The sequence below is a fragment of the Mycobacterium sp. NPDC004974 genome (assembly GCF_053600815.1).
The window spans coordinates 333,354-387,017 of record NZ_JBSGAQ010000003.1 but is presented as its reverse complement, the minus strand read 5'-3'; the positions used below and the strand labels follow the sequence as shown (position 1 = coordinate 387,017).

General features: G+C 65.5%; 66 protein-coding genes (1 of these 66 cut by a window edge). 36 read left to right on the top strand and 30 right to left on the bottom strand.

All coding sequences use genetic code 11. The annotated features are described in order from the left end of the window. Positions 1–591, top strand: the 3' portion of a protein-coding gene (locus ACWEFV_RS10025; RefSeq protein WP_450070055.1) for a dienelactone hydrolase family protein. The gene continues 210 nt to the left of window position 1, outside the view; only the last 591 of its 801 coding nucleotides appear in the window; its start codon lies off the left edge, out of view; the stop codon is at positions 589–591. Here the strand turns inward: ACWEFV_RS10025 and ACWEFV_RS10020 are convergent. From ACWEFV_RS10020 to ACWEFV_RS10005, 4 genes are all read right to left on the bottom strand, one after another. Continuing rightward, positions 569–1,768: an AI-2E family transporter gene (locus ACWEFV_RS10020; protein ID WP_450070054.1), complete on the bottom strand. Its 1,200-nt coding sequence runs from the start codon at positions 1,766–1,768 to the stop codon at positions 569–571. The genes ACWEFV_RS10025 and ACWEFV_RS10020 overlap by 23 nt on opposite strands. A gap of 63 nt (positions 1,769–1,831) precedes the next feature. Next, complete coding sequence (locus ACWEFV_RS10015) at positions 1,832–2,677, bottom strand: SDR family NAD(P)-dependent oxidoreductase (protein ID WP_450070053.1); 846 nt, start codon at positions 2,675–2,677, stop codon at positions 1,832–1,834. Beyond that, a complete protein-coding gene (locus ACWEFV_RS10010) occupies positions 2,674–3,447 on the bottom strand; it encodes an SDR family NAD(P)-dependent oxidoreductase (RefSeq protein ID WP_450070052.1) in 774 nt (257 codons plus the stop codon). Before ACWEFV_RS10010 ends, ACWEFV_RS10015 begins: the two co-directional genes overlap by 4 nt. A gap of 8 nt (positions 3,448–3,455) precedes the next feature. Next, entirely contained in the window at positions 3,456–4,556 is a 1,101-nt protein-coding gene (locus tag ACWEFV_RS10005) for an NAD-dependent epimerase/dehydratase family protein (RefSeq protein ID WP_135457540.1), read from the bottom strand. A 398-nt stretch (positions 4,557–4,954) separates the two neighbouring features. Here ACWEFV_RS10005 and ACWEFV_RS10000 point away from each other — a divergent pair, with 398 nt between their 5' ends. Then, positions 4,955–5,230 (top strand): hypothetical protein, encoded by a 276-nt coding sequence (locus tag ACWEFV_RS10000; RefSeq protein ID WP_450070051.1) that lies wholly within the window; start codon positions 4,955–4,957, stop codon positions 5,228–5,230. A gap of 12 nt (positions 5,231–5,242) precedes the next feature. Here ACWEFV_RS10000 and ACWEFV_RS09995 read toward each other — a convergent pair whose 3' ends face one another. Next, positions 5,243–6,442: a cytochrome P450 gene (locus ACWEFV_RS09995; RefSeq protein ID WP_450070050.1), complete on the bottom strand. Its 1,200-nt coding sequence runs from the start codon at positions 6,440–6,442 to the stop codon at positions 5,243–5,245. A gap of 165 nt (positions 6,443–6,607) precedes the next feature. On the opposite strand from ACWEFV_RS09995, the gene ACWEFV_RS09990 reads away from it, so the two are divergent. Further along, complete coding sequence (locus tag ACWEFV_RS09990) at positions 6,608–7,174, top strand: TetR/AcrR family transcriptional regulator (protein WP_450070049.1); 567 nt, start codon at positions 6,608–6,610, stop codon at positions 7,172–7,174. On the opposite strand, the gene ACWEFV_RS09985 is transcribed toward ACWEFV_RS09990, so the two are convergent. The 4 genes from ACWEFV_RS09985 to ACWEFV_RS09970 are packed head-to-tail and all read right to left on the bottom strand — an operon-like array spanning position 7,171 to position 12,109. Next, on the bottom strand, positions 7,171–8,058 hold the full coding sequence (locus ACWEFV_RS09985; protein ID WP_450070048.1) for a formylglycine-generating enzyme family protein: 888 nt from the start codon (positions 8,056–8,058) through the stop codon (positions 7,171–7,173). The genes ACWEFV_RS09990 and ACWEFV_RS09985 overlap by 4 nt on opposite strands. 28 nt (positions 8,059–8,086) lie before the next feature. After that, positions 8,087–8,998, bottom strand: coding sequence for an HAD family hydrolase (locus ACWEFV_RS09980; protein WP_135457532.1), 912 nt, complete (start codon positions 8,996–8,998; stop codon positions 8,087–8,089). Between the two features lie 3 nt (positions 8,999–9,001). Then, positions 9,002–10,555 carry an arylsulfatase gene (locus tag ACWEFV_RS09975; protein ID WP_450070047.1) on the bottom strand — a complete coding sequence of 518 codons (1,554 nt, stop codon included), beginning with the start codon at positions 10,553–10,555 and terminating at the stop codon, positions 9,002–9,004. Between the two features lie 3 nt (positions 10,556–10,558). After that, a complete protein-coding gene (locus ACWEFV_RS09970) occupies positions 10,559–12,109 on the bottom strand; it encodes an arylsulfatase (RefSeq protein ID WP_450070046.1) in 1,551 nt (516 codons plus the stop codon). Positions 12,110–12,549: 440 nt separating this feature from the next. Between ACWEFV_RS09970 and ACWEFV_RS09965 the strand changes: the two genes are divergently transcribed. Both ACWEFV_RS09965 and ACWEFV_RS09960 read left to right on the top strand, forming a co-directional pair. Continuing rightward, the gene (locus tag ACWEFV_RS09965) at positions 12,550–14,187 is read left to right on the top strand and encodes a fatty acyl-AMP ligase (protein ID WP_450070045.1); all 1,638 of its coding nucleotides are present in this window, start codon (positions 12,550–12,552) and stop codon (positions 14,185–14,187) included. A gap of 62 nt (positions 14,188–14,249) precedes the next feature. After that, positions 14,250–14,525, top strand: coding sequence for a DUF1876 domain-containing protein (locus ACWEFV_RS09960; protein WP_450070044.1), 276 nt, complete (start codon positions 14,250–14,252; stop codon positions 14,523–14,525). 9 nt (positions 14,526–14,534) lie between these two features. Here ACWEFV_RS09960 and ACWEFV_RS09955 read toward each other — a convergent pair whose 3' ends face one another. From ACWEFV_RS09955 to ACWEFV_RS09940, 4 genes are all read right to left on the bottom strand, one after another. Continuing rightward, positions 14,535–15,620: a 3-beta-hydroxysteroid dehydrogenase gene (locus tag ACWEFV_RS09955; RefSeq protein WP_135457525.1), complete on the bottom strand. Its 1,086-nt coding sequence runs from the start codon at positions 15,618–15,620 to the stop codon at positions 14,535–14,537. Positions 15,621–15,683: 63 nt separating this feature from the next. After that, positions 15,684–15,896: an exodeoxyribonuclease VII small subunit gene (locus tag ACWEFV_RS09950; RefSeq protein WP_135457523.1), complete on the bottom strand. Its 213-nt coding sequence runs from the start codon at positions 15,894–15,896 to the stop codon at positions 15,684–15,686. An 11-nt stretch (positions 15,897–15,907) separates the two neighbouring features. Further along, positions 15,908–17,137 (bottom strand): exodeoxyribonuclease VII large subunit, encoded by a 1,230-nt coding sequence (gene xseA, locus ACWEFV_RS09945; RefSeq protein WP_450070043.1) that lies wholly within the window; start codon positions 17,135–17,137, stop codon positions 15,908–15,910. After that, entirely contained in the window at positions 17,134–17,718 is a 585-nt protein-coding gene (locus tag ACWEFV_RS09940; protein ID WP_450070042.1) for a lipid droplet-associated protein, read from the bottom strand. The genes xseA and ACWEFV_RS09940 overlap by 4 nt, the downstream gene beginning before the upstream one ends. Positions 17,719–17,771: 53 nt before the next feature. Between ACWEFV_RS09940 and ACWEFV_RS09935 the strand changes: the two genes are divergently transcribed. Next, positions 17,772–18,785: a 4-hydroxy-3-methylbut-2-enyl diphosphate reductase gene (locus ACWEFV_RS09935; RefSeq protein WP_135457516.1), complete on the top strand. Its 1,014-nt coding sequence runs from the start codon at positions 17,772–17,774 to the stop codon at positions 18,783–18,785. Positions 18,786–18,813: 28 nt separating this feature from the next. Here ACWEFV_RS09935 and ACWEFV_RS09930 read toward each other — a convergent pair whose 3' ends face one another. Then, positions 18,814–20,016, bottom strand: a complete 1,203-nt coding sequence (locus tag ACWEFV_RS09930; RefSeq protein ID WP_450070041.1) for a DUF6542 domain-containing protein — start codon at positions 20,014–20,016, stop codon at positions 18,814–18,816. An 84-nt stretch (positions 20,017–20,100) separates the two neighbouring features. On the opposite strand from ACWEFV_RS09930, the gene ychF reads away from it, so the two are divergent. The 3 genes from ychF (at position 20,101) to ACWEFV_RS09915 (ending at position 22,174) form a co-directional block, all read left to right on the top strand. Then, positions 20,101–21,174 (top strand): redox-regulated ATPase YchF, encoded by a 1,074-nt coding sequence (gene ychF / locus ACWEFV_RS09925; protein WP_450070040.1) that lies wholly within the window; start codon positions 20,101–20,103, stop codon positions 21,172–21,174. Between the two features lie 10 nt (positions 21,175–21,184). Then, positions 21,185–21,484 carry a putative quinol monooxygenase gene (locus ACWEFV_RS09920; RefSeq protein WP_450070039.1) on the top strand — a complete coding sequence of 100 codons (300 nt, stop codon included), beginning with the start codon at positions 21,185–21,187 and terminating at the stop codon, positions 21,482–21,484. A 177-nt stretch (positions 21,485–21,661) separates the two neighbouring features. Continuing rightward, on the top strand, positions 21,662–22,174 hold the full coding sequence (locus tag ACWEFV_RS09915; RefSeq protein ID WP_450070038.1) for an OsmC family protein: 513 nt from the start codon (positions 21,662–21,664) through the stop codon (positions 22,172–22,174). Positions 22,175–22,223: 49 nt separating this feature from the next. Here ACWEFV_RS09915 and ACWEFV_RS09910 read toward each other — a convergent pair whose 3' ends face one another. Next, positions 22,224–22,565 (bottom strand): hypothetical protein, encoded by a 342-nt coding sequence (locus ACWEFV_RS09910; protein ID WP_450070037.1) that lies wholly within the window; start codon positions 22,563–22,565, stop codon positions 22,224–22,226. A gap of 93 nt (positions 22,566–22,658) precedes the next feature. Beyond that, on the bottom strand, positions 22,659–23,039 hold the full coding sequence (locus ACWEFV_RS09905; RefSeq protein ID WP_450070036.1) for a nuclear transport factor 2 family protein: 381 nt from the start codon (positions 23,037–23,039) through the stop codon (positions 22,659–22,661). A 128-nt stretch (positions 23,040–23,167) separates the two neighbouring features. Between ACWEFV_RS09905 and ACWEFV_RS09900 the strand changes: the two genes are divergently transcribed. Further along, positions 23,168–24,091, top strand: coding sequence for an alpha/beta hydrolase fold domain-containing protein (locus ACWEFV_RS09900; protein ID WP_450070035.1), 924 nt, complete (start codon positions 23,168–23,170; stop codon positions 24,089–24,091). Further along, positions 24,082–24,849, top strand: coding sequence for a hypothetical protein (locus ACWEFV_RS09895; protein WP_450070034.1), 768 nt, complete (start codon positions 24,082–24,084; stop codon positions 24,847–24,849). The genes ACWEFV_RS09900 and ACWEFV_RS09895 overlap by 10 nt, the downstream gene beginning before the upstream one ends. Positions 24,850–24,888: 39 nt before the next feature. Here ACWEFV_RS09895 and ACWEFV_RS09890 read toward each other — a convergent pair whose 3' ends face one another. Further along, on the bottom strand, positions 24,889–25,257 hold the full coding sequence (locus tag ACWEFV_RS09890; RefSeq protein WP_450070033.1) for a VOC family protein: 369 nt from the start codon (positions 25,255–25,257) through the stop codon (positions 24,889–24,891). Between the two features lie 146 nt (positions 25,258–25,403). Between ACWEFV_RS09890 and ACWEFV_RS09885 the strand changes: the two genes are divergently transcribed. Genes ACWEFV_RS09885 through ACWEFV_RS09875 form a run of 3 tightly spaced genes read left to right on the top strand, consistent with a single transcriptional unit; the run spans position 25,404 to position 27,051 of the window. Beyond that, positions 25,404–25,826 carry a hypothetical protein gene (locus tag ACWEFV_RS09885; protein ID WP_450070032.1) on the top strand — a complete coding sequence of 141 codons (423 nt, stop codon included), beginning with the start codon at positions 25,404–25,406 and terminating at the stop codon, positions 25,824–25,826. Between the two features lie 38 nt (positions 25,827–25,864). Then, positions 25,865–26,611 carry a class I SAM-dependent methyltransferase gene (locus tag ACWEFV_RS09880; protein WP_450070031.1) on the top strand — a complete coding sequence of 249 codons (747 nt, stop codon included), beginning with the start codon at positions 25,865–25,867 and terminating at the stop codon, positions 26,609–26,611. A 41-nt stretch (positions 26,612–26,652) separates the two neighbouring features. Further along, positions 26,653–27,051 carry a hypothetical protein gene (locus ACWEFV_RS09875; RefSeq protein ID WP_450070030.1) on the top strand — a complete coding sequence of 133 codons (399 nt, stop codon included), beginning with the start codon at positions 26,653–26,655 and terminating at the stop codon, positions 27,049–27,051. Between the two features lie 42 nt (positions 27,052–27,093). Here the strand turns inward: ACWEFV_RS09875 and ACWEFV_RS09870 are convergent, their stop codons facing one another. Then, positions 27,094–27,504 (bottom strand): hypothetical protein, encoded by a 411-nt coding sequence (locus ACWEFV_RS09870; protein ID WP_135457500.1) that lies wholly within the window; start codon positions 27,502–27,504, stop codon positions 27,094–27,096. Positions 27,505–27,831: 327 nt separating this feature from the next. Between ACWEFV_RS09870 and ACWEFV_RS09865 the strand changes: the two genes are divergently transcribed. Further along, entirely contained in the window at positions 27,832–29,025 is a 1,194-nt protein-coding gene (locus ACWEFV_RS09865; RefSeq protein ID WP_450070029.1) for an integrase core domain-containing protein, read from the top strand. A gap of 122 nt (positions 29,026–29,147) precedes the next feature. Here ACWEFV_RS09865 and ACWEFV_RS09860 read toward each other — a convergent pair whose 3' ends face one another. Continuing rightward, positions 29,148–29,828, bottom strand: coding sequence for a guanylate cyclase (locus ACWEFV_RS09860; RefSeq protein WP_450070162.1), 681 nt, complete (start codon positions 29,826–29,828; stop codon positions 29,148–29,150). Positions 29,829–29,869: 41 nt separating this feature from the next. Between ACWEFV_RS09860 and ACWEFV_RS09855 the strand changes: the two genes are divergently transcribed. Further along, complete coding sequence (locus tag ACWEFV_RS09855) at positions 29,870–30,040, top strand: hypothetical protein (RefSeq protein ID WP_450070028.1); 171 nt, start codon at positions 29,870–29,872, stop codon at positions 30,038–30,040. A gap of 25 nt (positions 30,041–30,065) precedes the next feature. Here ACWEFV_RS09855 and ACWEFV_RS09850 read toward each other — a convergent pair whose 3' ends face one another. Both ACWEFV_RS09850 and ACWEFV_RS09845 read right to left on the bottom strand, forming a co-directional pair. Continuing rightward, positions 30,066–32,999 (bottom strand): aminotransferase, encoded by a 2,934-nt coding sequence (locus ACWEFV_RS09850; protein WP_450070027.1) that lies wholly within the window; start codon positions 32,997–32,999, stop codon positions 30,066–30,068. After that, positions 32,996–33,874: an alpha/beta fold hydrolase gene (locus ACWEFV_RS09845; protein WP_167857950.1), complete on the bottom strand. Its 879-nt coding sequence runs from the start codon at positions 33,872–33,874 to the stop codon at positions 32,996–32,998. Before ACWEFV_RS09845 ends, ACWEFV_RS09850 begins: the two co-directional genes overlap by 4 nt. Before the next feature lie 94 nt (positions 33,875–33,968). Between ACWEFV_RS09845 and ACWEFV_RS09840 the strand changes: the two genes are divergently transcribed. The 5 genes from ACWEFV_RS09840 (at position 33,969) to ACWEFV_RS09820 (ending at position 38,306) form a co-directional block, all read left to right on the top strand. Then, a complete protein-coding gene (locus ACWEFV_RS09840; protein ID WP_450070026.1) occupies positions 33,969–34,604 on the top strand; it encodes a TetR/AcrR family transcriptional regulator in 636 nt (211 codons plus the stop codon). Between the two features lie 127 nt (positions 34,605–34,731). Further along, positions 34,732–35,358 carry an Mce protein gene (locus tag ACWEFV_RS09835; RefSeq protein ID WP_450070025.1) on the top strand — a complete coding sequence of 209 codons (627 nt, stop codon included), beginning with the start codon at positions 34,732–34,734 and terminating at the stop codon, positions 35,356–35,358. After that, entirely contained in the window at positions 35,355–36,158 is an 804-nt protein-coding gene (locus tag ACWEFV_RS09830) for a hypothetical protein (protein ID WP_450070024.1), read from the top strand. The genes ACWEFV_RS09835 and ACWEFV_RS09830 overlap by 4 nt, the downstream gene beginning before the upstream one ends. Next, a complete protein-coding gene (locus ACWEFV_RS09825; protein WP_450070023.1) occupies positions 36,155–37,060 on the top strand; it encodes an alpha/beta fold hydrolase in 906 nt (301 codons plus the stop codon). The genes ACWEFV_RS09830 and ACWEFV_RS09825 overlap by 4 nt, the downstream gene beginning before the upstream one ends. Then, a complete protein-coding gene (locus ACWEFV_RS09820; protein ID WP_450070022.1) occupies positions 37,050–38,306 on the top strand; it encodes a WS/DGAT domain-containing protein in 1,257 nt (418 codons plus the stop codon). Before ACWEFV_RS09825 ends, ACWEFV_RS09820 begins: the two co-directional genes overlap by 11 nt. A gap of 13 nt (positions 38,307–38,319) precedes the next feature. Here the strand turns inward: ACWEFV_RS09820 and ACWEFV_RS09815 are convergent, their stop codons facing one another. Beyond that, positions 38,320–38,922, bottom strand: a complete 603-nt coding sequence (locus ACWEFV_RS09815) for a TetR/AcrR family transcriptional regulator (RefSeq protein WP_450070021.1) — start codon at positions 38,920–38,922, stop codon at positions 38,320–38,322. Positions 38,923–38,946: 24 nt separating this feature from the next. Between ACWEFV_RS09815 and ACWEFV_RS09810 the strand changes: the two genes are divergently transcribed. The 4 genes from ACWEFV_RS09810 to ACWEFV_RS09795 all read left to right on the top strand — a co-directional run bounded on the left by ACWEFV_RS09810 (position 38,947) and on the right by ACWEFV_RS09795 (position 42,439). After that, the gene (locus tag ACWEFV_RS09810) at positions 38,947–39,720 is read left to right on the top strand and encodes an SDR family NAD(P)-dependent oxidoreductase (RefSeq protein WP_135457481.1); all 774 of its coding nucleotides are present in this window, start codon (positions 38,947–38,949) and stop codon (positions 39,718–39,720) included. 22 nt (positions 39,721–39,742) lie between these two features. Further along, positions 39,743–40,255: a DoxX family protein gene (locus tag ACWEFV_RS09805; RefSeq protein ID WP_450070020.1), complete on the top strand. Its 513-nt coding sequence runs from the start codon at positions 39,743–39,745 to the stop codon at positions 40,253–40,255. 80 nt (positions 40,256–40,335) lie between these two features. After that, positions 40,336–42,072 (top strand): DUF3556 domain-containing protein, encoded by a 1,737-nt coding sequence (locus ACWEFV_RS09800; RefSeq protein ID WP_450070019.1) that lies wholly within the window; start codon positions 40,336–40,338, stop codon positions 42,070–42,072. Further along, entirely contained in the window at positions 42,041–42,439 is a 399-nt protein-coding gene (locus tag ACWEFV_RS09795; protein ID WP_450070018.1) for a hypothetical protein, read from the top strand. Before ACWEFV_RS09800 ends, ACWEFV_RS09795 begins: the two co-directional genes overlap by 32 nt. Positions 42,440–42,562: 123 nt before the next feature. Here ACWEFV_RS09795 and ACWEFV_RS09790 read toward each other — a convergent pair whose 3' ends face one another. After that, positions 42,563–43,354 carry a FadR/GntR family transcriptional regulator gene (locus ACWEFV_RS09790; protein WP_135457472.1) on the bottom strand — a complete coding sequence of 264 codons (792 nt, stop codon included), beginning with the start codon at positions 43,352–43,354 and terminating at the stop codon, positions 42,563–42,565. Positions 43,355–43,533: 179 nt separating this feature from the next. Between ACWEFV_RS09790 and ACWEFV_RS09785 the strand changes: the two genes are divergently transcribed. From ACWEFV_RS09785 to ACWEFV_RS09735, 11 genes are all read left to right on the top strand, one after another. Beyond that, positions 43,534–43,773: a hypothetical protein gene (locus ACWEFV_RS09785; protein WP_450070017.1), complete on the top strand. Its 240-nt coding sequence runs from the start codon at positions 43,534–43,536 to the stop codon at positions 43,771–43,773. 362 nt (positions 43,774–44,135) lie between these two features. Beyond that, positions 44,136–44,927 carry a tyrosine-type recombinase/integrase gene (locus tag ACWEFV_RS09780; RefSeq protein ID WP_450070016.1) on the top strand — a complete coding sequence of 264 codons (792 nt, stop codon included), beginning with the start codon at positions 44,136–44,138 and terminating at the stop codon, positions 44,925–44,927. Positions 44,928–45,032: 105 nt separating this feature from the next. Then, on the top strand, positions 45,033–45,491 hold the full coding sequence (locus ACWEFV_RS09775; protein WP_450070015.1) for a hypothetical protein: 459 nt from the start codon (positions 45,033–45,035) through the stop codon (positions 45,489–45,491). 44 nt (positions 45,492–45,535) lie between these two features. Further along, positions 45,536–45,712 carry a hypothetical protein gene (locus ACWEFV_RS09770; RefSeq protein ID WP_450070014.1) on the top strand — a complete coding sequence of 59 codons (177 nt, stop codon included), beginning with the start codon at positions 45,536–45,538 and terminating at the stop codon, positions 45,710–45,712. Positions 45,713–45,865: 153 nt separating this feature from the next. After that, positions 45,866–46,969, top strand: a complete 1,104-nt coding sequence (locus ACWEFV_RS09765) for a hypothetical protein (RefSeq protein WP_450070013.1) — start codon at positions 45,866–45,868, stop codon at positions 46,967–46,969. A gap of 163 nt (positions 46,970–47,132) precedes the next feature. Beyond that, the gene (locus ACWEFV_RS09760) at positions 47,133–47,441 is read left to right on the top strand and encodes a hypothetical protein (protein ID WP_450070012.1); all 309 of its coding nucleotides are present in this window, start codon (positions 47,133–47,135) and stop codon (positions 47,439–47,441) included. Positions 47,442–47,566: 125 nt separating this feature from the next. After that, a complete protein-coding gene (locus tag ACWEFV_RS09755) occupies positions 47,567–47,845 on the top strand; it encodes a hypothetical protein (RefSeq protein WP_450070011.1) in 279 nt (92 codons plus the stop codon). Then, positions 47,842–48,693: a hypothetical protein gene (locus tag ACWEFV_RS09750; RefSeq protein ID WP_450070010.1), complete on the top strand. Its 852-nt coding sequence runs from the start codon at positions 47,842–47,844 to the stop codon at positions 48,691–48,693. The genes ACWEFV_RS09755 and ACWEFV_RS09750 overlap by 4 nt, the downstream gene beginning before the upstream one ends. Continuing rightward, a complete protein-coding gene (locus ACWEFV_RS09745; protein ID WP_450070009.1) occupies positions 48,693–49,106 on the top strand; it encodes a hypothetical protein in 414 nt (137 codons plus the stop codon). The genes ACWEFV_RS09750 and ACWEFV_RS09745 overlap by 1 nt, the downstream gene beginning before the upstream one ends. A gap of 4 nt (positions 49,107–49,110) precedes the next feature. Beyond that, positions 49,111–49,341, top strand: a complete 231-nt coding sequence (locus ACWEFV_RS09740; protein ID WP_450070008.1) for a hypothetical protein — start codon at positions 49,111–49,113, stop codon at positions 49,339–49,341. A 58-nt stretch (positions 49,342–49,399) separates the two neighbouring features. Further along, positions 49,400–49,681, top strand: a complete 282-nt coding sequence (locus ACWEFV_RS09735) for a hypothetical protein (protein ID WP_450070007.1) — start codon at positions 49,400–49,402, stop codon at positions 49,679–49,681. 177 nt (positions 49,682–49,858) lie between these two features. On the opposite strand, the gene ACWEFV_RS09730 is transcribed toward ACWEFV_RS09735, so the two are convergent. The 7 genes from ACWEFV_RS09730 to ACWEFV_RS09700 all read right to left on the bottom strand — a co-directional run bounded on the left by ACWEFV_RS09730 (position 49,859) and on the right by ACWEFV_RS09700 (position 53,655). Next, positions 49,859–50,116 carry a hypothetical protein gene (locus ACWEFV_RS09730; protein WP_450070006.1) on the bottom strand — a complete coding sequence of 86 codons (258 nt, stop codon included), beginning with the start codon at positions 50,114–50,116 and terminating at the stop codon, positions 49,859–49,861. Next, positions 50,113–50,487 carry a phage holin gene (locus tag ACWEFV_RS09725; RefSeq protein WP_450070005.1) on the bottom strand — a complete coding sequence of 125 codons (375 nt, stop codon included), beginning with the start codon at positions 50,485–50,487 and terminating at the stop codon, positions 50,113–50,115. Before ACWEFV_RS09725 ends, ACWEFV_RS09730 begins: the two co-directional genes overlap by 4 nt. A 26-nt stretch (positions 50,488–50,513) precedes the next feature. Next, entirely contained in the window at positions 50,514–51,791 is a 1,278-nt protein-coding gene (locus ACWEFV_RS09720) for a peptidoglycan-binding domain-containing protein (RefSeq protein WP_450070004.1), read from the bottom strand. Next, positions 51,788–52,735, bottom strand: a complete 948-nt coding sequence (locus ACWEFV_RS09715) for a peptidoglycan-binding protein (protein WP_450070003.1) — start codon at positions 52,733–52,735, stop codon at positions 51,788–51,790. The genes ACWEFV_RS09720 and ACWEFV_RS09715 overlap by 4 nt, the downstream gene beginning before the upstream one ends. 185 nt (positions 52,736–52,920) lie before the next feature. After that, positions 52,921–53,043, bottom strand: a complete 123-nt coding sequence (locus tag ACWEFV_RS09710) for a hypothetical protein (protein WP_450070002.1) — start codon at positions 53,041–53,043, stop codon at positions 52,921–52,923. Continuing rightward, the gene (locus ACWEFV_RS09705) at positions 53,040–53,297 is read right to left on the bottom strand and encodes a hypothetical protein (protein WP_450070001.1); all 258 of its coding nucleotides are present in this window, start codon (positions 53,295–53,297) and stop codon (positions 53,040–53,042) included. Before ACWEFV_RS09705 ends, ACWEFV_RS09710 begins: the two co-directional genes overlap by 4 nt. Positions 53,298–53,310: 13 nt before the next feature. Further along, entirely contained in the window at positions 53,311–53,655 is a 345-nt protein-coding gene (locus ACWEFV_RS09700) for a phage tail fiber protein (RefSeq protein WP_450070000.1), read from the bottom strand. Positions 53,656–53,664 lie beyond the last annotated feature (9 nt).

Below are 53,664 nucleotides of genomic sequence, written 5' to 3'. Positions count from 1 at the left end.
GGCGCGGCCGCGGTGCGTCCGGGTGCCATCCCAGTCATGCTGAAGGCCTGTGTGACAAAGGAATTCGCCGCCTTCGCGACGAACGCCGACCGGCCCGTCGCGCATTACCTGCGGGCGCTGGCCCGCGATCTGAACGCCAACACACCCGGTAAGGGCGTCGGCGTCATCGGGCAGTGCTTCACCGGCGGGTTCGCACTTGCCGCCGCGGTGGACGACAGCGTGCTGGCCCCGGTGCTGAGCCAGCCGTCGGTGCCGGTGGCCCTGACCGCGGCGCAGAAACGCGATCCGGGCATGTCGGAGGCCGAGCTCAAGATCATCGAACAGCGCGCCGCCAATGACGGCCTGTGCGCACTGGCGCTGCGCTTCAGCCAGGACCGGCTGGCGCCGGGGGAGCGGTTCGCCACCCTCAAGGCGCGGCTCGGCGACGCATTCGAGGTCATCGAGATCGACTCGAAGAAGGGCAACGCCGACGGCATCCCGGCGTCCGCGCATTCGGTGCTCACCGATCAGGTGCGCGAGGTCGACGGGCATCCCGCGTATGAGGCACGGAAGCGGGTGGTGGCGTTCCTTACGGAACGTCTGGTGGCGTAACCGCCGACGGGGATTCGTCGGCGGCATCGGCGGTGTCGGCCTCCGGCGCCGGGGCCGCGCCCTTCTGCCGCCGCGACCACAACTTCTTGCGGGGCGCGTCGGGCTCGTCGGTTTCGAGCTCGACGCCCTTGTAGACGGCCAGGTACACGCTGACCGTGGTGACGATGATGATCATCAGGACCGGCCCGATCACCAGACCGAAGAAGCCGAACATCGAGATGCCGGCGAACACCGCCAGCAGCATCAGCGCGGGATCGAGTCGGGCCGCCTTGGGCACCAGCCACGGACGCAACAGATTGTCGATGTTGGTGACCACCAGCAGGTGGAACACCACCACGAAAATACCGCCGAAGATGTTGCCGAAGAACATCATTCCGATGCCGAACGGGATGGTGACGATGCCGCCGCCGAGCGGGATGACCGACAGCGCGGTCAGCAGGATCGCGAAGACGAAGAACCCCTCGTGGAAGCCCGCGATGTAGATCGATATCGCCCCGGCCACGCCCTGGCAGAACGCGATCACGAACTGGCCCTTGACCGTTCCCTTCACCATGGCGCCGGTCTTGGCCAGGTACAGGTCGGTGATCTCCTCACCCAGCGGATTCAGCCGGCGGATCAGGGTGGCCATCTCGTCCTTGTTGACCAGCATCGAGATGAACACGTACAGGAAGATGATCGACGAGGTGATGGCGCCGACCATGCCGCCGACTGCCCCCTGCAGGACGCTCAGCAGCCATTCGCCGAGGTGCTGGGAAAGCTTGATTACGGTGTCGCGCAATGAATCTGCGCTGAGGTGGATGTCCAGGAAGGGCACCCGTGCCAGCAGTGAGTTGACCAGTTGCAGGGCCCGGTCGCCCAGGGTGCTGAGGTCGGTGTTGCCGATCCAGTTGCTGACCGTGTTGACGAGCTGGGTGACCTGGACGATGGCCATGAACACCACGAGCGACACCGGGATGATCACCATGAGTATGGCGACCAACAGCGTCAGCGTGGCCGAGAGGCCGGTACCGAATCTGCGCTGAAACCGTTGGTAGAGCGGGGTGAACAAGTAGGCGCCAACCGCGGCCATCACGATCAGGACGAAGAAGCTGCGCAGGAAGTAGGCCCCGAGTAGCAGGGCGAGCACTGTGAAGACCGCCAGCGCTCGCTTCTGGGTGAGGGTGAACTGGTCTTTCATCAGATCCCTTCCCGACGTTGCGCTGACCCTATCGTCACGCGGGCGTGACGGTCGGCATTGACTTCACTCCAGCGTGACGTCGGAGACCAGAGCCGAGCGGCGGGCGGCCTGGCCGGCCCGTTGTGCGGCGACGAAGCGCATGGAGAGCCGTTGCATCAGGCCGGGCGCCAGGCGGGCGATCAGCCAGGAGGCATGGGCGCGACGGGGTTTGACCAGGATGGCTCTATTGCGCGAGATGGCGCGCAAGGCGTCGGCGGCGAGCCGATCGGCGTCGTAGGCGGTCTTGACTCCTTGGCCCTGCAGGAAGTAGTCGCGGCCGACGAAACCGCCGACCGCGCCCTTGTCCAGGATCGGAGTCTCGACTCCGGCCGGGCAGACCGCCAGCACGCCCACGCCGTGGGCGGCCGCCTCCGAACGCAGGGCCAGCGACAGCCCGACGACGGCGTGCTTGGTCATCACATAGCTGGTGAGCTGACCCGCGGCGGCCAACCCGGCCATCGAGGCGGTGTTGATGATGTGGCCGTGGCCCTGCCGGATCATCTGCGGATACGCCGCGGCGACACCGTGGACGACCCCGCGCACGTTGATGTCGATGATGGCGTTCCACTGGTCGAGCGTGAGCAGTTCGGTGTCACCGCCCCAGACGATGCCGGCGTTGTTGAACATCAGATCGAGCTTTCCGGCCCGTTCCACGACGCCGTCGACCGCGGCCTGCACGGCGGCCGCGTCGGTGACGTCGAGGCGTGCCGACCGGGCGCCGAGCGGCGCAGCGGTGCGCGCCGCCGCAGCCTCGTCAATGTCGGTGCAGAGCACCTCGGCACCGGCGGCGGTCAACGCGCGGCACAGCGCTGCGCCGATCCCGGACCCGGCGCCGGTGACGATCGCCTGCTTACCGGCGAGCGTGCTCACGCCTGGGTCAGCTTCATGACATGGCCGAGAATGTCCGGATAGCGCTTGAGGTGCGCGCCCCCGTTGAGATCGAGCACCTCGCCGGTCAGCCAGGACGCCTGCGGGGAACACAGGAACACCACGGCCGCAGCGATGTCCTCGGGGGTTCCGCTGCGACCCAGCGCGGTGTTCTCGACGTACTCCTCGACCACCCCGGGGATCATCGCCGCGGGATCGGTCAGCGGAGTCTTCACGAATCCCGGCGCGATCGCGTTGACCCGGATGCCACGCGGTCCCATCTCGAGGGCGGCCACCTGCGTGAGCATCGACAACCCGGCCTTGGCCGCGCAGTAGGCGCTCATGCCGGCCGCGGGCTGGCGGCCGTTCAGCGATGAAATCAACACCAGGACACCACCTTCGGGCAGGGCCCGGCCGGCGTGTTTGGCGACGATGAATCCGCCGTTGAGGCAGACGTCGACGACCGAGCGGAAGTCGTCGACCGGCATATCGGTGATCAGTCCGACGTTGCTGAACCCCGCGCAGTTGAGCACGATGTCAACAGAACCGGCGCGGGTAACTTCAGCGAACAACTTCTGCACCGCATCCTCGTTGGTGACGTCGACGTAGAAGCTGGTGTGTGCTGCGCCGAGCTCGGCAGCCCGGGCCGCTGCGCCGTCGGCATCACGGTCGGCGATGACGATGCGGCAGCCGTCGGCGGCCAGCGCCTGGGCACTGGCCCACCCGATCCCCGAGGCCCCGCCGATGACGATCGCTACGCGATTCATTGACATTCCGCTGCTCATTCCTTCTCCTCGCGCGAGCGCTCGTCGGCCCGATCCGGGCGGTGGTCGCCCCACTTCTTGTCGATGGCGTTCCATGGGTCGGCCAACTGCCCGGGATAGTCCTTGTACGCGGACTTGGACCGCAGGAAGGCGCGAATCAAGGGCGCCGCCAGGCCGATCGGGAAACGCTTCAACCCGGCGTTCGCCCTGGTGTCCGCCAGCAGTTGCGGCCAGGAGTGATGCTGGAACCCGAGCGCTTCCTGCGCCCGGCTGGTGTCCATCCAGTCGGTGGCGAACCAGGCGGCGTCATCGTCGGGGTTGCCGGGTCGGCCGATCGGCAGGCCGCCCCTGATCCCCATCGCGGCAGCTGCTTGCGAACCGACTCCGGACTGGATGTGGCGGTGCGTCTCGGCGTCGCCGCCGATCAGCAGCACCTCGTGGTTGGCGGTTTCGGTCGGGACCGTGGTGGCCGCGACGAACGCTGCCGCCACATCACGAACGTCCACGGTCTGCAGCCGCCCGTCGGCGGGCAGCACACTCTCGAACGAGATGAGGTCAACGTCGATGCCGAGGCTGAACTCGGAGCTCATGACCCCACCGAGACGCAGGATCAGCCAATCCAGCTTCGAGGCTCGGACCAGGGCTTCGGCCTCGACCTTGTGCGCGCCGTAGATGTCGGATGGGTTGGTCGGGGTGTCCGGGGTCAACACGTCGTCGATGTGGTGCGGATTGCGGGCACCGTAGACCGCGATGCTCGATGCCTGGACGAACCGAGGCGGAGTCGGTTGGGCCTCGGCGGCCCGCAGCAGTGACGCGGTGGCCTCGACGTTCACCTTTCGGGCCAGCCCACGGCGCATGTAGCAGAACGGCGGGATGATCGCGGCGAGGTGGATGATCGCGGCCGGTGCGACCGCAGCCACGAGTGCGTCAACGGCAGCGGCGTCGGTCAGATCGGCCCAGCGCACCTGTACGGATGACGGGAGCACGGCGGCGGCCTTGCGGTTCGCGGGGACGTCGAGATCGGTCGCGACCACCGTGCGCCCGCCGGCGGCCAGCGTTTTCACGACGGCTGAGCCCACCAAACCGAACGCTCCGGTAACCAACACAGCGTCGGACATAGGTCTCCTCGCTAGAACGTGTTGCAACACTAGCGAACGCCGATGTGGTGTGTGTCACCGCGATCCGGACGGGGTTGTCGGGTTTTCGGCGGGCTGTTCGCCCCTGATTGCTCAGCAACCGGTCCACGGCCGTCGTACTGGGGGAGTTTGATGGAAGGCGAATGTTGCTGCCGTTGCCTCAAAAGCATTGATCAGTGGCACTGTCAGCCGATGAGCGTGACTGACATCACGCTGCACACCCCACTGTGACGCGTTTGCCGGAATGGTCGTCGTTACCGGATTTGGAAATTTGCCCGAGACCTATGCAAGGTGTGGCTGTAGGTATCGGTGAAAGTGAGCCAAGCGCAGGCGTTTGTGATGTACTCGGTTGCACGCGTCAGCAATTGGGGAGGTGTGGGATGTCCGAAGATGTCGTGACGGGGGTTAACGACAGCGACTCCGGCGAAATTGCCGAAGAAGTTGCTGTGGGTTCCTCGGTGGTGGTGTATCCGGGAACTGACGAAGAACTGCACGGAACCGTTGTCGAAGATTTCGCCGACTTGGCCGGGACCGCGGTCGAGGTCGCCGGAGAGCGAATCGTCGAACCGGCACGGCGGTGGGCCGTCAACCTTGACGACGGCGGCCTGGTGTTCGTCGACGACGACAGCATCGCGCTCGCCGCGCAAGCTGCCTGAGTTCCAGGTAGATCACCGCACGCTCAGCGGAAGCTGACGTAACCGGCGCACCAACAGGCTGGGCTGCCATTCGGCGTCGCTTGCCGGATGGATGGTGTCACCGGTGGACAGTAGGGCCGAGATCACGATGCGGGCTTCGAGGCGGGCCAGTGCCGCCCCGAGACAGAAGTGCCCGCCCTTGCCAAATGCCACGTGATGCTTGATGTTCGGTCGTTCGAGCCGGAACTCGTTCGGAGCGTCGAACACCGCTTCATCCCGGTTGGCCGCGCCCCACAGCAGCAGTAGGTGGCTGTCCGCGGGCACCGCGATGCCTGCCAGTTCGGTATCGGCCAGGACATGCCGGTAATGGCCCCGGAACGGGGACTCGAACCGCAACACCTCTTCCAGGAACGGCGCGAGCAAGGCGGGATCGCGTCGCAACCGCTCGGCGAGTTCGGGCTGCCGACTCAGGATCCAGACGGCGCTGCCGATCAACGACGCGGTCGATTCCGCGCCGGCACCGACCAGCTGGATCAACATCAACACCGCCACCTCCGGGGACACCCGTTCGGCCGCGCAATAGGCGGCCAGGTCTCCCAGCAGGTTTTCTCCTTGATTTGCCGAAGCTTCGCCGAACCGTTCGGCGAGGTACCCGCCCAGCTCGACGGCCGCGATGCCAGATGCGGTCAGCTGGTCGGCATCGACCAACCCGTCCAGTAGTTGCGTACTGGCGTAGGCCCAGGTCACCAGCCGGTCCACATCCGCGGCCGGCAGTCCCAGCAATTGCGCGACCACCAGCATCGGCAACCGGTCGGCCAGCGTCGACATCCACTCGAACTCTCCGCGGGCCCCGGCCAGCAGGTCGGCGGTGATGGCCGTGATGAACGGCTCCAGTTCGGCGATCCGCTTGGCCGCCATTCGGGGCAGCACCATCTTGCGGTGGGCGGCATGTGCCGGATCGTCGGCGGTGGCCAACACATGCACGGGGTTACCCGGTTCGCCCATGCTGAACGGGGAAACGGTGCCGTCGGGCTGGGACCACATGGTTGCGGTGAGATTCGACGAGAAGTCCTGGGAACGTGCGGTGGCCTCGATCACGGCGTCGAATGACGTCACCGCGAAGAACTGGGAGTCGCCGACTTGCGCGACCGGTGCATGCGCACGTAGCCGGTCATAGAGCGGATACGGATCCTGCAGGCAGGTCGGTTCGAACAGTTCGTGAGCCAGAAGCATTTGCCCAGGTTGGCTGGCGATTCCGGGGGAGTCAACGATGCCCGGACAGGTTGATATTCGCTGCCGGGGCTCACGGCGCGAACGTGTCTCAATGTGGGCCGGTGACCTGCATATAGGGTGCGAATTATTCGCAGTTCTGTCTCAGCATGCGATAAATTCGCAGGTATGTCTCCCGGGCGTGCGGACTGGTTGGTCGGGGGCGACCGGCGTGCCCAGGCTGCCGAGCGCATCTACACCGCGGCGGCCGAGATGGCGGCCCGCGACGGGCTCGACGCACTGGACATCGATGCGCTGGCGGCGCGGGTGCACTGCTCGCGCGCGACGGTCTACCGGCATGCGGGCGGCAAGACGCAGATCCGCGACGCCGTGCTGGCCCGGTTGGCGGCTTCGATCGTGGAGGAGGTCCGTCGAGCGGTCGACGGACTGACCGGATCGCAGCGGGTGTTGACCGCCATTACCGTTGCACTGCAACGCATTAGAGCCGATCCAATGTTCGATCTGCTGCTCGGCTCGCTGCGAAGCGGGGGTGGGATGGCGGATCTGACGCAATCGCCGGTGCCCGCCGCGTTCGCCACGGAACTCACCGGGCTGGGTGAGGACGACCCGGCGGCTGCGGCGTGGATCGTGCGCCTGGTGCTGTCGCTGCTGGTCTGGCCTGGGCCCGACGAGGCTACCGAGCGGCAGATGCTGAAGCGCTTCGTCGCCCCGGCGTTCGGTGCGGCTCAGGCCTAATCGGCGTGGCGGACACACCGAAAACCGATGTGGCTCATGCCCGTATCCACCATCTGGGGCCGCCGTGCGGCTGGGCGGTACCGCATGCAGTAGCTGTCGGCGCACAGGAATGAGCCACCCTTGATCACCCGGCGCCCGATCTGGAACTGAGGCTGGTTCGGGTCGTAGGTCTCTGCGGCACAGCACGGCGTGGTGGCCCGGTCCTCGCCGTACCAGTCCGTGGTCCACTCCCAGACGTTGCCGGCCATGTCGAACAGGCCGTAGCCGTTGGGTTCGAAGCTGCCGACCGGTTTCGTTGTGCCATAACCGGTGTCAGGCAGGTAGGGGAACTCACCGTGCCAGTAGTTCGCCAGGCGCTGCCAGGGTTGCTCGGGCTCGTAGCCCCACGTGTATGCCGCACCGGCGATCCCGCCGCGGGCCGCGGTCTCCCACTGGGCCTCGCTCGGCAGTTCCAGTCCGGCCCAGTCCGCATAAGCCACGGCATCGTCAAAGGCGATGTGCACCACCGGATGCTGCTCGCGTCCCTTCAGGGACGATCGCGGCCCGCGGGGGTGATTCCAGCACGCGCCCGGCGTCCAGGCCCACCACTGGTTGATATGCCGCAGGTCCACCGGACCCGAGGTGCGCTGGAACACCATCGAGCCGGGAACCAGGTTTTCCGCCGGAGCGCCCGGGAAGTCGTCTGGGTTCACCGGACGTTCGGCGACCGTGAGATAGCCGGTGGCGTCCACGAATTCGGTGTAATCGGCGTTGGTCACCTGTTGACGCTGGATCCAGAACCCCTCGGTGGCGACCTCCCTGGCCGGCGCCTCCTCGGGGTAGTGCGCGTCAGAGCCGAGGACCGCCGTCTGTGCCGGAATCCAGACCAGATCGGCTGATGTCATGCGTCGAGTCGACCACTTCGGTGCAGACTCAGTCAAAGACCGTCGTCCAATCGTCGCGCATACTCGCCACCGTCCAGCCACGGTCGGCGGCCAGTCCCAGCGCTTTTTCGGCTCCTGCGGTGTAATCGAATTCGCGTTCGGCGTCGTCATGACGCACCAGCAGACCCAACGACGGGCCCGTGCCGCCGCCGGCGTACTCCAACATCTGGATATCGCCGTTGGAGTTGCCCGCCGCGAAGATCGGCCGACGCCCGACGCGCCCCCAGATGCGCACTGCCTTGACCGGACCGTCATTGAGGAACTCCGGTGTGGCCGTGGTCTTGAGCTGACCGTCGACGAAATCCAGCCCCACCGAACTGCCGATCACCCGCTCCGGCGGGATGCCGTACATCGACTCTGTCACCGGGCGCATGAAATCACGGCCGCCACCGGAGGTGATGTAGTTCGTGAAGCCGTTGGCCTCCAGGTAACGCAGCAGTTCGACCATCGGCTGATAGCCGCACGCGGTGTACGGCCGGTTCAGTGTCGGGTGCTGCGCCTCGGCGAAGAACGCCGCGATCCGGTCCGCGTGATCCTCGACGGTCAGTCCCGCGTACGCCGAAAGTACGCCGCCGGCAAGGACTTTCAGGGCCGAATCATCACCGTTGTAATGCTTGGTGACGGCATCCCCGAACCAGGCCAGATCGCCGGCGGCCGCAGCCTGATACGGCTGCTCGGCTGCCAGCGCCGGCTCGGCGGCGGCCTGCTCGGCCAGCCGGCGCACCAGGAAGTCCAGCTGGATGTAGGCCGGCTTCTCACACCACAGGGTGCCGTCGTTGTCGAAGACCGCGACCCGGGCTTCCGGCGCAACGAAATCCGGACCGTCGGTGGTGACGCGGCCCACGAAGTCGACGATCGCCGACTTCGTGGGTCCCTCGGCCCAGGAAAGCAATTCCGTCACCGCCTAGCCGCCGCCCGTTGCGAGGAACTTCTTGAGTTCGTCCACGGCGTGATTGATGGTGAACGAAGCCGGCTCCTGGCGCGGCGGGAATTCCTTGAAGGTATCGAGGAACTGCGTCACGATCGCGGAGCCATAGAACATGAGGAACAGGCGGTCGATCATCCAGTCCCAGTAGGTGTTTGATGTAACGTCCGCACGCTCGAAGGGGTCGGTGCGCAGATTGAACAGCTTGGGCGCACGCAACTTGGTGAACGGCTCGAACCATACCTGCAGGGTGCCCTGGCAACGTTGCTCCATGAACACGATCTTCCAGTTGTCCGCTCGGATGCCCAGCACGTCGCCGTCGTCGGAGAAGTAGATCATTCCGCGGCGCGGACTCTTCTCCACCTCGCCGGTGAGGTATGGCAGCAGGTTGTACCCGTCGATATGGACCTTGTACTCGGTCTTTCCATCGGCCCCGGCCGTATGGCCTTTCTTCAACTTCTCGACGATATCCGGGTCGCCCGCCACGGCCAAGAAGGTGGGCAGCCAGTCGTGGTGCTGCACAATCTCATTAGAGATTGCGCCCGGCTTGATCTTCCCGGGCCAACGAATCATCTCCGGAATGCGGAACGCGCCCTCCCAGTTGGTGGCCTTCTCACTGCGGAACGGGGTGGTCGCACCGTCCGGCCAGGAGTTCGCGTGTGGGCCGTTGTCTGTCGAGTAGATGACGATGGTGTCCTCGGCGATACCCAAGTCGTCGACCAGGTCGAGAAGTGTGCCGACGTTGCGGTCGTGGTCGATCATGGTGTCGTGGTACGGGGACTGCCAGCGGCCGGCTTGTCCCCGACTCTCCGGCTTGGTATGAGTCCGGAAGTGCATGTGGGTCAAGTTCATCCACACAAAGAAGGGGGTGTCGGCTTCGTGCTGGCGCCTGATGAAATCGGCACACGCGGAGGTTGTTTCGTCATCGACGGTCTCCATCCGCTTCTTGGTCAGCGGTCCGGTGTCCTCGATGCGCTGCTTGCCCACCGGCCCGTAGCGCTCGTCCACCTCGCCGGAGTCTTGGTCGGTGGCCCAGGAGTGAATGACGCCTCGGGGCAGCAACGCGGCCCGCATCTTCGGGGCTTCCTCGGCGGTGGGGTAGTCCTCGTGCTCCGGTTCCTCCTCGGCGTTGAGGTGGTACAGGTTGCCGAAGAACTCATCGAATCCGTGTGCGGTGGGTAGGTACTTGTTCAGGTCGCCGAGGTGGTTCTTGCCGAATTGCCCGGTGGCATAGCCCAGTGGCTTGAGCAGTTCGGCGATCGTCGGGTCCTCGGCCTGCAGTCCGACGTCGACGCCGGGCATGCCCACTTTGCTCATCCCGGTGCGGTACACGCTCTGACCGGTGATGAACGATGCCCGGCCCGCGGTGCAGCTCTGTTCGCCATAGGAATCGGTGAACAGCATGCCTTCGTTCGCGATGCGGTCGATGTTCGGCGTGAAGTACCCCATCATGCCGCGGCTGTAGCAACTGAGGTTCCAGATGCCGATGTCGTCGCCCCAGATGACCAGGATGTTCGGTTTTCCGTTCGGCATGACTCAGTCCTTCGCTAGAAACTCGTGCAACTTCTCGACGGCTTGATCCACGCTGAAGCTGGCCGGTGCGTGCCGAGGCGGGAAGTCCTTGAACGTCTCAAGGAACTTCGTCGCCATTGCGGTCGCGTAGAACACGAAGAAGTCGTGCCGCAGCAGCCATTCGTAGTACGTGTTCGACGTGATGTCGGCGAACTCGTACGGGTCGGTGCGCAGGTTGAACAACTTCGGCACCCGCAGCGGGGTGAACGGCTCGGCCCAGACCCGCAGGGTGCCTTGGCACCGCTGTTCGGCGAAGACGATCTTCCAGTTCTCGAACCGCAGCGCCACCAGGTCCCCGTCGTCGGAGAAATAGAAGAACCCACGCCGCGGGCTGGTCTCCGCCTCGCCGGTCAGGTACGGCAACAGGTTGTACCCGTCGATGTGAACCTTGTACTCGGTCTCCCCGTCGGCACCGGCTTTATGGCCCGTCTTGAGCTTCTCCGCGATGTCGGGATCACCGGCGGCGGCCAACAGGGTGGGCAGCCAGTCGTGGTGCTGGATGATCTCGTTCGAGACCGAGCCGGCCTTGATCTTTCCGGGCCAGCGGATCAGCTCGGGAATCCGGAAAGCGCCCTCCCAGTTGGTGTTCTTCTCGCTGCGGAACGGAGTGGTGCCGCCGTCGGGCCAGGTGTTGCGGTGCGGGCCGTTGTCGGTGGAGTAGATGACGATGGTGTCCTCGGCGATACCGAGCTCGTCGAGCACGTTCAGCACGGTGCCGACGTTGCGGTCGTGGTCGATCATCGTGTCGTGGTACGGCGACTGCCACAGCCCGGCCTGCCCACGGCTCTCCGGCTTGGTGTGGGTGTAGAGGTGCATGTGGGTGAAGTTGCACCACACGAAGAACGGATTGCCTTCCGCATGCTGACGCTTGATGTAGTCGACCGTGGAGTCGGCGATGTCCTCGTCGATGGTCTCCATCCGCTTGGTGTTCAGCGGGCCGGTGTCCTCGATGGTCTGCTTGCCGACGGGCCCGAACTTCGGGTCGTCCGGTTCGGTGGACACGTCGGTGGTGGCCTTGCACTTGAGCACGCCACGCGGTTTGGCCAGCTGGTAGAGCCGCGGGTACCGATCCTCGTGCGGGTAGTCGAAGTTCTCGGGTTCTTCCTCGGCGTTGAGATGGTAGAGGTTGCCGTAGAACTCGTCGAAACCGTGAACGGTCGGCAGGTATTTGTTGAGGTCGCCGAAGTGGTTCTTGCCGAACTGGCCGGTCACGTACCCGAGCGGCTTGAGTAGCTCGGCGATGGTCGGATCCTCTGCGGCCCAACCGATGTCCACGCCGGGCACACCGACTTTGCTCATTCCGGTGCGATAGACGCTCTGCCCACTGATGAATGCCGCGCGGCCGGCGGTGCAACTTTGCTCGCCGTAGGAGTCGGTGAACCGCATGCCCTCGCTGGCGAGGCGGTCGATGTTCGGGGTGTGGTAGCCCATCAGGCCGTCGCTGTAGCAACTCAGGTTGCTGATGCCGATGTCATCGCCCCAGATCACGAGAATGTTCGGCTTGCCGTTTGGCATGTTGCAGTCCTCCTGTCGATCCCCGACTTTTTCGTCTCTGGCCGACGGTATGTGGTTTCGCCGGCCACCGGTGGGCTTCTCGACGCTTCTCAGCCGATATTTACCGACGCGCTCGCTTTGGGACCGGGGCGTCGATCGGAGTCCATCGTCGAATTTGCCATCTCCTTCGATATTCTCGTTGTTCGGCGGGCGTATTGCCTTGTTGCCCAAACAAATATCCGTTCAGGAACGCCGACACGAACATCGGTTGACCGGCAGATGGCCTCGAATCTTGGCCCAGGCTGGCTATTCTGTCGGAATCGTGGGTTCGTCCCGTGCCGACTGTCCGGCCGCCGTCTGCGATTGCTCTGATTGCCGTGGGAGCATCGCCGATGATTACGTGCGCCATTCGGGTACGAATCATTCGCGGAAACGTAACGCAATGGGTTCAGGGGGGATCCATGAGCAGATTCACCGAGACGATGTATGCAAACGCACATGCAAGCACCAGGGGGATGGTGACCGGTGAACCCCATGCGCCGGTTCGGCATACCTGGGAACAGGTACATCAGCGGGCGCGTCGGGTCGCGGGCGGCCTCGCCGCGGCAGGCGTAGACCGCGGCGACGCGATCGCGGTGCTGGCCGGACTTCCGGTCGAGGTTGCGCCTACCGCCCAGGCGGTCTGGATGCGTGGCGCCAGCCTGACCATGCTGCACCAACCCACCCCTCGCACCGACCTCGTGAAATGGGCTGCTGAAACGGCCGAGGTGGTCGGAGCCATCGACACCGACACCGTTGTGCTATCCGAGCCATTTCTGGGTGCCGAGCCCGTGCTGGCCGAGCGCGGGCTGGCCGTTGTCACCATCGAGCAGCTGCTCGGTACGGAGCCGATCGACCCGGTGCACGTCGACGAGGACGACCTGGCGCTGTTGCAGCTGACGTCGGGCTCCACGGGGCCTCCCAAAGCGGTCCAAATCACCCACCGCAACCTGCATTCCAACGCTGAGGCGATGTTCGTCGGCGCCGAGTACAACCTAGACAGCGACGTGATCATCAGCTGGCTGCCGCTGTTCCACGACATGGGGATGACCGGGTTCCTGACAGTTCCGATGTACTTCGGTGCGGAGCTGGTCAAGATCACGCCAATGGATTTCCTGCAGGACGCGTTGCTGTGGGCGAGGCTCATCGACAAGTACAAGGGCACGATGACCGCCGCGCCGAACTTCGCCTATGCACTGTTGGCCAAGCGGTTGCGCAGGCAGGCCCAACCCGGCGAGTTCGACCTGTCGACGTTGCGATGGGCGCTGTCAGGTGCCGAGCAGGTTGAGCCGGCCGACGTCGAGGATCTGTGCGCTGCAGGCAAGCAGTTCGGCTTGCGACCAGAAGCGATTCTGCCGGCGTACGGCATGGCCGAGACCACGGTCGCGGTTTCGTTCTCGGAGTGCAACTCCGGCCTCGTGGTCGATGAGGTGGATGCCGACATCCTGGCGACGCTGCGACGTGCGGTGCCGACGAAGAACGGCAATCGTCGCCGGTTGGCGACACTGGGCCCCTTGCTGAGTGGGCTCAAAGCCCGCATTGTCGACGAGGACGGGAAAGTGCTTCCGGCCCGCGGTGTCGGAGTGATCCAGGTCCGCGGCGAATCACTGACCCGGGGCTACACCACGGCGGCGGGATTTGTGCCCGCACAGGACGAGCGGGGCTGGTACGACACCGGCGATCTGGGCTACCTGATGGAGAACGGCCACATCGTGGTCTGTGGCCGGGTCAAGGATGTAATCATCATGGCCGGGCGGAACATCCATCCGACCGACATCGAGCGTGCTGCCGGTCGCGTCGATGGCGTGCGACCGGGTTGTGCCGTTGCGGTGCGACTGCATTCCGGGCGTTCGACGGAGTCCTTCGCGGTCGCAGTGGAATCGAGTGCGTTCGATGACCATAGCGAGGTCCGCCGCATCCAGCATGCCGTCGCCCATCATGTGGTCACCGAAGTGGATGCACGGCCACGCACGGTCGTCGTCCTACCGCCGGGAGCCATCCCGAAAACACCGTCGGGCAAGCTTCGTCGCGGGTTCGCGCTGTCCCTGGTCGGCCAATGACTCGCCAAACTGTTGGCATCCTCGCCGTGCCCGGCGCACAGTTGTAGGTGGAGGTGTCCGACATGTACGACAAGGATCTGACCAACAAGTGGCTCGTCGAGATCGAGTTCTCCGAAGACGAGGTCCACACCCATGCCTCGGTCCGGGCACAGGTGCGCGACGACACGATATCCACCACCGGAGACGCCTACCGGAACCCCAAAGACCCCGGCGCGCCGATGATCGGTGAGGAGATCGCGGCGGCCCGCGCGCTCATCTCGCTGGGCACCGAACTACTGCATGCCGCATCGGCACGGATCGAACAGTCCACGCACCATCCGGTGCACCTGTACCGCTGAGGGGAGACCCTACGCGGTGACGGACTGCTTGGACCCGGACTCCATCTGGTGGAACAGGTCGACGTAGTAGGGCATGCACTCGGTCATGGCCTGCTCAGTGGTGAACAGCGGCTTGTAGCCCAAGTCGCGTCCGGCCTTGGCGATCGAGAAGTAGTTGTTGAGGTAAAGCCGTTCCACCGCAAGGGGTTCGATCAACGGCTCGGGGAGGGCGAACTTGAAGTGCAGCCACTGCCAGGCCATCATCACCTTGTGTACCAGCTTGCCGGACACGTAGAACGTCGGTAGCTTCCGGCCGCACGCCGCGATCACCGGGCGGGCGAACTCGAACATGTTCATCGGTTCACCGTCGTTGATGAAGTACGCCTGACCGGGTGCGGTGCCACCGGGGACCAGGTGCTGGCCGGCCAGGATGAACCCGTGGATCAGGTTGTGCACGTAGGAGTTGTCGAGCTTGATGTTCTTGTTGCCGACGAGCACCTTGACGTGTCCGGCCAGAACGTTCTCGAACACCTTGCGGAACATGGTCTGATCGCCGCGGCCCCAGATGCCGCTGGGCCGGATCGAACACGTCAGCATGCCCTGCTCGCCGTTCTGGGAGAGCACGAACTTCTCGGCCACGACCTTGGTCTCGGTGTACAGGTCGTTGAACCGGGTGGTGTACGGCATGGTCTCGTCACCGTTGACGATGTCCTGTCCGCCCATCACCACGCTGTTGGAGGCGGTGTAGACGAAGCGCTTGACGCCGGCGGCCTGGCCCGCGTGCACCAGGTTCTTGGTGCCCTCGACGTTGACGGCGAAGCTGCGCTGCCGGTACTCCTCAGTGACCGAGGCGCCGCCCATCAGGTCGATGATCGCAGCGGTGTGAATGATCGTGTCGATGTCCTTGACGGCGTCGGCCACGGTCTCCGGGTTGCAGATGTCGCCCTCGATGACCTCCAGGCCGGCGTGATCGCCCAGCGGCGACGGTGCGCGGTCGAACGAGCGCACCGCGTAGCCGCGGTCGAGCAGCTCGGTCACCAGGTTGGCGCCGACGAAGCCGGAGCCACCCGTCACCAGGACGCGGCCGAGTTCAGTGGTCAGAGATGCGTCACCCATGCTGGGCAGCTTAACTGAAACAGGTTCCAGTTTCGACCGGGATCGGCAAAAATAGTTGCTGCATCAAGATTCTTCGGACTCGCGCGCGGCCAGGGCCTGCTCGACCCGCTGCCGCGCTCCAGCTAAGTGTTCTTCGCAGCGTTGTGCCAGCTTCTCGCCACGCTCCCAGAGATTCAGCGAAGCGTCGAGATCCAGCCCACCCTGCTCCAACTGCTGCACGACGGCGACCAATTCGTCGCGGGCCTCTTCATAGCCCAATTCACTAATAGGCTTCATGCTCACATCCTCTACTCGCTGCCGTCGCTGACAGCCGAGATCACTCCGTCGGACACCCGCACTCGCAGCCGGGTGCCGTTCGGGGCGTCGGCCACTGAACGTAGAACCGTCGGTGCCCCCGACTCCGGGACCGCCTGGACCACCGCATAGCCGCGGGCCAGCGTCGCCGCCGGGCCGAGCGCGGTCAGCCGCGCCGACAGATGGCCGACGGTGTCGGCCCCCGCGGCGATCAACCGGGTGATATCGCGTTGGGCGGTGGCCCGGGCCCGGGCGATCTCGTCTGCCCGCGCGGTGAGACCGGCGAGAGGTTGCGCGAGTACCGGGCGGCTGCGCAACTGCTCCAGACGGTGCTGCTCGCGGTGTACCCAGTTGCGTAGTGCGCGGGCGCTGCGCCGGTGCAGATCGGTGATCAGCGCCTGTTCGGCGGCCGCATCGGGCACGATCCGCTTGGCCGCGTCGGTCGGGGTGGCCGCGCGCACGTCGGCGACCAGATCGGACAGGGGAGTGTCGGGTTCGTGACCGATCGCGCTGACCACCGGCGTGCGGCAGGCGGCGATGGCCCGGCACAGCGTCTCGTCCGAGAACGGCAGCAGGTCCTCCACGCTGCCGCCGCCGCGTGCGAGGACGATCACGTCAACGTCGGGCATAGCGTCCAGTGCTGCTAAAGCGTCGACGATCTGCGGAACCGCGTTGGGCCCCTGCACGATGGTGTTGCGGATCGCGAAGCGCACCGCGGGCCAGCGGGTACCGGCGACCGTGGTGACATCACGCTCGGCGGCCGAGGCGCGGCCGGTGATCAGACCGATGGTGTTGGGCAGGAACGGGATTGGCCGTTTGAGTCGCGGATCGAAGAGTCCTTCGGCCTCCAGTAGCCGGCGCAACCGCTCGATCCGGGCCAACAGCTCACCGATGCCGACCGCACGAATCTCGCTGACCCGCAACGAGAATGTGCCGCGACCGGTGTAGAAATTGGGCTTGCCGCAGATGATCACCTGGGTGCCCTCGGTCAGCTTGACCGGGGCGTTGCGCACCAGGTCGCGCGGGCAGGTCAGCGTCAGCGACATATCGGCTGCCGGATCCCGCAGCACCATGAAGACGGTCTTGGAGTCCGGGCGGACCTTGAGTTCGGTCAGCTGCCCCTCGACCCATACCGTGCCGAGCCGGTCGATCCATTTTGCGACGCGGGTCGCCACGGCGCGGACCGGCCAGGGGTTTTCCGGTGATTGGCCCGGTTCGGTCACTTCGCGGTCGCGCGGGTGATCCTGTTGGCGAGCAGCGTCACGAACGGTGCGCGGGCCCGGCCGGCCTCCTCGTAGGCCAGCAGCGCCTCAAGGTCGGCCACCCGCAGGGCGGTCAACCGCGCGCGCAGCTGCGCCAGCGTCAGCGCGTCGTAGCCGAGTTCGCCCGCGACGTCGGGTGCTGCACCTGCGGCGGTCGCACCCCCGGCCTTGCCGTTCGTCGAGCCGGCCGACTCGGGCTCTCCGGTGCTGTACAGGGCGAACCGGCCCTCGGTGCGCCGCTCGCCGTCGCCGGCTGCCGGCCCGTCGGCGTCGTCCTTAGAGTCGGGGTCGGACTCGAAATCCTCGTCGAAGGTGGCCCACTCGGGCTGCTCGTCCTTGGGCGGAAACAGCTGCTCGAGTGTCTCGTCGCCCTTGACCACCAGCTCAGCGAGGTTCTGCTGGACATGCATGACGAGGTTGGCCGCCTGGCTGGCCACCGTCATGGGGTAGGTCAGGATCGTCTGAGGCAACTTGCGGGTTTCTTCCAGGGCGGTTGCTGCCGCACCCACCAGCAGCCGGACCCCATACGGTGCAGTTCCCATGGCCCACAGCCTACGGCTGGCTCGGCGCTGCGGTGGGCCCGTACCCTGGAGACATGCCGCCGACAATCAACATGGGTATCCCGGGTGCCACCAGCTCGGTGAGGTCAGGCGGTGGTTCGCAAGTCTCCGGCAAACGGGTCCTGCTGGCCGAGCCTCGTGGGTACTGCGCCGGTGTGGACCGCGCCGTCGAGACCGTGGAGCGCGCCTTGGAGAAGCACGGCGCTCCGGTCTACGTGCGCCACGAGATCGTGCACAACAAGCACGTGGTGGAGACGCTGGCCAAGGCCGGCGCGGTATTCGTCGACGAGACCGACGAAGTGCCCGAAGGGGCGATCGTGGTGTTCTCGGCGCACGGTGTGGCGCCGACCGTGCACCAGACCGCTGCCGAGCGCAGCCTGCAGGTCATCGACGCCACCTGCCCGCTGGTCACCAAGGTGCACAACGAGGCCAAGCGGTTCGCCCGCGACGATTTCGACATCCTGCTGATCGGCCACGAGGGCCACGAAGAGGTTGTCGGCACCGCCGGTGAGGCGCCCGACCACGTCCAGGTCGTCGACAATCCGGACGCGGTGGACAAGGTCACGGTGCGCGACCCGGACAAGGTCATCTGGTTGTCGCAGACGACGCTGAGCGTCGACGAGACCATGGAGACGGTGCGCCGGCTACGCGAGAAGTTCCCGACATTGCAGGATCCGCCGAGCGACGACATCTGCTACGCCACGCAGAACCGTCAGGTGGCCGTCAAGGCGATGGCTCCCGAATGCGAGCTGGTGATCGTGGTCGGTTCGCGCAACTCGTCGAACTCGGTGCGGTTGGTCGAGGTGGCCCTGGGCGCCGGCTCGCAGGCTTCACACCTGGTGGACTACGCCGAGGACATCGACCCGGCCTGGTTGGAGGGCGTCACCACCGTGGGTGTCACTTCCGGGGCATCGGTGCCCGAGGTGCTGGTGCGCGGTGTGCTCGAACGGCTGGCCGAGTACGGCTATGGGACCGTGCAGCCGGTCACCACGGCCAACGAGACGTTGGTGTTCTCGCTGCCGCGTGAGATCCGCCCGCCGCGCGCCTGATCGGCGTCAGGCGTCGACCAGGCGTAGATCAGTCGTCGTGATCCGAGGAGTGGCGGCCCCTGGCCGCTGCACCCTTTGACGAGCGAGGCCGCATGCGGTGCTCCACCCGGTGGTCCTCGTCCTCAGAACCGCGGTAGCGCACCCGCGACACCGGATGGTGCGTCGAGCGGCCGGAACCGTTGGGTGCCTGCTTGGGCTGCTCGAAGGAATCCTCGAACGGCTGGTAGTCGTCGAATCGGCGGCGCGGCCGCTGCGGCCGCTCATGTGGGGCGTCGAACGAGCCGGTGTCACGGCGCTCCGGCGGCGGCTGCTTGCGCGGGTCGCGCGGCTGGGTCCGCACCCGCCGGCGCGGCTCGCCGCCTCCCGGCTCGGCTGAGCGCGGGGGCCTGGGCCGCCGCGGCCGCTCGGGCATCGCGCCGTCGAGTTCGCTGCTGAGATCGCTGTCGGCGCCACGGGTCGGGCGGGGGCGCGGCGCTGCGGTGCGCTTGGTCGGCCTGCGCTCGCCGCGGGGCCGCCCGGAGGCCGCTGCGGCTGCCGCTGCAGCACCCGTGCCGGGCTCTGCGCCGGCCGGACGCCGGCGCGGGGGCCGTTCGGATGGGCGCCGCCGTGGCGGGGCATCGGCCGCGTCGTCCTGCCGGGCCGTCCGCTCCCGGCGGGTCGACGCGGTGGCGGGTTTGCGGAGAACCAGCCCGGAAAGTTTCGCTGTGACGGATGACACAATTCCCGCGGCGGGCGTGGCCTTGGCTGTTTCGGCCGTTCTGGAGTCGGCCGTCCCATCTGCTTCGGCTCCACGACGGGATGTCAGACCGACGTACCACCGGCCGAGTCCGATCAGCAGCACTGCCGCTGACAGGAACAGCATCAGCGGGAAGCGTTCGATCAGTGGATATCCGCAGTTGATCGCGAGGTCCTTCACCCCGGCCAGCTGGCCGCCGTGGAACAGGAAATAGGACCCGGGAACGGCGACGAAAAGGATGAGTGGGGGCTGGATCACGGCCGTGAACAGACCGGCCTGCTGGACCACCAGAACAGCCAAAATGCAACCGAGTGAATAGCAGACCGCGAACACCGAACTGAGCTCGCGATTGCCCGAACCGGCATCGAAAGCAAAGCCGATCGCGGTAGCCGTGATCGCAATCAGCACAGCTCCCCACCACGGCACACCGGCGAATTGCGGGTGTACAGAGCGATGGTCAGCCGGCACTGCCGACTGTGCGCGCTGTCCTGACACACGTAGACCGTACCGGCTCAGTCTGGCCGCGTGCTGCCAGCTCGCGCTGGCGTGCCCGTCACACCCGCCTAGACTGTGGTCCCTGTGAGCCTGAACCTGGGAATCGTCGGTTTGCCGAACGTCGGAAAGTCGACTCTGTTCAATGCCCTGACACGGAATGACGTGTTGGCGGCCAACTACCCGTTTGCGACCATCGAGCCCAATGAGGGCGTGGTTCCGCTGCCCGATCCCCGGCTCGACAAGCTCGCCGAGATCTTCGGCTCGGAGAAGACCGTGCCGGCCCCGGTGACGTTCGTCGACATCGCAGGCATCGTCAAAGGCGCCTCAGAGGGCGCCGGCCTCGGCAACAAGTTCCTCGCCAACATCCGCGAGTGCGACGCCATCTGTCAGGTGGTGCGCGTGTTCGCCGATGACGACGTGGTGCACGTCGACGGGCGGGTGGATCCGCGCTCGGACATCGAGGTGATCGAGACCGAGCTGATCCTGGCCGACATGCAGACGCTGGAGAAAGCGGTGCCGCGCCTGGAGAAGGAAGCCCGCAACAACAAGGAGCGCAAGCCGGTCCTGGACGCGGCGGTCGCGGCCCAGGCGGTGTTCGACGACAGCAAGACGCTCTTCTCCACCGGCAAGGACTGGTCGGTGCTGCGTGAGCTGAATTTGATGACCACCAAGCCGTTCCTGTACGTGTTCAACGCCGATGAGTCGGTGCTCACCGATGCGGCGAAGCAGGCCGAGCTGCGTGCACTGGTGGCCCCGGCCGACGCGGTGTTCCTGGACGCCAAGATCGAATCGGAATTGATCGAGCTCGATGACGAGTCGGCCAACGAGCTGCTGGAGTCGATCGGGCAGACCGAGCGTGGCCTGGACGCACTGGCCCGCGCCGGCTTCCACACCCTGCGGCTGCAGACCTATCTGACGGCCGGGCCGAAGGAATCGCGCGCCTGGACCATCCACCAGGGCGACACCGCTCCCAAAGCGGCCGGCGTGATCCATACCGACTTCGAAAAGGGCTTCATCAAGGCTGAGGTCGTGTCGTTCGACGATCTCGTCGAGGCTGGGTCGATGGCGGCTGCCAAGGCCGCGGGCAAGGTCCGGATGGAAGGCAAGGACTACGTGATGGTCGACGGAGACGTCGTGGAGTTCCGCTTCAACGTGTAAGGGGCATGTTGTGTTCGGAGAGCTGGCAACGCAAGTCATCCTCAGCGGGCAGTTGGTGTGTGCGACTGATGACGAGGTGGCTACTGTCCAGCGGCATCTGTCGCGCCACATCGACTTGACGCGTGCCGAGCAAGGATGTATTTCGTTCGAGGTTCACCGCACCGACGACCTCTACGTCTGGCAAGTTGACGAGCGGTTTGTCAACGATGCAGCATTCGATGCGCATCAGGCACGGGTTGCCACGAGCGAGTGGGGTCGGGTCACTGCGGGAATCGAACGTCGATACTCGATCCGTGGAACATCGCAATGACTCCTTGGAGGGTTGGCGCAGATGTTTTATCGGCCATGGAATCTGGTGGAGTTCCGCTTCAACGTGTAGCCGGGCATGCGTCGAACGTGGGGATGTGCACGCAGTCCGCGCGGTTTTCGTGCCCAAGCCACACGCTCGGTCCTAACGCCGTTTGCCGGTCGTTACTATCGCCTTCTTGTGACGACATCGACCAATCACCTCGCCGGGATAATCGCCGCCACCGCCGATGCGGTCGCGGCAAACGAAGCCAATGCGAAGGTGGTGTTCCGGGCAGCCGCGCAGGCGCATGGCGCGGTGGCCAGCTCGGTCACGCTGGGGCAGTACCGCGTTGAGGTGGACGAGCCGCCGGCGTTGGGTGGGGAGAACAAGGCCCCGAATCCGGTCGAGTTCTACTTGGCCTCACTGCTGTCCTGCCATGTCGTGACGTGGCGGTTCTGGTCGGAGAAGCTCGATATCGCAGTGGACGACATTTCCGCGCGTGCCGAAGGCGACCTCGACGTCCGTGGCTTCTTCGGACTGGACGAGGGTGTGCGGGCGGGTTTCGGCGAGATCCGGGTGATGGTTAAGGTGACCGGGCCGGAATCCGAGGAACGCTACCGCGAGCTGCATGAGGCCGTCGAGGCGCACTGCCCGGTGCTGGATCTGACCCGGAATACGACGCCGGTGCGCGCGACGTTGGAAGTCGGGTAGTCCTCGCATAGGGCCCACGCTCGCCGAGCAAACATGCGCGCAGCGAGTATCAGCTCATGCGCTCGCAGTAACCTTTGGTTGAGAGGTCCAGCGGCTCACCGCGAAATCGTGCATACACGCCACATAGCTCGGGTCCCGTAGCTGAGATGTAGTCGTGCCAGACATCCCACCGGTTATGTGGGTACCCGAGCAAGTTGTTCAGCGCGTTGTTGATTGCGAGGTTCTGCTCGTCCTCGTCTTCCCAATCTGGCCAGCTTTCTGCGATGCGTCGGACCTCGTTGCGATCCAGGCCGATCAACGTATGAAATACCCAGTCGGGGAAGAAAGGCCCGTCGACAGCGGCCCACAGGCACTGGCGGATCACCTCGGAGTCGTCAACATCGTTGATCACATGTGGAAATTTAGCGCCAAACGCCACGCTGGCGGAGATGTTGACAGGTGAGGTAACTGGGTGGGGTTCCGCATCAACGTGTGAGCTCCGCGGTCACTCCATCGATTCGACCCACTGAGTGCGGGATGGCCCGGGGCTGAACGGATCTCCGAAGTACTGGGTCTCGCGGACGACCTCACCGTCCACGAATTCCATGATGCTCACCACATATGACGGCTGCCCGTCGTAGGTCAGAACGAGTTCGCTGATCCACAGATCACCGCCACCGAGGATGCGGCGGACCGTGAAGCGTTTGGCATTCGGCTGGGCTTCGCGCGAAGCCTGAATGCTGTCCCGCCCGCGGATCCGTTCACCTGATTGGGGATATTCGAGGACCGCGTCGGCCCGGTAGATCCGATGCTCGGCGTCGAAGTCGTTCAGGTCGGATGACGCCCAATGTGCCTCAACAGCGGTGCGCAGGTTGTCTTCATCCATGGCAAAAACCGTATCGGGCGCGCTGATCGATGCCATGTTGTTCGGTCCAGCAATCTGGTGGCGTTCTGCTTCAACGTCTGACCGATTTCGGTTCAACCTGACGATCGGCAAGTTCGTAGGCTGTTCGCATGCGTCTGCGGCTGTCTTCCCTGACTGACCCGTCGTTGCTCGCATTCGTCGACGAGTCTCGTGCGTTCTACGCGCGGCGGCCATCCGGCCGCGGACCGACAAGTCTGAGTGAGCTTTTCGCCGCCCGCGACGCGATGCCCACACCTGCCGAATGTGAGCCATCCCCCTCGGTGGAGACCGTGACCGCCGGCGGGCGAAGTGTGTCTGTCCGTATTCACACCCCGACGGATCGGCGTGCGGCGGGGGTGCTGCTTGAGATTCACACCGGCGGCTTCTATCTGGGCTCGGCCGCGCGGAGTGACGTTCAGAATCGACGTCTCGTCGAGACGTTGGGGGTCGCGGTGGTCAGCGTCGACTATCGACTGGCGCCAGAGCATCCGTGGCCCGCAGCCCCGGATGACTGCGAGACTGCGGCTTTGTGGCTCGCCGAGAACTCCGAAACACGATTCGGCACAGCACAGCTGGCCATCACGGGATTCTCCGCAGGATCCACACTTGTGGTCACGACGTTGGTCCGGCTACGCGACCGGGGGCTCCATGTCTTCGGTGGGGCGGTCGTTCAGTGCGGCACGTTCGATCTCTCCGCGCAGACGCCGGCGGGTCGTCTCATCGCTGACGAGTATTTCCTCAGTGCATACGCAGGAGACGTGCCAGATCGCACCGATCCTGATGTCTCGCCCGTTTTCGCGGAGCTCAAGGACCTCCCGCCGGTCCTGATGGTGATCGGTGCAGAGGACGTGCTTCTTGAGGACAACCTCGCTATGGCGGCGAGGCTCGCCGCAGCGGGTGTCGAAGTTGATCTGCGGGTCTACCCCGCATCGCCGCATGCGTTCACCGGGCATGCGACCTCGATGGCGCAAGCTGCTCTGGACGGGATTGACGGATGGCTGCGAGGCCGGATCGGAGTTATGCCATGGCGCTGATCTCGGCCGCGATCTGCCCGCACCCGACGATGTTGATCCCGGACGTAGCCGGGCGTAGTCGCCGGTGGAACCGCCTGCGCGGCGCCTGCCGGGAAGCGGTTGGGCGACTACAGATTCCGGTCGTGGGAGGCGGGCATGAACCGTCTCCGGATGCTCCGCAATTGGTCGCGGTCGTCGGCGGTGACGACTCGACACGGAGTTTCGACCCGGCGGGGGCGTATCCCAGCCTGTTTGCGAGTGGCATTCGCTGGAGCTCCGGATGGGGACAGGCCGCAGAAGACCCACAGCCGCTGCCGTTGACTCTTTCCGTCGGCTACTGGCTCATGGGGTCGTCAAGGCCGGGCGACAAAGGAATGATCGTTTCGCACTGCGCATTCGAATCGGTCGATTTCGATGCCTCGGTCGAGGACTGCGCTGCGCTGGGCCGAGATTTGGCCGGACGTGCCGAGCGGGTGGCGATGATCGTCATCGGCGAGGGATCGACGTGCATGACTGCGTCGGACCGGGCACATCACGCCAAAGAGGCGGACGTGTACGACAAGGCAGTCATGCGGGCGTTAGCGCAAGGCGATGACGACGCACTGGGTCGACTCGGTGAAAACAGCATCGCCACGACCGGGCGGGCGCCGTGGCGGGTCTTGGCCGGAGCCGCTGCGGGGCACGAATTCGAGGGCCGATTGCATGCGCGCGGGGGAGCGAGAGACCGTGGGTACTTCGTGGCGAGTTGGACTCGGCGCCAACGTGGGTCGCTGACGTAAATCGAGTTCGGCCTCAATGCCTGATGACGTTCTGCCCTCTCACGCTTCGAAGTACTGGACCAGGCAGAACTCGTGGCCTTCAGGATCGAGCATGACCAGAACGACACCCTCGTCGTAGTCGTTGCGGATGCCAGACCACTGGCCGCCGAGGGCCTCGACCTGATCGAGGCCCACCGCGATGTCGTCTACTTGCACGTCCAGGTGGATGCGCACTTTTGTGACCTTCGGTTCGGGCACGCGCTGGAAGGTGAGTCGGGGAAACCGTCCCGAGCGCGAGCCCACAGTCGCCCAGTTCGGGTCCTCCCCATGCTCGCTGGACGTCGGAATATCGAGCAGCGCGGCCCAGAAAGCCGACATCCGAATGGGATCGGCGCAATCGATCGTCACTCCAGACCAGCGGTTTGCCATCGGTTCTCCCCAGGGCTTGACGACACTCCAACAGATCTTTCCACCGCATCGGAGGGAGGGATTCCGCGGTTCGACCGGCAGTGATGGCTGACGGTGATCGGCGATGAAATGTGGTGGAGTTGTGCTTTGAATGTGTCGGTCGAGTCATGAGGTTCGCAGCGATGTACATCCCGAACGAACTGCTTTCCCGGCTCGTCGGTGCGCGACTGTATTCGGTCGAGATCGTCCTCAACGACTACGCGCACCTGAAGTTCGACGGGGCGGCCGGTGGGGGAGAACCGGCCGTCCTCGCCTGTTATGTCTGGCCGGTGGTCGAAAGCTCCGGTCGGGTCTGGCGTGAGTCCGACCTCGGGTACGCGGACAGCCTGCGCAAGTTGACGCCGGGCACGGTGACGGCGACTACCGAGCAGACAGGTATCGGAATTCGCATCGAACTCGACACGGGCACAGTCGTGATCCATCCGGAGTTGGATGAGGTCTACGTCGAGATTGCGATGCTCACGGGATTCGCCGATGGTGCGTGGATGGTGTGGCGGCCCGGCGAGGACAGCTTCGAGGATCCGGTCTGAACGCAGACCTGACGGGGCCTGCGACGTAGCATTTTCTGGTGGGGTTTGTTGTCCCGCCGGATGCTTACACACGCTTCATGGGCCGCTACGCCGAGCCCCTGGCGAAGGCTTTCGTGTCGTTCTCCCGGGTCGGCGCCGGTGACAAGGTGCTCGACGTGGGGTGCGGCCCCGGTGCATTGACCGCCCAGTTGCTGTCGGTGGGAGCCCAAGTCGCAGCGATCGATCCGTCACCGCCTTTCGTCGACGCGATCCGTGCACGCTTCCCCGACATTGACGCGCGGCGGGGAACTGCCGAGGAATTGCCGTATGACGCAGCCACTTTCGATGCTGCTCTGGCGCAGTTGGTGGTGCATTTCATGACGGATCCGGTGGTCGGCATCGGGCAGATGGCCCGCGTGACCCGGCGCGGCGGCGTCATCGCCGCATGCGTGTGGGACGGGCCGACGGGCGCGCTCGCGCCGTTCTGGGAGGGCGTTCACCTGATCGACCCGGACGCTGAGGATGAAGCGTTACTCGCCGGGGCGCACCGGGGACACCTGACCGAGATGTTCGAAGCGGCCGGCCTGCGTGACGTGGACGAGCGTCCCCTCGCCGTCGACGTTGTGCATCCGACCTTCGAGGAGTGGTGGGAGCCGTACACATTCGGGGTAGGTCCCGCTGGCGACTATGTCCAGGGCCTCGATGACGCCGGTCGTGCACGTCTCGAATCAGTGGCTCGCGAACATCTTGGCGCCGGACCCTTCACCGTTGCCGCCACCGCGTGGGCCGCCCGCGGGACGGTGTGACAACAGGCGGTGAAGTGCCAACCTCGTTAGACTCCGCGCTCGTGGCGTCGAACACGCGTCGGGCGGCCGGTACGCAGACCTTCACCGATGTCTTGAAGATATGGTTCGCCGGCAAGCGGCCGGACCCTGCCGCCGATCTCTCCGACTTTGAGTCGGGTGCGACGTTGCAGGTCAGCTGTTTCCTCCGCTCCCCGGGGGCGACATCCCGGGCCAAGTTGGGGACCCTTTCACTCACCCGCGGTGAGCCCGTGAGCTGGCGCGGCCGGGATAAGAATGCCGTCACTTTCAACCCGCCGCTGACGCTGACGGAATCAGGCGAGAAGGCCATTGGGCCGAAATTCACCGCGTTCGTTCTCGCCTGCGCCACCGGGTCATTCGATGTTCACATTCCCACGCTGGACGTCGCGCTGGTGAAGCATGCTTTGGACGCCTCTGCCTGATCAGGCGCCGAGGTTGGTTTGCGCCTCGTCGAACGGCGAGAGCTAAAGCCCGCCGCAGCGCGATGGGGCCAGGATCGGGGACCAGGGCGGGCAATCCGCCGGCAGCGGCTGCGGGGGAGCGGGCGGTGGTGGCGGGCCCAGAACCGGCGGCGGCGGAGCCTCATGGGGAACGCCGTTCCACGGGTAGATGGTGTTGGAGGCGACGTCCACGACACCCTCTGAGTTCCAGTACCAATCGTGGCAGATGCCGGCGTCCCAGGTGATGACCTGACTTCCCGGTATCGGAGGATCACCCGGACACCAATGGGTGCAGGTGAGCCCGCCGGGGCAGTTCCCGCCCTGATAACTCGGTCCGAAGGCCGGGTCCGCTTGGCTGACGCCCAGCCCCAACCCGGCCAGGGCCAAGCCTCCGGATGCTGCGATGACGACCGCTAATCGGGTAACCGGATCCATCGTCTGTCCCCTTCGTGAGGCACTCCTCTGCTGGCAATGAAGCCATGCTCACCAGGCAATTGTGCCGCGATCGCGGGGCGCGCGACAGCGTTCTCCGGCACCGTGCTCGATGACGGGGAGAGGTCCCCGATCGAATCGGGTGTTGAGCGGCGGTGCGGAGGCGGTGGACGCCATGCCGCGGCGCGGTTTGGCGGGCAGAACTTGAGGGGAGCGCAACACCTAGGATTCCTGCTCAATGCTGACATGTTCTGATCCGGGACATCGCTGACAGGTGGATGTCTCGGGACATCGCTGACACCTGAGTGTGGCTATGGGCCAGATTGGTTCATGGCTCAGAAGGTGACGGCGATGGATGTTCGCGCTGCGACGGCGTTGGTCGGGCAAGTGGAGAACGTGGCGGGATTCTGCCGTGAGCGGGGAATCAGTCGCACGACGTTCTACAAGTTCCGGCGCCGTTTCCTCGACGAGGGTTTGGCCGGGCTGCAGGAACGCTCACGGCGGCCGCTGTCGTGTCCGGGCCAGACCAGCGCCGAAGTCGAAGAGGTGGTCCTGCGTGAACGCAAACAGCTGCTGGAAGCCGGGGCGGATTACGGGCCGCAGTCGATTGTGTGGGCCTTGCAGCGAGAGGGATTCGGTGCCGTGCCTTCCCGTGCGTCGGTGTGGCGGATCCTGACCCGTCACGGGGTGATCGTCGCGCAACCGCAGAAGCGGCCGAAATCGGCCACCAAGCGCTTCACCTTCAGCCGCCCGAACGAGTGCTGGCAATCCGATTGGACCGGATGGGCACTGGCCTGCGGGGCCCCGGCGGCGATCGCCGGGTCCCTCGACGACCACTCTCGCTACCTGGTCGGGCTGCACGCCGGCCCCGGTGATGCCACCAACGAGTTGGTGTGGTCGGTGATGATGACCGGGATGACCGAATGTGGTGTTCCGGCAATGTCATTGGCTGATAACGGATTTGTCTACACCGGCAAATGGCGCGGGTTCGAGTGTTCGTTTGAGGCCAACCTGCGGGCCGTGGGCACCGTCACGATCAACTCACGCCCATTTCATCCGCAGACCTGCGGCAAGATCGAACGGTTGTGGCAGACGCTCAAGAAGTGGCTGCGGGCCCACCCCGCCCCGGCCACCATCGCCGAACTCAACGATCTCCTCGACGAGTTCCGTGAGTTCTACAACCACCAACGGCCGCATCGCGCCTTGCGCGGAGCCACTCCCGCCGAGGCGTTCGCCGCCACCTACAAGGCCCGTCCAGCCAATCGGCCCCTGGCCGCCCCGGTGCTGGTCACGCGCCACGCCGTCACCAAGCACGGATCCCTGTTCGTCGCGCCCTACCAGGTCCACGTCGGCGTGTGCTGGGCCGGCCACCTGTGCGACAGCATCCGCGACGGCGAGCACATTGCCATCTTCAGCGGCACCGTTCTGGTGCGGGAGTTCACTGCCAACCCCCGCCTGATCTATCAGCCCGGCGACAAACGCACGCGAACCCGCCGCACACCCGGACCCAAACCGGCACCATGAGTGTCAGCGATGTCCCGAGACAAAAGTGTTAGCGATGTCCCGAGACACCACATGCTCAATGCTGACAGTAACCCTGGGTGTAAGCCCGCCGAGGACGTCACAGACCGGCGGACCCGCACTCCCTAGTCGAGAGTCACCGAGATCTCGTCACCCAACCGGTAGCCGTCGGTCAGTGGCAACTCGTCACCGCTCCAGAACGAGCCGGGATCGAACCAGTTGTAGCGCTTCTCGGTCGTCAGCAGACCCATCTCCTCAAACGTGATGGCCACTGTCTCGGCGCAGTAGGCGGTCTCCAGCCCCACCTGGCGGCTACGCGCCTTCTTGCGTTCGGCGGACTCGCGAACCTTCTTGTGCACAAGGGGAATTCCGCGGGTGAAATCGCTGACGATCGGTATCCGTCCACGCAGCCAGCGTCCGGTCAGTCGCGCGGTGGTGGGAAAGGCGGTGCCGTTCATCCGGGCGATCACCTTGAGGAGCTGGTCCTCCTGCTCGCGAGTTGCGAACGGGGTGAGCTGCCGCAGCCAGCAGCGCTGCCCGTAGCTGTGTGCCCAGCGTTCGACGACCTGGCGGGCATCGTTGAGTTGCACCCCGCGGTGGTTGGTACCCGTCCACATGTCGAGCAGCTTGTCGCCGAGCTCGGCATGCCAGATCAGCGGTGGGAGGTCGTCGATCGCGACGGTCATCCCGACGTGGTTGACCGGGCTGTTGGTGAGGGTCTGGATCGCCCGGTCCGGCCCGGAGCCACCGCGAAACAGCCAGATGTCACCGGTACGGGTCTCCTCCAGCGCCTTGGTCAACGACACGGTGTTCGCTTTCACAAGCGAAGCTTAGGCACACTTGGAGCATGCGCAGCATCTGGAAGTGGGTAGGACTTGCCGGTGTCGCCGGCGTCGTCGCGGGTGGCGTCATGGTGGCGCGGGACCAACGCCGCCGTAACGCGTATACCCCGCAGGACATCCGGGAGCGGCTCCACCAGCGGTTGGCCGAGGCCGAACAGGCTGAGCAGGCGCGCTAAGCCGCCCTGTCGGGGCGGGTCTCGCTCACCAACCTTCGGTCAGCACCCGGTCCAGCGCATCGGCGTAGAAATCGGCTGCCTCGACGTCAATGCACAACGGCGGCTTCGTTTTCAGGATGTTCTGGTGGTCGCCGGTCGGCTGGATGATCACCCCGAGCTCGAGCATCCGATCACAGATCAGCGCCGTTTCCTCGGTGGCCGGCTCCAGGGTCTGGGGGTCACGGATCATCTCGACACCCAGATACAGGCCGACGCCGTGGACGGTGCCGATGAGCGGATGCCGGGTGGCCAGCTCTTCCAGCCGTGACTTGAGATGCGCCCCCACGCGGGCCGCGTTGGCTTGCAGCCCTTCGTCATTCAGCACGTCGAGCACGGTCATCCCGATCGCACACGACAACGGGCTGCCGCCGGTGGAGGAGAAGAAGTAGCCCTGGCTGCGGAACGCCTCGGCGATCTCGCGGCTGGTGACCACGGCACCCAGCGGGTAACCGTTGCCGACCGACTTCGCCATCGACACGATGTCCGGGACGATGCCCTGCTGCTGGAAGCCCCAAAACCATTCACCCAGACGGCCGTATCCCACCTGTACCTCGTCGGCGACGGCGTAGCCGCCCGCTCCGCGGACCGTCGCATAGACCTGCTGCAGATATCCGTCGGGCAGGGCCATGCCGCCGGCATTGCCGTAGACCGTCTCACAGATGAATGCCGCGGGGGCACGCCCGTCCGCGATCAAACCCTCGATCTGGGCCACCGCGTCGACGGCGTAGCGGCCCACCTCGCTGCCGCGGTACTTGCCGCGGAAGCTGTTGGGCGATTCGACGGTGTGCACCCAATCCGGCCGGGTGGTAAGCGCATTGGGGTTGTCGGCGGTGGAGGTCGACACGGCATCGGTGCCGTACGTCCAGCCGTGATACGCCTCGCGCATCGCCACGACATCGGGGCGGCCGGCCGCCGCGGTGGCCAGCCGCAACGCCAGATCACTGGCCTCGGACCCGGAGTTGACCAGAAACACCGTGTCCAGAGGCTCGGGTAGCAGCCCGGCAAGGCGTTCACTGAACTCGACGACGGAGGCGTAGTTGAACCGCGAGTTGGTGTTCAGCTTGCGTAACTGGCGGGCTGCGGCCGCCGCGACCCGCGGATGCGCATGGCCCAACACCGTGACGTTGTTGACCATGTCCAGATAGCAACGCCCACTGGTGGACATCAGGAAGTGCCGCCACCCTCGTTCGATGCGCGGCGGTCGACGGTAGTAGTGCTCCTGCACAGGCGCAAACGCCCGGTCCCGCCTGGCCATCAGGTCGACGTCGGCCGGCTCGGTATCGAGGGGCGACAGCCCCAGCAGCGGCCGCGGATCACGCACGCACGCCAGCCATCCCGGCGCCAGGCCGGGCGTGGTCAGTTCAGGGGCGCGGGGCGCCCCGATCGGCCGCAGCGCCACGTGCGTCCACCGGCCCGGCTCGGCCATGCCCAGAGCATCGCCTGCGCCAGAAGCGGAACTGATGCCGGTGAGCGTCAGCTCGTACTCAGCGCCCCGGAGCGTCACCGAATCCCACGAACGGTCGATGACCTCACCGTCGAACGGTGCGGCCAACTCCAACCGCTCCGCCGGCCAGATGCTGAGCCCGGTCGGCACCACCGCGGGCTCCTCCTGGCTCAACGCCGGGGCCCGCGAGATCCGTGGTTGGCCGAACGCCGTCACCACCAGATCTGAGCCGCCATCGATTGCGGCCCTGGCCAATTCGTCCTCGACGCCGGGCCTCAGCCAGCCGCCGGCGAGAAACGCATCGTCCAGATCGTCGGCGGTCGCGGACAGATCCAGTGTCGTCACCGATTGCGGTGTGGCCATCATCGGGCGGGTGACCCGCACCGGCGCGGGCGGAGACGACAGGCCCAGGTCAGCCTTGATCAACGCGGTCATCACGTCGATCGGCACCGAGGTGGCGCGCTCGAACATCTGCCACTCGCCGTCGGACTGCTCGGTGAGGTAGTCGTTGTCCGGATCGAAGCCGGCCTGGTGTGCCCCGCTGACGATCAGTACCGCGGTGCGCAGAACCAGCAACGGCCACAACGCTTCTGCCTCGGCAACGCTCAGCGGCCGGATGGCGTGGAAAGCCCGGATCCCGGGTAGCACGGACGTCGGATCGCTGCCCGGGTGCTGCAGTACCGAGGACAGGGTGATGGCCAGTTCACTGACTGCCCAGCTGTCGGACAGATCGCCGAGGTCGATGATCCCGTCGGGGTGCACCACACCGCCGATGCCGTGGGACACCACCACGTTGGCGTCGGTGAGGTCCATGTGCACGGCCTGGCGGGGCAGGGCGTCGGCCAGCGGCTCGATGTGTGCCCACGCGTCATCGGCCGCGGCCTGCAGCCGGGAGCGTGCGGCGCCATCGTCGACATGGGAGACCAGCCCGCGCACCACTTCGGCCCCGAAGCGCAGGTCCCACTGCAACGCGCGGTCCAGACCGGGATGGCGGAATTCGGCCAATGCCCGGCTCACCCGCCCGGCCAGTGCGCCGAGCTCAGCGACCGTGGCCGGCGGCAGATACCCGGACTCGATGAGCGTCCCGCCGGACAGGTGCCGCAGCAGCCGGACATAGGTGGTGCCGTTCGAGCCCAGACCGGTTACCGCGGTGAGCTTCTCGTCGTGCCGGTTGGGCAACGACTGGGCCACCCGCAGATCCGGCTCCGCCGTTGCGATCAGGTCCGCGGCCAGCTCCTGAGCAGTCAGCTCGATCTCGTTGAACGCCGGGTTGGCGATCTTCAGTACGCCGGCAATCGTCGCGCCGGCGTCGACCAGGAAGTTCTTGTCCTGTTGGCTGCCCAGCGATTTCACATTCGCGTGCAGCCCGAAGTGGGCGGCCAGGATGTCGCGGGCCTGCTGGTCGGTGACCTGAGGGGCGGGCAGCTCAGGTTCGCGCAGAAAGTTGAAGCCGATGGTGTCACGCTCGGCGTTCACCGTCCGACGAACTCCACGACCACCTCGGAGAACGCGTCGTTGTCGTCTCCGGCGGCGGTGTGCCCCGCATCGGACAACTCGACGAACTCCGCGGCGGGCACCTTGTCCAGGAAGTCCTGCACACCTTGGGGGCTGACCACATCGGACAGCTTGCCCCGGATCAGCAGGATCGGGATGCTCAGGTTGATCGCTGCCTGTTCGAGCTTCTCCACCCGCATGAACGGGTCGTCTTCGGGTTTGGTGAGGAAGGCCGGATCCCAGTGCCAGTACCAGCGCCCGTCGCGCAGTCGCAGGTTCTTCTTCAGCCCCTCGGGGCTGCGCGGCTTGGCGCGGTAGGGCAGGTAGGCCGCGACGGCGTCGGCGGCCTCCTCCAGCGAATCGAAGCCGTTCACGTTGGTGAACATGAAATCGCGGATGCGGGCGCTGCCGCTTTTCTCGAACCGCGGCACCACGTCGACCAGGACCAGCTTGGTCACCAGCTCCGGGCCGGCCTCGTGCGCGGCCAGGATGCTGGTCAGCCCACCCATGCTGGCTCCGATCAGCACCACCGGGCGCCCGATCTGGTACAGCACATGCTGCACGTCGGCGGAGAGCGCTTCCACCGAATAGTTCGCGCTGGGTGAGCGGTCGCTGTCGCCGTGACCACGTGCGTCGAGTGCGATCACGTGCAGCCCGCGATCGGCCAGGATCTGCCCCGTGTTCTTCCAGGAGTACCGGTTCTGCCCGCCGCCGTGCAGCAGCAGGACCGTGGGACGGTCAGCGGTGGACGCGGCGTCCCGGTTCCATTCGTCGCCGACCAGGTTCAGGTCGTCGACTCCCCGGAACGTGACGGTGCGCGAATCGCTGTGCTCGGTTTTCCCGGTGCTCACGGACATTCCTCTCGCCAGGCCCCGGGAGGTCACGTTACCCACGTGGGTTTTCGCCGCATCTGCGACCCGGACAAGCGTGCCGTTCCTAGAATCGTCAATCGTGCAGCCAGGTATCGAGGCGAATGAGGTGGTGGGCGACGTCAGCGAGCGCGACGCGGTCATCGAAGCCGCCTTCAGCTGCCTGTCCGAGCCCCACACCGGTGCGGTGCCGGTGGCTGCCGTGCTGGCCAGGGCGGGATTGTCGACCCGCGCGTTCTATCGGCACTTCGAATCCAAGGACGCGCTGTTCCTGGCCATGATGCGGGGCGAGGGTGACTCGCTGGCCCGCCGGCTGGACTGGATCGCCGAGCATTTCGACGGACCTCCCAGCGATCAACTGCGAGTCTGGCTCGGTCAGATTTTCGGTCTGCTGCAGGACGCGCGGCTGAACATGCACATGACCGTGCTCGATTCGGACGAGGTCCGCGCAGCCAAGGGCTATCGCGCGGCCCGCGAGCAGTGGCACGACGACCGTGAGCGGTCGCTGGCGGCGATCCTGCGCCGGGGCCTGGACGACGGATCGTTCCCGTTGGCCAAACCGGAGCAGGACGCGATTGCCATCGGCGCGGTGGTCAGCCACGCGATGTCGCGACTGTGCTCCGACGGCGAGTGCGAGGTCGCGCAGGGCGAGGTCGTGGACTTTGCGCTGCGCGCGGTGGGGGCCCAGATCCCATGCGCAGAGTCCGGCGGCGCGTAGCGCGAACGCGCCCGCAGGTCTTCCCGGGACTGTCGGTACCGCTGCTGACGGTGTGACCGGTGCCACGTACTTTGGACCGCACGCGTGCCTTTGCACGCACCACGCAGTGCCACCGAGGAGCAGATGTATGGCAGACGACAGCGCCGACGCCGAGCCGGTCGAGCTGACCGAGGCCGACGAGTCGAGCCAGTCCGCCCCCGAAGCCGAGGTCGTCGAACCTGAGGCTGAGTGCACAGAACCTGCGGTGGCAGCCGACGACGCGGCCCCGAAGCGGCTGCACTTTCCTTTCGCGGGGGTTATCGGAGGGGTGCTCGTCGTCGGGCTCGTGGCGCTGGCCGGTTGGCTGGGCTATGGCTTCTACCAGGCCCATCACGAACAGCAGCGACGCGCGATGTTCGTGGACACCGCGCGGGAGGGCGCGACGAACCTCACCACCATCGACTGGGAGCACGCCGAAGACAACATCCAGCGAGTCCTGGACATCTCGACCGGGAAGTTCTACGACGACTTCGAGCGGCGTTCGAAGTCGTTCCTCGACGTGGTCAAGCAGATCAAGTCGAAGTCGGTGGGCACGGTGACCTCATCGGGGCTGGAGTCCTACTCGAACGACAAGGCGGATGTCCTCGTGTCGGTGACCGTTCGGTCGACGAATGCGGGCGTGCCGGAACAGAAGCCCCAGGTGTGGCGAATGGTGCTGACGGTGCAGGACATTGAAGGCAAAGCGAAGGTTTCGAACGTGGAGTTCATCCAGTGAGCGGCCGGCACAAGATGCCGCCGGCCGGGCGCCGTAAGGCCGCCGCGGATCCAGTGGAGACTGTCGAACAGGCAAGCCCCGGGCCGGAGACCGTCGAAGGCACGAGCGCTGCGGAACCAGCCGAAGCGGTGGAGGCGGCTGAGGCCGAGGCGGTAGTCCAGGAAACGGTCGACGCCGACACGGACGACGCCGCGGCGACCGACACCGCCGAGTCCGACGACGTTGAGGGCGAGGCTGAGGACGAGCCTATTGACGAGCCCGCCGATGAGCCCGTTGACGAGCCCACTGACGAGCCCGCCGAAGCCACGCCGTCGCGCGCCCGCTCGCGGGTCGGCTTGCCGGTGGTGCTGGCGACCGTCGCGCTGGTGTTGGCATTGACCTGCGCGGTGTTGCGGTGGCTGACCGTGTCGCAGGCTGAAAGCGACACGGCCCGAAACGAATCGGTTCAGGCGGCCAAAGAGATCACCGCCGAGATGCTGTCGTATGAGACTGAGACAGCCGAGCAGCAGCTCACGGCGGCCCGCGACCGGATGACCGGGGAATTCCTCGGCACCTATAGCGCGATGATCGGTGAGGTCATCCCGGCGGCGCATGCTCAGCAGATTGCGGCCGTAGCAGAGGTGTTGCGCGCGGGGGTGGTGAGTGCCAAGCCGGATCGCGCCGAACTGGTGTTGTTCGTCAACCAGAGCGTCCAGGTCGGAAACCACATGCCGCAGAAGACCCCGTCGGTTGCCCGGGCCACCATGGTCAAAGTCGATGACCGCTGGCTCATGTCCGAGTACGAACCGGTGCCGCTGTGACCGAGCCGCGCTGGATCGATGTCGCCACCCCCGCGGTGCACCTGCGGGCGCTGGCGTGGGGGCCTGATGATGGCCCGGTTGCGTTGTGTCTACACGGCTTTCCCGACACGGCCTACGGCTGGCGCAAGGTGGCGCCGGTTCTGGCTGAGGCCGGCTGGAAAGTGGTTGCGCCGTTCATGCGCGGTTACCTGCCCTCGTCGGTTCCTGCCGACGGGAGCTATCACGTCGGGGCGCTGATGGACGACGCGCTGCGCCTGCTGCAGGCGGTCGGGCCGACCGGACGCGATGTCATCATCGGCCATGACTGGGGGGCCATGGCGGCATCGGGTGTGGCTGCGCTGCCGGACAACCCGTTCACGAAGGCCGTGATCATGTCGGTGCCGCCGTTGGCGTCGTTTCAGCCGTTGGGTCGGGTGCCCGATGCCGGAAAGCTGTTGGCCCAGTTGCCGCGTCAGGCGCTGCGCAGCTGGTACATGATGTACTTCCAATTACCTTGGCTTCCTCAGCGTTCGGCATCCTGGGTGGTGCCCCGGCTGTGGAAGACGTGGTCGCCGGGATACGACGCGGCCGAGGACCTGCGTCATGTCGACGCCGCGATCGGTGCACCGGACCGGTGGCGCGCCGCGCTGGGCTACTACCGGGCCACGATCCGCATGAGCAAACCGCCTGCACAGTACGCCGAGCCGCACAAGCACTGGCTGCTGCCGCCGGTGTTGCCGTCGCTGTACCTCCATGGCACTGACGATGGTTGTGCCGCACCGGATTACATCCGATGGGTGCGCGAGGTGCTGCCGGCGGGCAGCGATGCCCACGTCGTCGAATCCGGCGGTCACTTCCTGCAACTCGACCAGCCCGACATCACAGCCGCCCGCATCCTGGACTTCGTCGGACGTGCCGGCTAACCGACTCACTGCGGTCGATGCGCAGATGTTCTGGATGTCGTCCAGGATGCCCAACGACACCTTTCTGCTCTACGGATTCGACGGTGTGCCCGCCGACCTGCAGGCGGCACTCGGCGAGTTGGCGGCCAATGCCCGCATCAGCCCGGATCTGTCGCAACGCATCGACGACACCTCTCGGCTGCACTACCCGGCCTGGGTGCCGTCCCGTGTCGACGAATCCCGGTTCGTGGTACATCATCTCGACGATTCGACGTGGCTGGGCTGCCTGGCCGCCGTGAGCGGACTGGTGGACGATCAACTCGATGCGCGGGTGCTGCCGTGGCGGCTACACGTGTTCCCCGGAGTCGAGGGGATGCCCGGTGTCGCCGGCGCCGGCACCGTGGCGGTCCTGCAGATCACCCATGCCCTCGGCGGCGGCGGGCGCACCTGCGGCCCGGCGGCGGTCATGTTCGGCCGCCCGGGAACGGTGGCGCCGGTGGCGCCGGTGTACGGCCACCCGGCGATGTTGCCGTGGCGCAGCATCGAAGCGGCCCGGGCCCACCGGCAGTTGGTAGCCGACACCGAGGCCGGGCGGGTGCCGCCGGCCGCCACGTCACGTCCGCCGATCAGGACCAACGACCGTCCCTCGGGCGTACGCAGCATGCGGACGCTCGTCCGGGATCGAGCGCAGCTGTCGGGCGCCACCGTGACGGTGTGTGCACTGGCCGGGATCTCCGAAGCCCTGGCCGGTCAGCTCCGTGAGCTGGGGACGGATCCGGCCACCCTGGGCGCCGAGGTGACCATGGCGAAATCCGGTCCGCGGCAGGCGTACAACCATTTCGGCACGGTCGGCGTGGGCCTGCATCCCTCGCTGCCGGTGGCGCAGCGCCGCGACGCGATCGCCGCTGAACTGGCGGCGCGCCGGGAACGCGCCGCACACCCGGCGATGCGGGCCTCGGAACGTGCGTTCGCCGCCACGCCGGCCCCGCTGCTGCGGTGGGGGATCGGTCAGTTCAATCCCGATGCGCGGTCGGCGACGGTCACCGGGAACACCGTGGTGTCCAGCGTGAATTGCGGTGCTGCGGACTTCGGCCTCGGCGGTATGCCGGTGCGGCTGGCGGCGGCGTTTCCGGGCTTGTCCCCGATGGTGGGGCTCACCCACTGCGTGACGGGCGTGGGGGACACCATCGCGATCAGTGTGTTCGCCGCGGAGTCGGCGATCGGGGATATCGACGCCTATATCGACCGGCTTGAGGCGGCGTTGTGAAGGGCCTGCCGGTCTAACCGCGGCGCAGCATTGCGATGCCGACATCAAGCGCGGACTCCAGGTAACTCAGGTCGCCAGAGGCTAGCATCACGCTGACCCCACCCTGGATCCCGGCCAGCAGTGCGGCGCCCACCCGGTCGGCGTCCAGATCGGCGGCAATCTTCTCCTGCGACTGCATGTGCCGGATCCCCGCCGAGATCTCGTCATGCCATTGCCGCAGTAGGGCTTTGGTGACCGCCTGGGCGCCGGGAGTGGTGCGGCCGATCTCTGACATCAGCAAGCTCAGCGGGCAGCTCTGGCCCTGGCGGCGATAGCGCTCGACCACGGCGTCGCGCCAGCGTTGCCAGGCCGCCCACGAGGTCAGCTCGCCGAGGTAGGGCTGCTGATCCGCCAGCACCATCTGGGCTTCGCGTTCGGCCACGGCGAGCAACAGCTGGTCCTTGCCGTCGGGGAAGTAGTGGAACAGCTGGCTCTTCGAGGTCTGGGTGTGGGCGCGGATGTCGTCGAGCGTGGTGGCGGCGACACCGTTGCTGCGGATCACTTCGGCGGCGCCCTCGATGATGCGGTGCCGGGTGGCCTCGCCCTTGGCGGTCAGTTTTTGGACTTGCAGGTCCATTTTCATCTGCCTATACCTGGACTCATGAGTCCAAACACTACCCACGGCACCGCTCTGGCGGGTCGCACAGCACTTGTCACGGGATCCACCGGAGGCCTCGGCGTCGCCATTGCCAAGGCCCTCGCCGATCGGGGCGCCTTCGTCATCGTCAGCGGCCGCAACAAGGAACGCGGCGACTCCGTCGTCGCCGAGATCCGCACCGCCGGAGGGCAGGCCGACTTCGTCGCCGCCGACCTCGGGGCCGGGGCGGGCGAGGTGCGGCGCCTCGCGCGGCAGGCCACCGAGGCCGCCGGCGGCCAGATCGACATCCTGGTCAACAACGCCGGGGTGTGGGGGATGCCGGAACCCACCGGCGAGGTTTCCGAGCAGGCACTGCTGGAGTCGTACCAGACGAACGTCATCGCCCCCTTCCTGCTGACCGGTGCGCTGGCGCCCGCCATGGCTGAGCGTGGCCACGGCGCGGTGGTCAACGTCGGGTCGATCACCGGCCTGATCGGGGGCGACCGCTCCGCGCTGTATTCGTCGACCAAGGCCGCCGTGCACTCGCTGACCAAGTCATGGGCCGTGGAATACGGACCGCGCGGGGTGCGGGTGAACGCCGTGGCCCCCGGGCCGATCGCCACGGAACGGGCCGCCGACGTGGCCGATGAGATCGGACCGGTGCTGGCCCGCATCCCGTCCCGGCGCATGAGCACCCCCGAGGAGGTCGCCGCAGCGGTGGCTTTCCTGGCCGGTGACGACGCCGGGAACATCCACGGGGTGATCCTCAGTGTGGATGGGGGCTGGGCGGCGGCTTAACAGATGCCCTAGATTCTGTTACATGGCTGCTGATGCTGCGATCCTGATTCTGCGTGTGGTTCTTGGCCTGACCATGGCCGCACATGGCTACAACAAGTTCTTCGGCGGTGGGCGGATCCCCGGCACCGCGGGATGGTTCGACAGCATCGGCATGAAGCCGGGCCTGTTTCACGCCAGGGTCGCGGCCAGCACCGAGATCGCGGCCGGTCTCGGCTTGGCCCTCGGCCTGCTGACCCCGGTGCCCGCGGCCGGGTTCGTGGCGCTGATGCTGGTGGCGGCCTGGACCGTGCACCGGCACAACGGGTTCTTCATCGTCAAGGAGGGCTGGGAGTACAACCTGATCCTGGCGGTGGCCGCGGTGGCGATCGCCGGTACCGGGGCTGGTCACTACAGCCTTGATTACCTGCTGTTCTCCAACTGCAGCTTCTACCACCTGCTGAACGGCTGGTGCGGAATGGCGATCGCGGTCGTGCTCGGCCTGGCCGGTGGAATCGGCCAGTTGGTGATCTTCTTCCGCCCGCCGGTGAAGTCCTAGTTCGTGCGCGCCGACAATGACGCCCACTGGCCGGTCAGAACGACTACCACCGGACTAGAACACGTTCTAATCTGACCGGCATGGGTTTTCTCAAACAGGAATCTCCCGAGATCGACTTCGAGCAGTGGAGCAAGGGCACTCGTGCGGAGAAGATCCAGCCGATGGCGCGGCACTGGGCCGAGGTGGGGTTCGGGACGCCGGTCGCACTGCACCTCTTCTATGTCGTGAAGATCCTGGCCTACATCCTTGGTGCCTGGCTGATCGCGCTGACGACCACCGGGGTCGACGGGTTCACCAACGTCGCCTCCTGGTACGCCGAGCCGATCGTCTACCAGAAGGTTGTGTTCTACACGATGCTGTTCGAGGTCATCGGCCTCGGCTGCGGCTTCGGCCCGCTCAACAACCGGTTCTTCCCGCCCATGGGATCGGTCCTGTACTGGTTGCGGCCCAGGACGATTCGGCTGCCACCGTGGCCGAATCGGGTGCCGCTGACCAAGGGTGATGACCGCACCGTCGTCGACGTGGTGCTGTACGGGGCGCTGTTGGTGATGCTGGTGGTGGCGTTGGCCTCGCAGGGCACCGGCCCCATCCCGGCACTCGGCAGTGAGATCGGCGTGCTGCCGGTGTGGCAGACCGCGGCAATCGTCGGCCTGCTGGCCGTGGCCGGTCTGCGAGACAAGGTGATCTTCCTGGCCGCCCGCGGCGAGGTATACGGCTCGTTGGCCGTGTGTTTTCTGTTCAGCGGCGCCGACATCGTCATCGCGGCCAAGCTGATCTGCCTGACGATCTGGATCGGTGCGGCGGCCTCCAAACTCACCAAACACTTCCCGTTCGTCATCTCGACGATGATGAGCAACAACCCGGTGTTCCGGCCGCGCTGGATCAAGCGGAGGTTCTTCGAACACTTCCCCGATGATCTCCGGCCGGGGCGGCCGTCACGCTTCGTGGCGCACTTCTCCACTGCCATCGAGGGTTTGGTTCCGTTGGTGCTGTTCTTCTCGCATGGCGGTTGGCCGACGGCGATTGCCGCCTTTGTCATGTTGGTGTTCCACTTCGGAATCCTGAGCTCCATTCCGATGGGCGTGCCGCTGGAGTGGAACGTCTTCATGATGTTCTCGGTGCTGGCACTGTTCGTCGGGCACGCCGGGATCGGGCTGGGGGATCTCACCAGCCCGTGGCCGATCGTGTTGTTCGCGGTGGTCGCGGGCACTGTGGTGCTGGGAAACCTGTTCCCGCGCAAGATCTCGTTCCTGCCGGGTATGCGCTATTACGCGGGCAACTGGGACACCTCGCTGTGGTGCGTCAAACCCTCGGCGGCGGAGAAGATCGAGAAGGACATCGTCGCGATCGCCAGCATGCCGGCCGCCCAGATGGAGCGGTACTACGGCAGCCCGGAAGTCGCCCAGATGTATCTGTACATGGGATACGCCTTCCGCGGCTTCAACTCTCATGGCCGGGCCCTGTTTACCTTGGCGCACCGGGCGATGGCGGGTGAGAACGAGGACGACTACGTGTTGACCGACGGGGAGCGGATCGTCTCCACGGCGATCGGCTGGAACTTCGGTGACGGACACATGAGCAACGAGCAGCTCGTGGCCGCCCTGCAGAAGCGGTGCCATTTCGAGCCGGGGGAGGTGCGGATCGTCATGCTCGACGCTCAGCCGATCCAGCGTCAGACCCAGCAGTACCGGCTCGTCGATGCGGCCACCGGGGAATTCGAGCGGGGCTACGTCGACGTTGCCGACATGGTGACGCGCCAGCCCTGGGACGACGAGCTCCCGGTCCATGTCCGGCGAGATGACGCCACCACCACCTGAGCCGGTCACGGTATGGGTCGATGAGTCCGGGCGGTTGATGAGTGACCTGGGCAGCGTGGACACGCAGTGTCACGCCACCGTCCGGGCCGGCCATTGCCCGCAGCGGGCGCAGTGTGTGCTGCTGCATCGCGCGCCGGGTCCGCGGTTGCTGTTCGGCGAGTTGATGTCGGAGCTCGACGACGAGGCCGGCATCTACCTGGAGACACACGCCAAACAGCTTGACGCGGACCTCATTTCGATCACGGTGGACCACGTGGGTCCGGACGGTCCGGCCGGCAGCTGGCGCTATCGGCTGTTGCCGATGCGATGGAAGACCGCTGACGGCTGGCGGGATACCGGGGCGCGGCTGGCGGTCTGGCCGGACTAGTTCAGTCGTCCTCGAAACTGCGCACAGATCCTCGACACTGCGCTCAGATCGCAATATTGCCGCGAAACGCGATCTGGACGCAGGCTCGATGGGCTGGACGCAGGCTCGATGAGCGGCCAGGGCTCAGCGCATGACGTCGCGGACCTTGACGCTCTCGATGTCTTTCAGCATCAGGATCCGTGCGGTGTCCAGGTGCCTGCGCCAGTGCGCCTCGGCGGCATCCCCGTCGCCGGAGCGGATGAGCTGGATCAGCTTGCGGTAGGACCGCATCAGCTTGTCGTAGTCGCTCTTCGACACCGGTCGACGCTCCTTGAACAGGAAGGCGTGGTGGCGCACGGTGATCTCGTGCAGCATGCCGGCGATGATGCTCAAGGTGGCGTTGCCGGACAGCTCCACGACCCGGCGGTGAAAGTCGCCGGTGGTCTCGGCCAGTTGATCTGACTGGTGGTCCTTCGGGATGTGCTCGTCGAGCATCTGTTCCAGTTCGGCGAACGCCGCCTCATCGCCCTTCTCGGCGAGCAGGCGTGCGGCCATCGGCTCGATCGCCGCACGCCCCACCAGGAGATCGGCGATGTCGGCACCCGATAGTTCGAGCAGCAGCCCCGCCGGGCGGGCGACAATCTCGGGACCGGGCACCCGGACCCGGGCACCGGTACGGGAACCGCGCCGCACCTCGACCAGACGCTCGGACTCCAGCACCCGCACGGCCTCGCGCAGCGTCGGCCTGCTGACCCCGAAATGCTCCATGAGCTCGGCTTCGTTGGGCAGGAAGTCGCCCTCTTTCAGCTGGCCGTCGACGACCATGCGCCGTAATGTGCCTGCGACGAGCTCGGCGGTCTTCGGGGAACGGACCGGTGCCTGCGGTGCTATCGCGTCAGGGCCGATCATCGGCGCCAGCGGTGTGGTTCGAGCCACCAGACACTCCCAGTTAAGACAACTTCGTGCTGGCCGGATGGCCAGCTGTACAACTCAGTAAACCATCTGTTCACCGCAGGATCGGAACATCGAGCCCTACCAACCAGTAGGTTTGCATACCGCACGCTCCGTTGCAGCGCGGATCTATCAACTTCCGGCGGCGGGTTAATCCTGTGAAGGTGACCCTTGACCTCGGCGACAGCCAGGGCTCAGCCAAGCTGGCAGCGACGTTGACCCGATTGGTAGACGAGCACTCAGAGCGGGTTGAGACCCTCACCGCGATGCCCGACGACCGGTTCGGCCGGATTGGAATGCACTACACCCGCGCGGACTACCTCGCCTGGGCGCGCGACGATCTCACGTTCTACACCGGATTGCGCGATCAGCTCAAAGAGCAATGGCGGGCAGCTGCGCGATGAGCGCCGGCACACCTGGCGCGGGTTGCGGCCTCGCTAGCAATGGGGAGATTCATAAGAACCTCCCCAGTCGCCGGATCAATGGGTGCCTAGCCAGCGATCTGCACCAAATTCGCTGGTCGAGTATGACGCTTGGAAATGCCTATCGGTCAACCGGTTTTCTGGTTGGACGCTCAGCAAACGAGTCCTTGCCGTGTCCATTTCGTTATCAGTTAAGAAAATCCGCCAATCTATGGCGGCGTCAATTGAGCCGATCTATGTTCTCCAAACCACTACTGAGACAACGTTTTTGATCGAACATGAAAGGTCCGGTACTACCAATGAACCAATGGGATGAGCTGATCGCTGGCTACGTCGGATACCTCGTGGCCATCGGCCGTCCGAAGACCACGCGCCGTTTGCGGCGGTGGCAGGTCACTTACCTTCAGCAGTCACTCAATCTGCCCGTCGATCGCATCACCGAGGACGACCTACTCGGCTGGTTCGAGATCCACGAAGAGTGGAAGCCGGAGACCCGGCGCAGCTATCGCGCTGGCGTGCGTGGATTCTTCGCGTGGGCGCACAAAGCAGGACTGATCAGCGAGAATCCGGCGATCGAACTGCCCCAGGTAAAAGTCCCGCGTGCGGTACCGCAACCGGTGCCAGACCCAGTGTTCGCCGAGGCCGTGGGAGCAGCATCGGCCCGCACGGCGCTGATGCTCCGACTGGCCGGCGAGGTCGGTTTGCGCCGAGCAGAGGTGGCCAAGGTTCACACACGCGATCTCCGGCACCTGGCCGGAGGCGCGCAGTTACTTGTCCATGGCAAGGGGTCACGCGAGCGGATCGTCCCGATCAGTGGCGATCTGGCGGCAAAGATCGCGGCAGGGCCCGCCGGGTACGGTGCGACCGTTTGGCCGGCGGCTGGCTGGCTGTTCCCGAGCCCTCACGGTGGCCACGTCACGGCGGCGTGGGTCGGCACGCTGTGCTCCGACGCCATTCCCGGGGTCTGGACGATGCACAAAGCTCGCCACCGGTTCGCAAGCAAGGCCTACCGCGGCACTCGCAATATTCGTGCGGTGCAGGAGCTCCTCGGCCATTCCAACTTGGCGATCACAGAGCGCTACACGGCGGTTGATGATGACGAGATGCGCGCCGCGATGATGGCCGCGGCCGCATAGGAACAGCAGCAGGCCGAGGAGAATCCGCCTCTGACCCGGTAGGTGAGAGGCGGATTTTTGCGACACCGTCATGTGCGGCAGGAGGTTTGCCTTAGCATTCCCCGCATGGTGCGCGACGAGTACGGCGACGAGGTGTTCCCCGACGAGGATTTCACCCCCGTTTCGGCTCCTCCCCGGCAGACCGAACCGCGCGAACGGAATCAGATCCGCGAGGTGATCATCGCCGTCGTAGCCACAATCGTCGTGCTCGCGCTCGGGTGGTTCGGATGGCAGAAGTACACCGACCATCAGGCCGCGGAGAAAGCCAAGGAGATCGCTGCTCAGGTCGAGCAGTCAATGCAGAACCACTTCAACGCCGACGCAGGCCTATCTAAATACACCGTGCGAGTGCTGCGGGTGGACCTCAACCCGGTGACCGACACAAAGTATGAGGGTGTGGCGACTGTCAACACTGCCCAGTCGGCGGTCGAGCACCTGGTGCCGATCGACGTAACAACTTACGGTGACGAGCGGTTCATGTGGAAGGCCGAACCCGGCGCATTGCTGTTCTTGATGCAGGAGTAGCCCACGACGGAACCGCCTCCCGGTGCACTGCGTCCAATAATGTGATGAGCATTGAAGCGATCGACGCCGAACTGCGCGTACTGGTGGCGTACCGGGCGGCGTGCGCCCAAGATGGCGATCCGGTGCGCACCACCGCCGTGGTCGACAAGCTCCTCGATGAACGGTTACCAGAGAGCGTGCAGCACGGGCCGAAGCTGGGAGTTAACTGGGTCACGGTTTGACCAACGCGTCAATCAACTAGAGACCGAGACCATAAACTGCCGAATCGGCAGCGATTGATCGGCAAATCGACTGCAAGAGATCAGGGGGAAGTAAAAGACAATGGGTTCACAGACACCTAGGTTCCGGTCACAAGCTACTGGGGTCATCTGCCCGTGACTGGTGAACGTCAGATCGTTCCGTTCGGGCTCCGAGTCGAACTCAACGGCCACGCCGCACGCCGGAAGAATCCGCCGCCGCTGAGTGAATTCCCGGCGAATTTCAATGCAGCAGGCGCTGACCTGCTGGTCTTTCTCAGCTCATTCATCGAGGCGCTGCCCGCCCAGATGGTACGGCGCGGCGACCGACACTTCGGGTGTCCGTCGAACACCAAGCGCCGAGGTAGAACGATTCTCCTTCAACTGCACGGCGGTGAATCCGGTCGGCGCACTACGATTTCGCTCAAGCACGGCGACCCTGAGCACCAGCGTGAAACCTCTGGCGTGGAACGCGAACCGTTCTGGGTCGCTGCAGTTGTACCGAACAACTCCAATCAGGCATGGCTGCTTGTTGAGAAGGCGGGCCGGCACACGGTCCCGACCGAGTGGCGGACTGAACTATCCAATGCGTTCAAGCAGGCCTATCCGGGATATTTGCTAAAGATTTCACCGATCACCGAATTGTCGCTGTGGGCACAGGTGGAGAACTCCACGGACCCACGGCTGCTCACGTTCGAAGCAGTCATGCGCGACAGCAGTTCGGGAGGCGATCATTCGGCCGGCCACCCGGGCAATATGGCGCGATACGACACCCAAGTTTGGCATTCCGACAAGGCGCGACAGGGCGCCCTCCTCAGACAGTTCCGAAGGATGTTCACCAGGAAGAAGACCCCGACCGGCCTGGTGGAGATCGACCAGCCGCTCGACGTCGATGATTTGTCAGACCCCAATGCCACCATTGTCCTGCGAGACGACGTGCGGCAGATCAAGGCGCGAGTGTTCAACAGCGAAGGCAAGAAGAAGACGGTGATCTTCGACGGCCGTGAGCCTCAGATGACCGTCGTGATGGATGGCGTATTCGACATATCGCCCAGCGAGGTCAAGTTCTGGGAAGAAGCGAGATCCGTCATAGTCGACCTCGCGGCCAACGGTGGTGTGAGCTTGGCGCCGAAGTGGGACACTGAAGAGTGGGACCATCCGGAAAACGCGATCAAGGTGGAGGTGAGTCCGAGTGACGTACCAGCTCACGAGGACAACCGCAGCCCTGAAGAAGGGGCTTGAGCGTCCACAAGACGGTGCGGTTCCGTGGACACGGCTCGTTGGGGCCTATGTGGTGCCAGCGCTTTGCGGGGTCGGCGCATTCGCCTGGGCTTGTTCTCTGACGCCTGGAGCTCTCCTGCCTGGGGCAGCAATCATTTCCGGAGTCCTGCTGTCTCTTGCGACGATGAGCTACAACAGGGTCAAGGATCTATCTGGCGACCATCGCTGGGACGGCATCGATCCGATGGCCGCTGCCGTGGAATTCGCCCGGGCGTCAGTCCGCGCCGCGCAAATCTCAATCGCCACATCAGGTTTGCTGGTGGTGGGCTTGCTCGTTCCAGAGAAGTCGATCTATGCGCACTTGGTTGTGTCAGCCGCCGCTGCCGTGCTTCTCCATCTGTTCATCCGACTTTGGTTCCTCCTCGTGATGATCAGGCACCAGGTTGGCGCGACCGCCGGCCAACGTGCGGTCCGACGTCTAGTGCGGCACTGAGGAATAGAAATCCAACATGCGATAAATCGCAGCCGGGGCCGCCGTAGCGCCCAGCAACGACAATGCGGAGTCAGCGGCTAACCGTGCGGTGATAGTCTGCGGTCATTCCTGAGGGGGGATCACGGATGACTGAGCGTCTGTTAATTGACGATCAAGGCTTGAACGCAGCGGCCCAGGGCAGCGCGGAGGTCGCCGCTTCGCTGGAAGCGACCGCAGCACCGAGCGCGACGTCCGGGGACCAGCCCAGCCATGCGGGGGTATCGGCCATCGACGCTGCGCTGGCATCAGCGCGCGACCGCCAAGCCACGCGGGTCAGCAACCACGCGCAGTACATGAAGCTCGGCAGCGGGGTGTATCGCCGCACCGACGATGATGGGGCTGCCGCTGTGACGAGGACGATATGAGCCCTGCAGCAGACGCCGGGGCAGGGCTGACGCGGTCGAAGATCGAGAACTGGGACATCACCCACCTTGAGATCGCCGCCGCGCGGTGGCGCGCCTCGGCCGACGAGTTCGAGGAACTATTCGCCCAGCATCGCCAGAACATCAGCGGGACCGAGTGGGAAGGCACCGCCAAGGACGCCGCCGTGGACCGCGTCACTGCCGACTCGGCGGTGGTTGGCCGCCACGGTGAAGTGGCGCGGGCTGCTGCTGATCTCGCCGACAGCAGTGTCGCGGACCTGCAAGCTGCTCAACGCGCCGCACTCGGGCCGATCGCCGACGCCGAAGCTGACGGGTTCCGGGTTAGTGAGGAATTCCGAGTCGCCGACACCCGACGAATCGACGTCGCCACAATGGCCGCACGCTACGCCGCCGCCAGAGAGCACGCCGAGAACATCCAATGGAACGCTGAGCAGCTCCTGGCCACCGACACCCTCATCAGGGAACGCTTGCAAGCCAAAGCCACTGAGCTCGACGGAATTACCTTCGACGGCGCCGACAACGGCACGATCCAGGCCGCCAGCTTCGGTGACGGATTCAAACAGAGCGGTGGCGACGAAGCCGACCCGGAACCCGACTTCGGCGAGTGCTTCACCGAAAACTTCAAAGAGGACATTGGGAAAAACATGATTCAAGGCGTATTCGTGGGCGGAGCACTCGGCGCCATCCGCGGTGGAGTTGCCGGCCTACTCGGCGGGCCGGTCGGGATCCTCGGCGGTGGCATCGCCGGTTTCGTGGGCGGCGCCGCAATGGGTGCAATGATCTCCGGCCCGGCCAGAACCGCCGCCTTTTCAGCTTGGAACTGCCTGTAATGGACACACGTAAGGTGCTGCTCGGTTGGGTCATCTACGTCGCGGGGACGACAGCGATCTACGCGCTGCTGTTCAACGGCAAGTTCGGCCACGGCGGGCAGCTGCCCGTATGGCTGATCGGCGCGGCATCAGCGATGGCCATCGCCGCAATCGTCATCCTCGTGCAGTGGCTACGCGGGGTGAAAACTGGCCGGGTCAGCAAGGATCGGTCGCGAGACGTGTCAGGCTTCTTCTGGATGATCATGGTCACCGGAGCCGTGGGCGACATGCTCGCGGTGGCCGCAGAGATCGCATTCGGCGCCAGTGCGGTGTGGTTGATGATCCCGATCGCCACCATCACCTACGCCTTGTGCGTGGTCTGGCTATACCACCGATACTTCAAGCCCACGCCTGAGCACAGCGAGGAAGGCTGACGCCGTGGCACTGATCGTGACGTTCATCGGTTCAAACGCTGAGCGAGTCAGCATTGTGATCCCACCCGAACACACCGCAGAACAGATTCAGGAAGCATTGGCCCGCACGCCTGGTGGGCAGTGGGCAGTGATTCCGGGGATCGTCGACGGTCAGCGCGCCCACGTGTATGTGCGACCCGACCGCTACGGCATGTTCTTCTTGCACGAGGTGGATGACGCAGCCTCATCGGCGTGAGCGCGGACTTTCCTCGGCCGGCACCCCAGTCGGGGCGCTATCTCGGCAAACCTTGCAGATGGAGACGATCGAAAAGATGAGCATTTCGAACGAAGAGATTTACGACGCGGCGGGGCGAGCGCAGTATGCATTGTCCCAGATAAAGTTTGGCGAGCTCAGTCCCACTGAGGTAATCGCCTATGCATCGGCGCAGGCAACCACCGCACTAGCTCTGGCCACCATGCAGGGGGTGGAAGTGCAGCGCGCCATTTACGGGGCGTTAGGCGATCTCTCATCCTTGAGCGCTGGCCAGCGCGCACAGCTGGTGCGCATCGCTGCTGTCATGGAGTCCGCGCGGTAGCTCCTGGCCGAAGCGGCGTCGAACGATCGTCGGTGCCGTGATCACGGGCATCATCATTAAGACTGTGTACACCTAGGTCCGGCAGGCCTGAACGCAAGAGAAGACCCCTCCCGCTGAGAGGCCGGGAGGGGTCTTTGACTTGCCAGATCGGAGGTCAGTTTATCGCTGTCGGGCGCTTCACACCTCGTCTTTGAGTTCGGGCGGTATGGGTGGGGCGGGTGTGCCGGGGGCGTGGTGCATGGCCCAGGCCATCCATTCGCGGATGTGCCGGACGGCGATCCGGAACAGGTTTTTGAACTCGTCGCGTTCGTCTTCCACGACGGCGAGCCGGGATTCGAGGTCACGTACCTTTTTGGAGGTGCGTGCCTGCCATGCGGTCAGCACGGCGGCGATCGCGATACCGGAGGCGTTGATGACCTCGGGGAGATCGATCACCAGCCACCACCGAGGGGGATGCTGTCGACAGCCTGCTTTGCGCGCTTGGCGTGAACGTTCGCGGACGCGACACCGCCGCCGATGATGGCCAGCGCGATCTGCGCCCAGGTGGTGAACTGCGCGTCGGTCACCAGATGCAGCGCGACGAGCAGGATCTGCAGCGCGGTGATGACACCCTGCAGGCTGGTGCGGAACCCGGTAACCGACTTCCACGAGGCGAGCGACGGTGTGAGGATCGCCAACGCCAGGCCAGTCCATTCCCACGTGTGGCTCTTGACGGTAGCCGCGATGATGAGCGGCACCACGATGTAGAGCAGCGCGCGGAACTGGTCCCAGGACCGGTTTTTGATGACGTCGAAAATAGTGATCATGACAGCGCCTTTCGGTTTCGATTGGTTCAGCGGCGGAATGCGGCGATGTGGTCGTACGCGTACTGGGTGCCGGTGCGGTTGCCGAACTCCGGCCGCGGCGGCATGGTCGCGTGATACGCGCCGTGCGACTGCAGCCCTGGCAGCGCGGCGATCAGACCGATCAGGCCGCCGATGTTCTGGAGGACACCGGTCGGCGACAGGATGTCCTCGATCCGCTTGGTGGTGGCCACATCTCGGCCGCCTCCGGCCTGGCCCATGAGCTGGCCGAGCACGGGGTTGTTGCCGAGGCCCTGCAGCCCGTTGAGCGTCCCGAGGGCGAGCTGGACCATGGGTCCGAACCCGCCGAGCAGCGGCCCGAAGATCGGCAGCAACGTGGCCGCCCACTCCAAGATGATTGGCACCGCGATGCGCAGGACGTGCACGAAGAACGGCAATTCCATTTCGGCCTTGATGATCTCGGCGTAGAACGCCGGCCGAATTTCATCCTTGGCGACGGCGTAGAAGTCGTCGCGGGTGTTGATGTTGACCATGAGGCGGTTCAGCCACGCGGGATACGTTTTCCGGGCGATGCCGGTGACCGGTGTGGCCGGATTGCCGAACAGGATCAATCCGTTGATCCGGTCGCGAATCAGCTCGAATTCACCGCCGTCGCCGAACAGTTCCAAGACGGCGTCGCACATGCCGTCGGCCGATTGGCTGTACCCGGATGGCCACAGTTCCACGTCGACCGGGGCATTGCGGTCCTGCCGCCGCCGCTCCATCGCGATCTTCACATCGGGGTTGTTCTGCAGTAGCCAGCGGAACGACGCGAGCTGGTCGGCGATAACCTCCAGGTAGGAGAACTTCGGGTCGCCGCCCATGAGGCCGAGGTAGCCGCCCTTCTGGAAGGACACCGGTTGATGGTTGATCGAAAGCGACTGGCGGCCGGGCTCGTTGAACCCGGCTCCGCACAGCATCTGGCCCACGTCGTGGCTGGGTCCGAGCCAGAAGTCCGCGCCGCTGCCGGGGCAGGAGTAGAACCAGATCGGGCGACGCGCTGGCGCGGGTTGGGCACCGCCGTAGCCAACGAGGCCGGCCGTGCGCGGACCGAAGATGCCGTCGATGACGATGCTGTGCCCAGCCTGCGCGAGGCGGCGTTGCATTTCACGGGTGAACGCCTCGTCGCTGCTGCCGTAATAACCGTCGACGGCGCCGAGCAGGAACACGTACGTCGGGGCGTAGCGCGCCGCCCACTTCTGCCAGTGGGTGACGTCGTCACCGCGGGCATCGGATGAGCCGATCTTGAGCGGCAGCCGCGCGGTCACGATGCGTCCTGGTGCAGGTCGGCGATGCCCTCGACGGTGAACTTGCCGCGGCTGCCGTCGGCGACCTTGCCGAACAGCCCGGGCCAGCCTTTGGCCTCTGGACCAAAGAGCTGCTCCCACAGCTGCTTTGTCATCTCGTCGGTCGACGGGTAGACGAACGCAGGCGGCACGGACGGCGGGCTGGTGGGCGCGGTGGCCCCGTCGAGCACGATGCCGTAGGTGGCCAGCCGCGTCTTGGTTTCCGGGCCCACGATGCCGTCGGCGTTGATCAGCGAACGCTGCTGGAATTCGGTGACGGCGGCCGCGGTCATCGGGCCGAAGATGCTGTCCTCGTCGAGCGGCATTGCCCGGTAGTTCGGGAACACCTTGTTCATGCCCTGCTGCAGCTTGAGCACCTGGGCGCCCTCGGAGCCGGTTTGGAGGTAGCCGTCGGGGATCGGCGTGCCGGGATCCGGATCCTGGCCGGGAGCGAAGATGCCCCACAGACCATTGCGCAAGTCGGTGGCCAGCTGCTCGGTGCCGGCGTGCCCTTCGGCGAAGTGCAGCTCGAAATGCATCTCGTCGCGGGGGCTGGTCCAGTTGCCGCCGAACTCGACGATGCCTCGGAAGTCGGCCACGATCCGGTCCACCGCGGCGCGGTCCGGCCAGGTGCCCCACTTCTCGTACGGGTGCTTGTTCCAGTTGTAGTCGACCGCCGACGCGCTGTTGTGGTTGCTGTTGCCCATCGAGTTCTCGGCGGTGTAGCAACCGATCTGGGAGACGATCATCGGCTCGATCTTGTTGAGCCGCCAGATGAGCGCCTTGAGGATGGTGTTCGGTGCGCCCTTGCGAACGCCGAGCTTGAACGCGGTACCGGGAACCGCGCTGTAGTCGAGCTCGGCGGCATCGCACATGCGCCAACCGTTTTCGGAGATCCAGTAGCCCTGCTTCTTGATGAATGCCATGGCCGGTCCTTTCACGACGAAGCCCCGGTCACCGAGTGGTGCCGGGGCTGATTGGGCTTAAATAGATCGGCGCAGGTCAGAGGGCGCGCACCGGGAAATCGCGGGTTACTTTTGAAATAGATTCAGGGGTCGGCAGGTTGGCCGCACTTATACCTGGCGCCTGGGCGACAGCCCTTACAACCGGACTAGAAGCCGAGGATGGTGTCGTGCTCGACGTCGAAGATCGGGCAGCCCTTCACGAATGCCCAGGCGCCTACCGTGAATAGGGCAGCGCCGAGGACGACGCCGGCGGTCAGCGCGCGGATCATGGCTGTTCGGGCAGCCCGTATGGGACCAGCGTGGAATAGCCGGTGCCGGGCAGCGAGGCCAGTGCTTGCTCGGTCATCGCGGTGATCGCCGCGGGCCGGTCCGGCGCGGTGACATCAGAGACACCGTCTGCGGTGATGGTCCAGGTGCCGTCACTGCGAGTGGCTGTCACGATGGGATCGCCTGTGGCGGCTTCGAACAGCTTCATGTGGTCATCACCGAAAGCGACGATCTGGTGGTCGGTTTGGACGTTCATTGGGTAGGTCTCCTTACGATTGGATGAACGGGGACACGTCGACGGATGCGCCCGACCCCGAGATGATGACGCTGCCGGCGGTGAACGGGTTCGACCCGACGAACGTGCCGCCGGACACCGCCGACCAGATGCCGCCTTCGGTGTAGGTGCCCGGCGGGGCCGGGATGTTCACCACAGAGCCGTTGTTTCTTCCGGCGGCGTTCGGCGTCCAGCCGGTGGGCTTACGTGCGTAGCTGCCGCCGGCGGCCTCGTTGGCGCCGGTCGTGCCCGCCCCAGCGCCGGTGTGCAGCGAGATATAGGCGCCGAGAGCTGCAATGCCGTTTGACGATGCCTGACGGGTTGCGTTGGGGATACCCATGTTTCGCCT

Bases quoted from the DNA above. Each gene is read 5' to 3' on its own strand.
- ACWEFV_RS10020 (WP_450070054.1), bottom strand. From the start codon at position 1,768: ATGAAAGACCAGTTCACCCTCACCCAGAAGCGAGCGCTGGCGGTCTTC.
- ACWEFV_RS10010 (WP_450070052.1), bottom strand. From the start codon at position 3,447: ATGTCAATGAATCGCGTAGCGATCGTCATCGGCGGGGCCTCGGGGATC.
- ACWEFV_RS10005 (WP_135457540.1), bottom strand. From the start codon at position 4,556: ATGTCCGACGCTGTGTTGGTTACCGGAGCGTTCGGTTTGGTGGGCTCA.
- ACWEFV_RS10000 (WP_450070051.1), top strand. From the start codon at position 4,955: ATGTCCGAAGATGTCGTGACGGGGGTTAACGACAGCGACTCCGGCGAA.
- ACWEFV_RS09995 (WP_450070050.1), bottom strand. From the start codon at position 6,442: ATGCTTCTGGCTCACGAACTGTTCGAACCGACCTGCCTGCAGGATCCG.
- ACWEFV_RS09990 (WP_450070049.1), top strand. From the start codon at position 6,608: ATGTCTCCCGGGCGTGCGGACTGGTTGGTCGGGGGCGACCGGCGTGCC.
- ACWEFV_RS09985 (WP_450070048.1), bottom strand. From the start codon at position 8,058: ATGACATCAGCCGATCTGGTCTGGATTCCGGCACAGACGGCGGTCCTC.
- ACWEFV_RS09975 (WP_450070047.1), bottom strand. From the start codon at position 10,555: ATGCCGAACGGAAAACCGAACATCCTGGTCATCTGGGGCGACGACATC.
- ACWEFV_RS09970 (WP_450070046.1), bottom strand. From the start codon at position 12,109: ATGCCAAACGGCAAGCCGAACATTCTCGTGATCTGGGGCGATGACATC.
- ACWEFV_RS09965 (WP_450070045.1), top strand. From the start codon at position 12,550: ATGAGCAGATTCACCGAGACGATGTATGCAAACGCACATGCAAGCACC.
- ACWEFV_RS09960 (WP_450070044.1), top strand. From the start codon at position 14,250: ATGTACGACAAGGATCTGACCAACAAGTGGCTCGTCGAGATCGAGTTC.
- ACWEFV_RS09955 (WP_135457525.1), bottom strand. From the start codon at position 15,620: ATGGGTGACGCATCTCTGACCACTGAACTCGGCCGCGTCCTGGTGACG.
- ACWEFV_RS09950 (WP_135457523.1), bottom strand. From the start codon at position 15,896: ATGAAGCCTATTAGTGAATTGGGCTATGAAGAGGCCCGCGACGAATTG.
- ACWEFV_RS09940 (WP_450070042.1), bottom strand. From the start codon at position 17,718: ATGGGAACTGCACCGTATGGGGTCCGGCTGCTGGTGGGTGCGGCAGCA.
- ACWEFV_RS09935 (WP_135457516.1), top strand. From the start codon at position 17,772: ATGCCGCCGACAATCAACATGGGTATCCCGGGTGCCACCAGCTCGGTG.
- ACWEFV_RS09905 (WP_450070036.1), bottom strand. From the start codon at position 23,039: ATGGATGAAGACAACCTGCGCACCGCTGTTGAGGCACATTGGGCGTCA.
- ACWEFV_RS09900 (WP_450070035.1), top strand. From the start codon at position 23,168: ATGCGTCTGCGGCTGTCTTCCCTGACTGACCCGTCGTTGCTCGCATTC.
- ACWEFV_RS09895 (WP_450070034.1), top strand. From the start codon at position 24,082: ATGGCGCTGATCTCGGCCGCGATCTGCCCGCACCCGACGATGTTGATC.
- ACWEFV_RS09890 (WP_450070033.1), bottom strand. From the start codon at position 25,257: ATGGCAAACCGCTGGTCTGGAGTGACGATCGATTGCGCCGATCCCATT.
- ACWEFV_RS09885 (WP_450070032.1), top strand. From the start codon at position 25,404: ATGAGGTTCGCAGCGATGTACATCCCGAACGAACTGCTTTCCCGGCTC.
- ACWEFV_RS09870 (WP_135457500.1), bottom strand. From the start codon at position 27,504: ATGGATCCGGTTACCCGATTAGCGGTCGTCATCGCAGCATCCGGAGGC.
- ACWEFV_RS09865 (WP_450070029.1), top strand. From the start codon at position 27,832: ATGGCTCAGAAGGTGACGGCGATGGATGTTCGCGCTGCGACGGCGTTG.
- ACWEFV_RS09855 (WP_450070028.1), top strand. From the start codon at position 29,870: ATGCGCAGCATCTGGAAGTGGGTAGGACTTGCCGGTGTCGCCGGCGTC.
- ACWEFV_RS09845 (WP_167857950.1), bottom strand. From the start codon at position 33,874: ATGTCCGTGAGCACCGGGAAAACCGAGCACAGCGATTCGCGCACCGTC.
- ACWEFV_RS09835 (WP_450070025.1), top strand. From the start codon at position 34,732: ATGGCAGACGACAGCGCCGACGCCGAGCCGGTCGAGCTGACCGAGGCC.
- ACWEFV_RS09815 (WP_450070021.1), bottom strand. From the start codon at position 38,922: ATGGACCTGCAAGTCCAAAAACTGACCGCCAAGGGCGAGGCCACCCGG.
- ACWEFV_RS09810 (WP_135457481.1), top strand. From the start codon at position 38,947: ATGAGTCCAAACACTACCCACGGCACCGCTCTGGCGGGTCGCACAGCA.
- ACWEFV_RS09805 (WP_450070020.1), top strand. From the start codon at position 39,743: ATGGCTGCTGATGCTGCGATCCTGATTCTGCGTGTGGTTCTTGGCCTG.
- ACWEFV_RS09800 (WP_450070019.1), top strand. From the start codon at position 40,336: ATGGGTTTTCTCAAACAGGAATCTCCCGAGATCGACTTCGAGCAGTGG.
- ACWEFV_RS09795 (WP_450070018.1), top strand. From the start codon at position 42,041: ATGTCCGGCGAGATGACGCCACCACCACCTGAGCCGGTCACGGTATGG.
- ACWEFV_RS09775 (WP_450070015.1), top strand. From the start codon at position 45,033: ATGGTGCGCGACGAGTACGGCGACGAGGTGTTCCCCGACGAGGATTTC.
- ACWEFV_RS09770 (WP_450070014.1), top strand. From the start codon at position 45,536: ATGAGCATTGAAGCGATCGACGCCGAACTGCGCGTACTGGTGGCGTAC.
- ACWEFV_RS09760 (WP_450070012.1), top strand. From the start codon at position 47,133: ATGAGCTACAACAGGGTCAAGGATCTATCTGGCGACCATCGCTGGGAC.
- ACWEFV_RS09755 (WP_450070011.1), top strand. From the start codon at position 47,567: ATGACTGAGCGTCTGTTAATTGACGATCAAGGCTTGAACGCAGCGGCC.
- ACWEFV_RS09750 (WP_450070010.1), top strand. From the start codon at position 47,842: ATGAGCCCTGCAGCAGACGCCGGGGCAGGGCTGACGCGGTCGAAGATC.
- ACWEFV_RS09745 (WP_450070009.1), top strand. From the start codon at position 48,693: ATGGACACACGTAAGGTGCTGCTCGGTTGGGTCATCTACGTCGCGGGG.
- ACWEFV_RS09735 (WP_450070007.1), top strand. From the start codon at position 49,400: ATGGAGACGATCGAAAAGATGAGCATTTCGAACGAAGAGATTTACGAC.
- ACWEFV_RS09725 (WP_450070005.1), bottom strand. From the start codon at position 50,487: ATGATCACTATTTTCGACGTCATCAAAAACCGGTCCTGGGACCAGTTC.
- ACWEFV_RS09715 (WP_450070003.1), bottom strand. From the start codon at position 52,735: ATGGCATTCATCAAGAAGCAGGGCTACTGGATCTCCGAAAACGGTTGG.
- ACWEFV_RS09710 (WP_450070002.1), bottom strand. From the start codon at position 53,043: ATGATCCGCGCGCTGACCGCCGGCGTCGTCCTCGGCGCTGCCCTATTC.
- ACWEFV_RS09705 (WP_450070001.1), bottom strand. From the start codon at position 53,297: ATGAACGTCCAAACCGACCACCAGATCGTCGCTTTCGGTGATGACCAC.
- ACWEFV_RS09700 (WP_450070000.1), bottom strand. From the start codon at position 53,655: ATGGGTATCCCCAACGCAACCCGTCAGGCATCGTCAAACGGCATTGCA.